The organism is Dokdonella sp., assembly GCF_044227025.1.
GTDB lineage: Bacteria > Pseudomonadota > Gammaproteobacteria > Xanthomonadales > Rhodanobacteraceae > Dokdonella_A.
Map to the genome: position 1 here is coordinate 1 of NZ_JBGAFX010000003.1, position 57671 is coordinate 57671.

At 67.0% G+C, this 57671-nt stretch carries 47 protein-coding genes (1 of these 47 running past the window's edge); 27 read left to right on the forward strand and 20 right to left on the reverse strand.

Annotated features, from left to right (window positions below; all coding sequences use genetic code 11):
• The coding region (locus ACILRJ_RS07725) for an RHS repeat-associated core domain-containing protein (RefSeq protein ID WP_395682078.1) at window positions 1–1497 on the forward strand (1497 nt) is incomplete at its 5' end.
• Complete coding sequence (locus ACILRJ_RS07730; protein ID WP_395682080.1) at window positions 1490–1840, forward strand: hypothetical protein; 351 nt, start codon at window positions 1490–1492, stop codon at window positions 1838–1840. The genes ACILRJ_RS07725 and ACILRJ_RS07730, both read left to right, overlap by 8 nt.
• A gap of 116 nt (window positions 1841–1956) precedes the next feature.
• On the opposite strand, the gene ACILRJ_RS07735 is transcribed toward ACILRJ_RS07730, so the two are convergent.
• Together ACILRJ_RS07735 and ACILRJ_RS07740 are read right to left on the reverse strand one after the other, a co-directional pair.
• Window positions 1957–2454 carry an SRPBCC family protein gene (locus ACILRJ_RS07735; protein WP_395682082.1) on the reverse strand — a complete coding sequence of 166 codons (498 nt, stop codon included), beginning with the start codon at window positions 2452–2454 and terminating at the stop codon, window positions 1957–1959.
• Complete coding sequence (locus tag ACILRJ_RS07740; RefSeq protein ID WP_395682084.1) at window positions 2432–2833, reverse strand: ArsR/SmtB family transcription factor; 402 nt, start codon at window positions 2831–2833, stop codon at window positions 2432–2434. Before ACILRJ_RS07740 ends, ACILRJ_RS07735 begins: the two co-directional genes overlap by 23 nt.
• Window positions 2834–2967: 134 nt before the next feature.
• On the opposite strand from ACILRJ_RS07740, the gene ACILRJ_RS07745 reads away from it, so the two are divergent.
• Window positions 2968–4086 (forward strand): helix-turn-helix domain-containing protein, encoded by a 1119-nt coding sequence (locus tag ACILRJ_RS07745; RefSeq protein WP_395682086.1) that lies wholly within the window; start codon window positions 2968–2970, stop codon window positions 4084–4086.
• 94 nt (window positions 4087–4180) lie between these two features.
• Window positions 4181–5683, forward strand: a complete 1503-nt coding sequence (locus ACILRJ_RS07750; protein WP_395682088.1) for a S41 family peptidase — start codon at window positions 4181–4183, stop codon at window positions 5681–5683.
• Between the two features lie 43 nt (window positions 5684–5726).
• On the opposite strand, the gene ACILRJ_RS07755 is transcribed toward ACILRJ_RS07750, so the two are convergent.
• From ACILRJ_RS07755 to ACILRJ_RS07770, 4 genes are all read right to left on the reverse strand, one after another.
• The gene (locus tag ACILRJ_RS07755; protein ID WP_395682090.1) at window positions 5727–6086 is read right to left on the reverse strand and encodes a YciI family protein; all 360 of its coding nucleotides are present in this window, start codon (window positions 6084–6086) and stop codon (window positions 5727–5729) included.
• 64 nt (window positions 6087–6150) lie between these two features.
• Complete coding sequence (locus ACILRJ_RS07760) at window positions 6151–6369, reverse strand: hypothetical protein (protein ID WP_395682092.1); 219 nt, start codon at window positions 6367–6369, stop codon at window positions 6151–6153.
• 198 nt (window positions 6370–6567) lie between these two features.
• Window positions 6568–9801, reverse strand: coding sequence for a hypothetical protein (locus ACILRJ_RS07765; RefSeq protein WP_395682094.1), 3234 nt, complete (start codon window positions 9799–9801; stop codon window positions 6568–6570).
• Window positions 9802–10163: 362 nt separating this feature from the next.
• Complete coding sequence (locus ACILRJ_RS07770) at window positions 10164–11213, reverse strand: helix-turn-helix domain-containing protein (RefSeq protein WP_395682096.1); 1050 nt, start codon at window positions 11211–11213, stop codon at window positions 10164–10166.
• Between the two features lie 206 nt (window positions 11214–11419).
• Here ACILRJ_RS07770 and ACILRJ_RS07775 point away from each other — a divergent pair, with 206 nt between their 5' ends.
• Both ACILRJ_RS07775 and ACILRJ_RS07780 read left to right on the forward strand, forming a co-directional pair.
• The gene (locus tag ACILRJ_RS07775) at window positions 11420–11668 is read left to right on the forward strand and encodes a hypothetical protein (RefSeq protein WP_395682097.1); all 249 of its coding nucleotides are present in this window, start codon (window positions 11420–11422) and stop codon (window positions 11666–11668) included.
• Between the two features lie 556 nt (window positions 11669–12224).
• On the forward strand, window positions 12225–12680 hold the full coding sequence (locus tag ACILRJ_RS07780) for a hypothetical protein (RefSeq protein ID WP_395682099.1): 456 nt from the start codon (window positions 12225–12227) through the stop codon (window positions 12678–12680).
• 104 nt (window positions 12681–12784) lie between these two features.
• Here the strand turns inward: ACILRJ_RS07780 and ACILRJ_RS07785 are convergent, their stop codons facing one another.
• The 3 genes from ACILRJ_RS07785 to ACILRJ_RS07795 form a co-directional block, all read right to left on the reverse strand.
• The gene (locus tag ACILRJ_RS07785; protein WP_395682101.1) at window positions 12785–13711 is read right to left on the reverse strand and encodes a M23 family metallopeptidase; all 927 of its coding nucleotides are present in this window, start codon (window positions 13709–13711) and stop codon (window positions 12785–12787) included.
• A 165-nt stretch (window positions 13712–13876) separates the two neighbouring features.
• Window positions 13877–15208: a PQQ-dependent sugar dehydrogenase gene (locus ACILRJ_RS07790; protein WP_395682103.1), complete on the reverse strand. Its 1332-nt coding sequence runs from the start codon at window positions 15206–15208 to the stop codon at window positions 13877–13879.
• Window positions 15209–15211: 3 nt separating this feature from the next.
• Complete coding sequence (locus ACILRJ_RS07795) at window positions 15212–15409, reverse strand: hypothetical protein (RefSeq protein WP_395682105.1); 198 nt, start codon at window positions 15407–15409, stop codon at window positions 15212–15214.
• A gap of 227 nt (window positions 15410–15636) precedes the next feature.
• Between ACILRJ_RS07795 and ACILRJ_RS07800 the strand changes: the two genes are divergently transcribed.
• Window positions 15637–15882, forward strand: a complete 246-nt coding sequence (locus tag ACILRJ_RS07800) for a hypothetical protein (protein ID WP_395682107.1) — start codon at window positions 15637–15639, stop codon at window positions 15880–15882.
• Between the two features lie 8 nt (window positions 15883–15890).
• Window positions 15891–16883, forward strand: a complete 993-nt coding sequence (locus ACILRJ_RS07805; protein WP_395682109.1) for a DNA topoisomerase IB — start codon at window positions 15891–15893, stop codon at window positions 16881–16883.
• 16 nt (window positions 16884–16899) lie between these two features.
• On the opposite strand, the gene msrA is transcribed toward ACILRJ_RS07805, so the two are convergent.
• The 3 genes from msrA to msrB all read right to left on the reverse strand — a co-directional run bounded on the left by msrA (window position 16900) and on the right by msrB (window position 20074).
• Window positions 16900–17628 (reverse strand): peptide-methionine (S)-S-oxide reductase MsrA, encoded by a 729-nt coding sequence (msrA, locus tag ACILRJ_RS07810; protein WP_395682111.1) that lies wholly within the window; start codon window positions 17626–17628, stop codon window positions 16900–16902.
• Window positions 17629–17739: 111 nt separating this feature from the next.
• The gene (locus ACILRJ_RS07815) at window positions 17740–19539 is read right to left on the reverse strand and encodes a cytochrome c biogenesis protein DipZ (RefSeq protein ID WP_395682113.1); all 1800 of its coding nucleotides are present in this window, start codon (window positions 19537–19539) and stop codon (window positions 17740–17742) included.
• 13 nt (window positions 19540–19552) lie between these two features.
• Window positions 19553–20074, reverse strand: coding sequence for a peptide-methionine (R)-S-oxide reductase MsrB (msrB, locus tag ACILRJ_RS07820; protein WP_395682115.1), 522 nt, complete (start codon window positions 20072–20074; stop codon window positions 19553–19555).
• Between the two features lie 245 nt (window positions 20075–20319).
• Here msrB and ACILRJ_RS07825 point away from each other — a divergent pair, with 245 nt between their 5' ends.
• Window positions 20320–20904 carry a transcriptional regulator gene (locus ACILRJ_RS07825; RefSeq protein WP_395682117.1) on the forward strand — a complete coding sequence of 195 codons (585 nt, stop codon included), beginning with the start codon at window positions 20320–20322 and terminating at the stop codon, window positions 20902–20904.
• Here ACILRJ_RS07825 and ACILRJ_RS07830 read toward each other — a convergent pair.
• Window positions 20879–23299, reverse strand: coding sequence for a protein kinase domain-containing protein (locus ACILRJ_RS07830; protein WP_395682119.1), 2421 nt, complete (start codon window positions 23297–23299; stop codon window positions 20879–20881). The genes ACILRJ_RS07825 and ACILRJ_RS07830 overlap by 26 nt on opposite strands.
• Entirely contained in the window at window positions 23296–23856 is a 561-nt protein-coding gene (locus ACILRJ_RS07835) for an ECF-type sigma factor (protein ID WP_395682121.1), read from the reverse strand. The genes ACILRJ_RS07830 and ACILRJ_RS07835 overlap by 4 nt, the downstream gene beginning before the upstream one ends.
• Window positions 23857–24022: 166 nt before the next feature.
• Here ACILRJ_RS07835 and ACILRJ_RS07840 point away from each other — a divergent pair, with 166 nt between their 5' ends.
• From ACILRJ_RS07840 to ACILRJ_RS07850, 3 genes are read left to right on the forward strand one after another with little or no spacing between them, the layout of a single operon-like run.
• Window positions 24023–24232, forward strand: a complete 210-nt coding sequence (locus tag ACILRJ_RS07840; protein WP_395682123.1) for a hypothetical protein — start codon at window positions 24023–24025, stop codon at window positions 24230–24232.
• A gap of 10 nt (window positions 24233–24242) precedes the next feature.
• Window positions 24243–24944: a hypothetical protein gene (locus ACILRJ_RS07845; protein WP_395682125.1), complete on the forward strand. Its 702-nt coding sequence runs from the start codon at window positions 24243–24245 to the stop codon at window positions 24942–24944.
• Between the two features lie 39 nt (window positions 24945–24983).
• Window positions 24984–26129 carry a hypothetical protein gene (locus tag ACILRJ_RS07850; protein ID WP_395682127.1) on the forward strand — a complete coding sequence of 382 codons (1146 nt, stop codon included), beginning with the start codon at window positions 24984–24986 and terminating at the stop codon, window positions 26127–26129.
• 36 nt (window positions 26130–26165) lie between these two features.
• Here the strand turns inward: ACILRJ_RS07850 and ACILRJ_RS07855 are convergent, their stop codons facing one another.
• Window positions 26166–27509 carry a PQQ-dependent sugar dehydrogenase gene (locus ACILRJ_RS07855; protein WP_395682129.1) on the reverse strand — a complete coding sequence of 448 codons (1344 nt, stop codon included), beginning with the start codon at window positions 27507–27509 and terminating at the stop codon, window positions 26166–26168.
• 352 nt (window positions 27510–27861) lie between these two features.
• Between ACILRJ_RS07855 and ACILRJ_RS07860 the strand changes: the two genes are divergently transcribed.
• Both ACILRJ_RS07860 and ACILRJ_RS07865 read left to right on the forward strand, forming a co-directional pair.
• On the forward strand, window positions 27862–28254 hold the full coding sequence (locus ACILRJ_RS07860; RefSeq protein ID WP_395682131.1) for a BON domain-containing protein: 393 nt from the start codon (window positions 27862–27864) through the stop codon (window positions 28252–28254).
• Window positions 28255–28275: 21 nt separating this feature from the next.
• Entirely contained in the window at window positions 28276–28803 is a 528-nt protein-coding gene (locus ACILRJ_RS07865; RefSeq protein ID WP_395682133.1) for a hypothetical protein, read from the forward strand.
• Between the two features lie 85 nt (window positions 28804–28888).
• On the opposite strand, the gene ACILRJ_RS07870 is transcribed toward ACILRJ_RS07865, so the two are convergent.
• Both ACILRJ_RS07870 and ACILRJ_RS07875 read right to left on the reverse strand, forming a co-directional pair.
• Window positions 28889–30184 (reverse strand): PQQ-dependent sugar dehydrogenase, encoded by a 1296-nt coding sequence (locus tag ACILRJ_RS07870; RefSeq protein ID WP_395682135.1) that lies wholly within the window; start codon window positions 30182–30184, stop codon window positions 28889–28891.
• An 18-nt stretch (window positions 30185–30202) separates the two neighbouring features.
• Window positions 30203–31882 carry a hypothetical protein gene (locus tag ACILRJ_RS07875; RefSeq protein WP_395682137.1) on the reverse strand — a complete coding sequence of 560 codons (1680 nt, stop codon included), beginning with the start codon at window positions 31880–31882 and terminating at the stop codon, window positions 30203–30205.
• 194 nt (window positions 31883–32076) lie between these two features.
• Between ACILRJ_RS07875 and ACILRJ_RS07880 the strand changes: the two genes are divergently transcribed.
• Complete coding sequence (locus ACILRJ_RS07880) at window positions 32077–34059, forward strand: hypothetical protein (RefSeq protein ID WP_395682139.1); 1983 nt, start codon at window positions 32077–32079, stop codon at window positions 34057–34059.
• Here ACILRJ_RS07880 and ACILRJ_RS07885 read toward each other — a convergent pair.
• Entirely contained in the window at window positions 33950–34786 is an 837-nt protein-coding gene (locus tag ACILRJ_RS07885; protein ID WP_395682141.1) for a helix-turn-helix transcriptional regulator, read from the reverse strand. The two genes, ACILRJ_RS07880 and ACILRJ_RS07885, sit on opposite strands and share 110 nt — an antisense overlap.
• A 137-nt stretch (window positions 34787–34923) precedes the next feature.
• On the opposite strand from ACILRJ_RS07885, the gene ACILRJ_RS07890 reads away from it, so the two are divergent.
• The 10 genes from ACILRJ_RS07890 (at window position 34924) to ACILRJ_RS07935 (ending at window position 51223) form a co-directional block, all read left to right on the forward strand.
• Entirely contained in the window at window positions 34924–35835 is a 912-nt protein-coding gene (locus ACILRJ_RS07890; RefSeq protein ID WP_395682143.1) for an NAD-dependent epimerase/dehydratase family protein, read from the forward strand.
• Window positions 35802–37781 (forward strand): TonB-dependent receptor domain-containing protein, encoded by a 1980-nt coding sequence (locus ACILRJ_RS07895; protein WP_395682145.1) that lies wholly within the window; start codon window positions 35802–35804, stop codon window positions 37779–37781. Before ACILRJ_RS07890 ends, ACILRJ_RS07895 begins: the two co-directional genes overlap by 34 nt.
• A gap of 118 nt (window positions 37782–37899) precedes the next feature.
• Window positions 37900–39558 (forward strand): right-handed parallel beta-helix repeat-containing protein, encoded by a 1659-nt coding sequence (locus ACILRJ_RS07900; protein WP_395682147.1) that lies wholly within the window; start codon window positions 37900–37902, stop codon window positions 39556–39558.
• A 133-nt stretch (window positions 39559–39691) separates the two neighbouring features.
• A complete protein-coding gene (locus tag ACILRJ_RS07905) occupies window positions 39692–41392 on the forward strand; it encodes a right-handed parallel beta-helix repeat-containing protein (protein WP_395682149.1) in 1701 nt (566 codons plus the stop codon).
• 100 nt (window positions 41393–41492) lie between these two features.
• The gene (locus tag ACILRJ_RS07910) at window positions 41493–43226 is read left to right on the forward strand and encodes a hypothetical protein (protein WP_395682150.1); all 1734 of its coding nucleotides are present in this window, start codon (window positions 41493–41495) and stop codon (window positions 43224–43226) included.
• 29 nt (window positions 43227–43255) lie between these two features.
• Entirely contained in the window at window positions 43256–44989 is a 1734-nt protein-coding gene (locus ACILRJ_RS07915; protein WP_395682152.1) for a hypothetical protein, read from the forward strand.
• A 476-nt stretch (window positions 44990–45465) separates the two neighbouring features.
• A complete protein-coding gene (locus ACILRJ_RS07920; RefSeq protein ID WP_395682154.1) occupies window positions 45466–46128 on the forward strand; it encodes a LysE family translocator in 663 nt (220 codons plus the stop codon).
• 88 nt (window positions 46129–46216) lie between these two features.
• On the forward strand, window positions 46217–47083 hold the full coding sequence (locus tag ACILRJ_RS07925) for an alpha/beta fold hydrolase (protein WP_395682156.1): 867 nt from the start codon (window positions 46217–46219) through the stop codon (window positions 47081–47083).
• Between the two features lie 97 nt (window positions 47084–47180).
• Entirely contained in the window at window positions 47181–48941 is a 1761-nt protein-coding gene (locus ACILRJ_RS07930; protein WP_395682158.1) for a hypothetical protein, read from the forward strand.
• A gap of 161 nt (window positions 48942–49102) precedes the next feature.
• Window positions 49103–51223 (forward strand): hypothetical protein, encoded by a 2121-nt coding sequence (locus ACILRJ_RS07935; protein ID WP_395682160.1) that lies wholly within the window; start codon window positions 49103–49105, stop codon window positions 51221–51223.
• Here ACILRJ_RS07935 and ACILRJ_RS07940 read toward each other — a convergent pair.
• Window positions 51130–52776: a hypothetical protein gene (locus ACILRJ_RS07940; RefSeq protein ID WP_395682162.1), complete on the reverse strand. Its 1647-nt coding sequence runs from the start codon at window positions 52774–52776 to the stop codon at window positions 51130–51132. The two genes, ACILRJ_RS07935 and ACILRJ_RS07940, sit on opposite strands and share 94 nt — an antisense overlap.
• On the reverse strand, window positions 52773–54134 hold the full coding sequence (locus ACILRJ_RS07945; protein WP_395682164.1) for a hypothetical protein: 1362 nt from the start codon (window positions 54132–54134) through the stop codon (window positions 52773–52775). The genes ACILRJ_RS07940 and ACILRJ_RS07945 overlap by 4 nt, the downstream gene beginning before the upstream one ends.
• 310 nt (window positions 54135–54444) lie before the next feature.
• Between ACILRJ_RS07945 and ACILRJ_RS07950 the strand changes: the two genes are divergently transcribed.
• Together ACILRJ_RS07950 and ACILRJ_RS07955 are read left to right on the forward strand one after the other, a co-directional pair.
• Window positions 54445–55017 carry an ECF-type sigma factor gene (locus ACILRJ_RS07950; protein WP_395682166.1) on the forward strand — a complete coding sequence of 191 codons (573 nt, stop codon included), beginning with the start codon at window positions 54445–54447 and terminating at the stop codon, window positions 55015–55017.
• A gap of 208 nt (window positions 55018–55225) precedes the next feature.
• Window positions 55226–57671, forward strand: the 5' portion of a protein-coding gene (locus ACILRJ_RS07955) for a protein kinase domain-containing protein (protein WP_395683058.1). It continues 218 nt past the right edge of the window; 2446 of the gene's 2664 nt are visible here — the first part of the coding sequence; its start codon is at window positions 55226–55228; its stop codon lies beyond the right edge, outside the window.

Sequence of the window (57671 nt, forward strand, 5' to 3'; positions counted from 1 at the left end):
GAGACCAACAGCATCGGCAACAGCCTCGCCCGGTATCACTACAGCGCAACCCAGCTGATCAGCCGCACCGAACAGGGCAGCACGCCGACCCAGCGCCACTACCTGCTCGACAGCCTCGCCACCCCGATCGCCCTGCTGACTCAGCAAGGCAGCGTGAGCGCGCGAACGAAGTACGACGCCTGGGGCGAGATCGTCACGCAACAGGCCTCGAGCGGCACCGTCACGACCAACCAAACGGACGGCACCACCGCCGACCTCACGCGCACCGACGCACAACCGATCGGCTACACCGGCTACCTGACTGACCCGGAAAGCGGCCTGTACTACGCGAAGGCGCGCTACTACGACCCGCGCATCGCGCGGTTCACGACCGAGGATCCGGAAGAAGGCCACTCGATGCAGCCGCCGAGTCTGCATCGGTATTTGTACGCCTACGCCAATCCGACGGTCTACACCGATCCGACGGGACGGTGTTCCGATCTGCTGTGTGCGTGGGCTCTTGGCATGTCTCACGTGCAAGACGACAGCGATCGCACTGCCGTCACGCTCGCCGCCGCCAACACCAGCCCCGCTTTAGGTCGAGCAGCGGGCGCAGCGTACGAAATCGGCACGACTGTCACAGCGCCCGCCGTGTTGGTCACGGATGCCGGAGCAGCATTATCGGGTGATGCGGCTGCGCGGACGCGCATGGGACAGCGATACGATGCGGCCGCTCGGTTCTCTGAGCGCATGCAACAAGCCCAGGGGCAATATGGCGAAGGCGGACCCGCTATTCAGCTATTCACCGATTTCGCGACCGGTGTCGGTGAGCACGCCGCCCAGGCGGAGATTGCAGGGGAGCGATACGACTACTTCGAACAAGGGCGAGCGGGGACACGGCTGGCCGGTGACGCTGCTACGGTGGCAACCGTTGCGGGCGGAGCGCGTTCACTTTTCACTCGGACAACGACTGGTCTTGCGGATGCCGGCGCCGTCACCATCGCCGAAAGGTCGACTGGTGAAACCGCAGCGGCGAATATCGAGCGGGGAATCGCTGACGATCTTGAGTCTGGATTTTCGAGTGGAGGGCATACTTCAGCTGTGCCGGATCCCGCATCGATTCGTCCTGTTGACAGCCCGAACTATTCAGTTGCATTCAAAGTAAAACTCGAAGAACAGGTGCATTATCCTGGGAGGAGCGATGAATTCCACTTTCAAGAAGGGAATAGGCAGTTGGATCTTGCAATGAATGCGGATCTTGCATTGGCCACATTCTTCGAGAAGGAATATCCCGGCATCGCTGCTGGGATTAAGCCCGGCCCTCGGGGGGCATATCCTCGTCGTGCACCTATTTCGGGCTTAACGTGGCACCACGCGTCAGAACCAGGCTCTTTGGAACTCGTGCCCACGAATCATCACGAGGCATCCGGCCCCGTGCAGCAGTCGCTTCATCCGGAACGTCGAGGTGGGATGGAGGAATGGGGCGGTGGTAGGAAGAGGAGGAAGGCAAATGACTAGCGGACGTTCACTAGCACTAAAAGATGCCGTAGTCCATGCAAGCGACTTTCCTTGGAACTACTCGCTCTATCTTCCGAAAGACCAACCTTGGAATCTGACGACGCCGTGCCTTGTTCGTGATCCGGACGCTGAGGATGCAGAGTTGTCGGATGCGGCCAATGATTTAGGTTTTGACTACGTACTCAATATGCAACAGGTGCAGAGCATCGTTCGGAATGCGCAGAAGCAATTGGTGAGAATAACAGATGAAGATTTGCTGAGAGCGCTGTTGTATTACTATGACAACGACGCCTATATCACGTTTAGAGATGCCGATGACGGGGTCAGAGTGGACCACCCCTGATTTTTCGGACACCAGAAAGTGAGGACAATCCAGCAAGGGCTCGTGCGGAGCGTCTGCGCAGCAGCGGAGTCGCGCGTTGGATCGAAGCTGTCAGACCGCGCGTTCCCGTGAAGGAATCAACGCGCAGACAACCCCGCCAGAAGTTCATCCAGCTGTCCGAACGTCTCATGCGTCGCTTCCTGTGCGCCGGTGCCGGCTTCGTCGAGAGCTTCCTTGGTCGGATACAGCTCGCTCATGACGAGCAGCGTTCTTCCGTCGCGTTCTTCGAACGTCACGGTGGTGACGGAGCCTGGATCACCGCTTTCCTCGTTCGTCCAGACGATGCGCTGGTCGGGCACGACCTCGATGTAGCGGCCGAAGAACGCCATCGTGTTGGCAGGATCGTCGCCGAACACCAGGCGGTATTTGCCACCGGTGAGGACATCCATGTCGCACGAGCGAAGGGTCATGCCCATGGAGCGGGGCACCCACCACTTCTTGAACAGCTCGGGGTTGGACCACGCCTGGAACACGAGCCGCGCGGGCGCGTCGAACGTGCGCGTGACGACGACCTCGCGGTCCGACGTCTTCTGCACGGTCGTGCGCGGGGATTCACTTTCTTTTCTTGCGGCCACGGGCCTTCTCCTGTCGTTTGAGTTCGTCGATGACGCCCTCCAGTGCTTCGAAGCGAGCGTCCCACACCCGGCGGTACCGCGCGATCCACGCCATCTCCTCCTCGAGGCGGCACGGGCCGATGCGGCACGTGCGCACGCGGCCGACCTTCTCGGTGGTCACGAGCCCGGCCAGCTCGAGCACGCCGACGTGCTTCTTCATGCCCGTGAGGGTCATTTCAAACCGGTCGGCAAGGTCGGTGATGGAGGCATCGCCGCGCGCGAGCTGGTCGAGGACGCCACGGCGGGTGGCATCGGCGAGCGCGGCGAACGACGCGTTGAAGTGGGCCGATGAACGCTGAACCATGTAGTTCAGTATGGAGAACGCGCGGCCGGTGTGCAAGGGTGGCAGGAAGGGCTGTCTGGGACGTTTGAAACGCTCGCGGTCCCGACGACGATTCCTCCGTTCGTGTTGATGCCGGTCGCAGCGAGCCGTCGCGCTGCTGCTAAGCTCCCGGCCCGATGGTCCCTGCACCCATGATCGTCTTCGGCCCCTGGAGCCTCACCCTCGCGCTGGCCAGCATCCATGGCCTGGTCGTCGCCGGGCTGCTGCTGCGCACGACGCGCAATCGCCTCGCCAATCGCTGCCTCGCGGCGCTGCTCGTGCTGTGCGTGCTGCAGATCACGCCCTACACGATCGGCTACGCGGGGTTCTACGATGCGTGGCCGTGGCTGACGTATGCGCCGTTCTTCTGGCAGCTCGGCTGCGGTCCGTTGATCTGGCTGTATGCGCGCCAGCTTGGCGATGCGGCGCTGCCCGCGCGCTGGGGCGTGCACTTCGTGCCGCTGGCGCTGCAGGTGGTGTACTACCTCGCGCTGTTCGTGCAGCCGCTGGAGGCGAAATGGGCGTGGAACGACGCGATCCATACCCCGTGGATCCTGCCGCTGCAGAACATCGCGATCGTCGTGTCGATGCTGGCCTACCTGGTGGCGGCATGGCGAAGCTATCGTGCCTACCAGCGGCGCCTCGATGCGACCAGTGGCGCGCGAGAGGAATTCCGTCTCGGCTGGCTGCGTGCCTACCTGGCCGCGACGGCAGCGACCGTGGCGATCGCGATCGGCTTCGGCCTGGTGGATCTGTTCGTGCGGCGACTGAGCTACTTCGACGAGTTTCCCCTGTACGTGGTGTTCGCCCTGCTGGTCTATGCGCTCGGCGTCGGTGGTCTGCGCCATGCAGAGGATCGCTATCCAGTTGCCGGAGACCTGTCGCCGGCGAGCGGGGACGATGCGGCGCGCGACAAGGACTGGCGGGCGCTCGGCGAGACGTATCGCCTCCAGTTCGCGCGTGAAGGGTGGTGGCGCGAACCGGACATCGACCTCGCCACGACCGCGCGGCGACTCGGGACGAACACGAACTACCTGTCGCGCGCGCTGAACGAAGGCCTCGGCGAATCGTTCAGCGACTTCGTCAACCGCCAGCGGGTCGCCGCGGCACAGGCGCGCCTGCTGCTGCCGGGCGACGTGCTCGCGATCGGCCTCGACGTGGGGTTCGGTTCCAAGGCGAGCTTCAACCGCGTGTTCAAGGCACTGACGGGTCTCACGCCGAGTGCGTGGCGACGGGCGAATGGCGCCAGCGATCCGCGTCCCATTTCCTGAAAACCTGCGCGGCCATGCGCTTGTGAGTCGCGTCGCGTGCGGCGCGGCGCCAGCATCCCTGGCAAGGCGGCCGCCGGCCGCAGGGAGTCCTTCGATGCTTCGCGTGCTGTCCCTGATGTTCGCAGTGGCCCTGCTCGCCGCGTGCGCGGCCTACCCCGCGCGTCCGCACTCGAAGCAGGGCGCTCCGATGCTCGATAGGGCCGGGTTGCAGGCCGACGTCGATGTGTTGCAACGCACGTATGCCGCCCTGCATCCGGGCTTGTACCGCTACAACACCCCGGCGTCCCTCGAAGCGGCCTACGCCGGGTTGCGCGACGCGCTCGACCACGACGTGTCGCTTGGCGAGGCGTATCTGGCGTTCTCGCGCTTCGCCGCGAAGATCCGCTGCGGACACACGTACGCAAACTTCTTCAACCAGGACGATGCGACCCGCGCCGCGCTGTTCGAGCGTCCCGGTCGCGTGCCGTTCCATTTCCGCTGGATCGGCGAGCGCATGGTCATCACGCGCAATTTCTCCAGCGATCCGCGCCTGGTGCCGGGTACCGAAGTGCTCGCGATCGACGGCGTGCCCGCCGCACGGCTGCTGCGCGAACTCCTGACGGTCGCGCGCGCGGATGGCGGCAACGATGGCAAGCGCGTCGCGTGGCTCGAGGTTCGCGGCGACGAGGCGATCGAGGCGTTCGACGTGTTCCTGCCGCTGTTCCACCCGACGTTGGTCGGCGACTACACGCTCGATGCGCGTGCGCCGACGGGTGCGCGGATGCGCAGCCGCGTGCGTCCGTCGACGTTCGCCGAACGGGGCGCGCAGCGACCGGCCGCGAGCGATGCCAAGGTGCCCTGGTCGCTGGCGATCGGCGACGATGGCTTCGCGCTCATGACCATGCCGACCTGGGCGCTGTACGAGAGCACGTGGGACTGGAAGGCCTGGCTCGCCGATGCATTCGCGCGCCTGGACGCCGCGCACGCGACGACGCTGGTGATCGATCTGCGCGCCAACGAAGGCGGCCTGTCCGTGGGTGACGAACTGGCGGCGCACCTGACGGCGCACGACATCGGCGTCGACGACGTCGTGCGCCTGGTGCGCTATCGCACGGTGCCGGCGGAGCTGATGCCGAACTTGCACACCTGGGACCGCTCGTTCGCCGACTGGGGCGAGGCGACGCAGCCGTACGATGAACGCTTCCTGCGGCTGACGCGCTACGACGACGAGGCCGGCACCAGCATCATCCGGCCAGTGCCGCAGCGGTTCACCGGACGAACCTTCGTGCTGGTCGGACCGACGAACAGTTCGGCGACGTTCGAGTTCGCCTCGCTGGTGAAGACACACCACCTCGCGACGCTGGTCGGGCGCACCACCGGCGGCAATCGGCGCGGCATCAACGGTGGCGCGTTCTTCTTCCTGCGCCTGCCGCATTCCGGGATCGAACTCGACCTGCCGCTGATCGGCCAGTTCCCGCGCACGCCGCAACCCGATGCCGGCATCGAGCCGGATGTCTTGGTCACGCCCACCGTGGCGGGCATCGCCGCCGGCATCGACGAGGATCTGCTGGCGGTCCGCCGATTGTCGACCGGTGCTGCGTCGGAGGCCGGCCCTTGATGGCAAGCGGCCAACCGGTGCGGGCGTCAGGGTTTCGACGCGTTCAACAGGTGCCCGGCTCCTGCACCTGGCGCACTTCGCAGTCGATTTCCCATCCGTCCGCCACGTGCAACTCGACGAAGCGCCTCGCCATTTCCATCGCCTCGTCGAACGAAGCGGCATTGAGCATCGCGTAGCCGCCGATCACTTCCTTGGTTTCGGTGAACGGTCCGTCGACGACGCTGATGGTGCCGCCGCGCAAGCGTACGCGTTTGCCGTTGGCGGTCGGCGCGAGTCCGGCCGTGTCGAGCAGCGTGCCGGCGGCAGTCATTTCCGCCATGAGCTGGCCCATCTCGCTCATCATGCGCTCGCTCGGCTTCTTGCCGGTGTTTTCCTGGATACGGATCATCGAAAGAAAACGCATCGTCAATCTCCTGTGTCGGAAGGGTGGACGGCCCGCCGGCGGGGTGCCGGGTTGCCGCTTGCCATCAGTACGACGAACGAAGGGATGCGGTTTCGACAGCGGTTCGGCCGACGTCACGCCCGCCCGGGCCACGGTAATGCGTGCACGATTTCCAGCGCAGGCGCCGGGTGTCGCCGTTGGAGATGCGCGCGCCGGAGAGCAGGCGGAAGTCGCGCAGGACGCCGTCGTCCGCGGCGGTATTGAGTGCGACCAGCGCCGAGACCGTCGAATCGAAGGCGGCCATCGGACGGTTCTCGTCGGCATGGATTTCAAACCAGTCCGCATTCGCGGGCGAATCGGTGGAACGATGGATCTGATTCCAGGTTCGATTGCTCCAAATCCCCGCGTGGCTCTCCAAAAAAAATGCCCCGGCATCCAGCCCGGGGCAAGGGGAGCGCGGCGGACCAACGCCCGCCACGGAGAGAGGGTGGTGCGTTGCGGATCAGGGAATCGTGATGGCCGCACCGCTGTTGTCGTAAGCCCAGTCATGCACCTGCGCCGGGAAGCCGAGCGGTCCGGTGGTGACGAGGTGGACGTAGCCGTAGTTCAGCGCACTGGTCGATTCGTTGTAGAACACGACGCCGATGTAGCCGTCCACGCCGCCGAGCCAGTTCGTCATGATCGTGGAGCCGCCGACGGTCGATGCGGGGCCGACCGTGTCGCCGGAATGCAGCACCATGATGTCGCCGTTCGCGTCGGCGACGCCGCCGGCCTGCAGCGGTGCGGGCACGAAGTCGCCGTACCAGTACGCAGTGAGGCTGCCGTCGCCAAAGTCGTACAGGTTCACGTCGTCGGTGCTGATCGCGCCGCTGTACGGGTGGTAGTCGCCGCTGGTGAAGTCGAATGCGCTGCCGTCGCCGCTGTCGGTGACGGCCTGGTCGATCGTGCCGCTGACGATGTTGCCAGCCGCCGCGGCGTGGTCGAAGCCGTCGCAGAACAGTTCGTCCGCAGCGGCGCATGGCGGCGGCGGCGGATTGCCGACGGTGACGCTGACCGGCACGGCCATGAGCAGGTTCGCCGGATCGTTCGTCGTGATGCAGAGATCGGCGTGATAGACGCCTTCGGCAAGACCGCCGGCGGCGGCGTCGACCGTGACCGCGACGATCGCGCTATCGCCACCGTCGATCGTCGTGCCGGTCGGCGTCGCCGACAGCCACGTCACCGCGGGGCCCGAGCACGGCGCGCCGCCGCCACCACCGGTCACCGTCGCGCGGATCATGAGGTTCGCGTCGTTGAAGAAGTCGGTGTAGGTGTTGTTGGCGAGGTTGCTCGCATCCACCGGCGGCGTGTCGACCGACGAGTAGTACGACATGCCCTGCGGCGACGACTCGTCGACCGCGGCGGGATACAGGCGCGGCATGAAGCCGCCGGCGAGCGCCCACTGGTCGACGAAGCCGATGTAGACGTCGCCGGCGGCCGGCACGTTGAACGTGGTGGGGTAGGCGACGAAGTCGCCGGTCGCGGTGACCGTCACCAGCGTGTCGGTGCCGACGCGCACCGCGTTGCGCGGATCGCCGTCGCCGTCGACGTCGTAGTAGACGACGAGGTTCGCCTGCAGGCCGAGCAGGTCGCCGCCGGCCATGCTTGGTTCCGGCCAGAACACCGAGATCGAGTGGATCGTCAGCGCATCGCTGGCATGGAAGCGGTTGATCCACACCGCGGCCTGTTCAGTGAATGGCGTGGGCGGATTGAAGCTGCCGGTGCCGGTGCCGACCGAGCTCTCGGCCGAGCCGTCATCGAGCGCGAGCATGAGCGAACCCTGCGGCGCCCACGGCAGCGTGCGCGCGGCGTGCGACGTGCCGTCGCCGTGCGAGGACAAGGTCGCGAGCGGGCGCGGCACGAGCGGCTTGCTGTCGCCGGCGAGCGTCTTCTTCGCCTTGGCGAATGTCGCGTAAGGCACGAGCTGCGGGCGCGATGCGTTGCGCGATTCGATCGCGAACGTGAGCGGATCGCTGCCGCCCGCGTTGTGGATCGACAGCGGCAGGGTGGCGCTGCCATTCGCGGCGACGGTGAACGCGAGCGATGCCGGCGTGGTGGACGCCTGCGGTGCTTGCACGTCGATGCCGAGATGGATCGAGTCGATCCACCAGCCGCGCACTTCGCCGGTGTTGAGGTTGCCGGCGTCGGCGGTGTTGCGGAAGCGCAGGCGTGTCGCATGGCCGGCGGCCGCATCGGGCAGGCGCGCGACGGTGGTGACGAACTCGGCGCTGTCGCCGGTCCACGCCGGGCGTCCGCCGATCGGATTGCCGGTGAACTCGGAGATCGTGACGCCGGCGTAACCGCCGGTGATGAAGCGGCCGCCCGCGGAGACGATGTCGGAGAACTCGCCGCCGTCGATCGAGATCTCGAGCACGCCGCCGTCGAAGCCGCGCTCGAGGTTGTAGCGGTGGCGGAACGTGACCGTCTGGTCGGCGGCCGCGGTGAACGCGGGCGAGTCGAGCGTGAGATCGCTGACCGTGCCGAGGTCCGGCGACGTGGCGGCATTCGGCGCGCTGTCGACGGTGACGGTCTGCGTGGTCCAGTCGTTCGCGCCGGTGCTGGTCGAGGTGACCCAGCCGGCGGGCAGTGCGGGCGCGAACACGCCGTCGAAGTCTTCACTCGGCGGGAACGTGCCGGTCTGACCCGACGACACGGTCAGGCTCGCGCTCGCCGCGTCCTGGCTGTTGCCGAGAGTGGTCTGCAGCGCGCCGAGCGCGATCGTGTTCGCGTAGAGGCCGGCGCTGGCGGCGATGACGTCGAGCTTGATCGTGCAGGTCGCGCCGGCGGGAATCTGCGCGCCGGCGGCGAGCGTGATCGTCGAGGTGCCCGCGAGCGCGGTGAGCGTGCCCGCGGCGCAGTCCGTCGTCGCATTCGGCGTCGGCGCGATGAGGACACCCGCAGGCAACGTGTCGACGAGTGCTGCGGAGAGCGTGGCGACGCCCGGCTGGGCCTGGTTGCCGAGCGTGATCGTGAGCGTGCTGGTGTTGCCCGCGGCGATCTCGCTCGGCGAGAACGCGAGTGCGAGGCCCGGCGGCGCGAGGCCGGCGGCGCGGAACGTGAGGTTGTCGATGAGTTCGCCGCCGTCGTCGGCGCCGTTGAACGCGATGTGGTCGATCGGCGTCGTGCTGACGATGCCGAGGAACACCGAGCTGTCGCGGCTGTCGCCGGCATCGAGCGTGACGCTGCCGAGTGAATTGCCGCCGGCGTCGAACGCTTCGACGTCGACGACGTAGGTGGCGGTGTTGATGCCGCCGTAGACGGTCGCGGCGGCCGCGTTCGCGGCGGGCGTGAACGTGGCGATCGTCGCGTCGGCGAATGACGATGCGCCGACCACGCGCGTGGACTGGAGGGGACCGAAGAAGCTCGGCGGTACGTCAACCAGGTCGCCGCCCGAGCTCGAGGTCAGCGCGAAGCCGGGCACGATCTGGCCAGGCAGGAAGCAGGTGTTGTTGGTCGTGCTCGAGAACGGTGCGCTGCAGGTGGTCGGGAACGGCCCGACCGGCTGGCCGTTGTCGAACGTCTCGACGGCGAGATGCGCCGGCACGCCGAGCGCGGCGGTGAACGCGGCGCGATCGCTGAAGAACTGCGCGCCGCCGTGCGGCTGCGTCAGCGCGGCGATGCCGTGCGGGCGCGCGGTTGCCGCGGAAGCGAACAGGCCGAGCGCGGCGAGCATCGTCGCGACGAGCGCGCGCGGCATGCGCACATTCGCGGATGCGCCGCGCCCTGTGAATGTCACGGCCGTGGCCGCGGTGTTCCGGTGTTTCATTGGCAGTAGCCCCAAGCAGGAACGGAAGAATCGCCCCCGCTTCACCACCCGTGCCGGCATGCGACGTCGCCGCCAATGGCGTGCGGTGTCGGATCGTCCGGGATCGGGCTCGCTGCGCCGTGTCGACGGCCAGCCTCGTCACGCCGTCGTGGCGTGGCGCCGGGGAACGCGGGATGCGGATTGCCCGGCGACGTCGAGGTTAGGCAGGCGGGCTTTGCACTGACAAGGGCAATGGGCGGCAACTTTGTGCCATTGACACAAGATTGCCGCAGAACGGTGCCAACGGTTGCCGGTCAGCCGCTGCGCGGGCGGTTCGAACGCTGCGCCGCGAGCCAGCCGAGCTGGCAGCGCGTGGTCGCGCCGAGTTCCTTCATGAGCTCGCGGATGCGCCGCGCGAGCGTGCGGTGCGACATGCCGAGTTCGACTTCGATCGCCTTGTCGTTGAGGCCGGAAGTGAGCAGCGACAGCAGCGATGCGCTCGTGCGGCGGCCGTTGCCGGCAGGCTCCGCGTTGCCGAGCGGGAACGGCGTCGCGTTGCGCCACAGCAGCTCGAACACTTCGCACAGCGCTTCGAGCAGCGAGGAGGACCGCACCAGCAGCACCGGGCCGTCCGGACGTTCGAGGTCGAGCGGGATGATCGCGAGCTTGCGGTCGGCGACGATGAGCTTGAACGGCAGCGACGCCGCGACCCGGCATTCCTCCCCGCGCGCGGTGTTGTCGCGCATGTGGTCGAGCCAGCCGGGCATGTTGAGCAGGTCGCTGTCGATGAGCGCGCGACAGCTCACGCCGCGATCGAGGCACTCGAACAGCAGGTGGTCGGGCTCGTTGATGTTGGTGATGAGCATCGGCGGGCGCGTGAGGCTCAGCATCTCGACCTTCGAGGTGCGGTGCATGAGCACGAACATCTGCGCGGTCGCCTCGGCGCTGAGGATCTCGACGAGGCGCTCGTCGGCGACGCGCCCGCGCCCGCGCGGAGCTGCGGTGGCCGCGAGCCTGACCGCGGCCGCGCGCGCCTTGCGCTGGCGCGCTTCCTCGTTGCGCTGGCTGTTCGCGATCAGCGCCTCGACCGCCATGTCCGGCGGTATCGCGAAATAACGCGGCGCGCGATCCGGCGACAGCGTGACCATGCCCTTGTCGACGAGCGCGCGCAGCGGTTCGACCAGCGCGCGGCTGGTGGTGCCGAGGCGCGCGGCGAGTTCGGCCTGCGGCACGCCTTCGCGGCGCAGCAGGGTCCGGTAGATCTCGTCCTCGAGTGCGGTCACGCCGAGGCACTGGAACGGGTGTGCCGCGTTCGCCGCAGCATTCGCGGGCTTGGCGGCGCGGGATCTGGACGGTTTCTTCACGGGGCGGCCCGGGCACTCGGAGAACGGCTAGCGTAGCGGACCCGGGCTCCGCCGCGAACGCCCGGTGGCGGCATCCAGACTGAATTATTCCTGCACCGCGGCGCGCCACGTTCAGCTGGCGCAGGCCGGGGCAGGACGATACTGGCGCTCATGTCGATCGCCGGTAGCCGCACGCATCGGCGTTCGCGAAACAACGGAGTCATGCCATGCCCCTCCCGCGCGCCAAGCTCGACGAAATGCTCGACGGCCTCGAAGCGGCGTTGCCGAAGATGCTGATCGACTACCCGGATGACGACCTGTTCTGGCCATACTTCTCCGGACACGCGGGGGTCATCGAAGGGAGCGCGTCGGCCGAAGACGACGCGCATGTGCGTGCGCGACTCGCCGGCATGCTGCAGCGGATCGGCAAGGTGCGACCGGAGGATTCAGGGCGCCGAGGAGCCGGCCATGGGTGAGCGCCGTTGTGCCAACCCGCTGTGCAGCTGCGAAGCTGTCCCCGGCCACGACTACTGCTGCGATGGATGCCAGGAGCAGGTGCTGCAGAACATCGCCTCGCCGTGCGCGTGCGGCCACATGTCCTGCGACGGCACGGTGAAGACGTCGCTTGCTGAGGGGTGAGCACGCGGTCTTCGAAACTGCACTCGGCGTGCGCCAGAGTCGTCGGGCTTGATTCAACAAGTAGTAGCCAGCGCGGGCGAGCTTGTGCGCGACGGCCTCGATGGTGACGACCTTGTGGCGCGTGCTGCATTTGCGTTCATGCCACCGCCGGATCCGCGGGCTGAAGCGTGGCGCGAAGTTGGCGGCGTCGATCCTGGCCCACGCCAGGTAGCGATTGCCGCATTTTCGATTGCCGTGGCCCGCGTGCCATCCGAGCAGTCGCCCGGTCAGAGATTCCCGACAGCGACCGTGGGATAAGGCATCCTGACCCCGCTATCGGAGGAAGTCCGCGTGCCCAAACATCGAATTGCGGGACTAGTGGTCCTAATCACAGCGCTGGCTTGCGGACAAGCTATGGCGTATCCGGAGAATGCGTTTCTGACGCCGGAACACCCGATGGCGGGCGATACCATCGTCTTTAACGCGCTCTCAGGGCCGTGCGACGTTCTGCAGCGTCCTTGCGAAACTCCGGTCGTCAGTGTCGCAGGCGGCAAAATAGCCGTACAACTTTCCGGCGACCACTACGAGGATCCGATTTTTTGCATCCTTGGATCGAGAATCGATCGAGTAGATATTGGAACCTTCCCGTCAGGCTCGTATACAGTCTCAGTGAGCTGGCGTTTTGCGACGTCGGGCGCGCCGACCATCATGCAATTGGGTGTGCTGCCTCTGACGATCGGCGGCGTGCCAGCTGCTGAGCCCGTGTCGTTGCCAGCATCCAATACCTCTAGCCTGTTGGCGCTCACGCTCATGTTGCTCGTCGTGGTGGCAACGAGACCTGGTGGTCGCGTTGTGGCGAAACGTAGGTAGGCACGACCACCGAGTCGAAGGTTGTACGGGCTCCAGTGCATCCGCATCCGCTCCGACGAGCGTGCGACAAGGCACCCTGACCCCGGTTTTGGACGCGCGGGCGGTCAGCCTTCGTCGTCGATGTCGTCGGTTTCGGGCGGCTCGCGGGTCTCGGCCTTGTCGATCTTGCGCTGCGCTTCCTGCGGTGTATCGGCGACCGACGGCAACGCGTCGGGCGTCGCCAGCAGCAAGGCCGGGTCGACGCGCTTGCCGAGCCAGCGCACGCCGAGGTGCAGGTGCGGTCCGGTCGCGCGACCGGTCGCGCCGATCTTGCCGAGCGTCTGTCCGCGCTTGACCACCTCGCCGTCCTTCACCGCGATCGACGACAGGTGGAAGTTCATGCTGAGCAGTCCGTCGCCGTGGTCGACGTAGACGGAATTGCCCGAGAAGAACTGGTCGGCGGCGAGCACGACGGTGCCATCGGCGACCGCCTTGACGGCATTGCCTTCCGGGACCGGGTAGTCGCGACCGCTGTGCAGGCTGCGGTGTTGCGGATCGAACACGCGCAAGCTGCCGAAGTCGTCTTCGCTCTTGGGCAGGCTCGCGGTCGGGGCGGCGAGCGGCAGCGAGAACGACGGCGCATCGAGCGTGCCGCCGAGGATCTTCGCCGTCGCGGCACGATCCGCTTTCGCACGCGCGAGGTCGTCGCTGGCGACATGCAGGAAGCGGTCGAGCGAATCCGGCAGCGTCATCTGCACTTCCGGGAAGTCGGTCTTCTCAACGCGCAGCGTGCCCTTGTGCAGCTTGCCGTCCTGGTCCCACAGGTTGATCGCATGCGCACCGGGCTTTGCGCGGATGTCGACCGGGTAGTAGCAGACCGCGTCGACGGCGGCATAGCGCTTGCCGTAGATGCCGCATTCCTTCGCCGCGATGCCGGTCCAGCGACCGACGCCGCCCTGCTGCACCGTGACGAGCGAAGCGGCGGATGCGGGGGTCGCGGCAACCCACGCGGCGAGAGCGATGCTGATGGCGGACGCGACGGTCGTGCGCATGGCGATTTCCCCGACGAAGCAAGTGATGCGAACGTTATTCGGCGCAATGCCAACGCGGGCGGAATGGCCGGTATCGCCGCATCGGCTGCGTTCAGGTGCGACCAGGCACTGCGTACGTCGAGCCGCGACCCGGACCAGTCGCACTATCGCAGGTGGAGCGCGCTTCTATTTCGCGAGGCCCTGACGTGCGGCAGGTGTGACGCGCCAGATGCGCCCGCCGACATCGTCGGCGACGAGCAGTCCGCCATGGCCATCGAACGCGACGCCGACCGGCCGCCCGCGCGCATTGCCCTCGGCATCGAGGAAATCGGTGAGCACGGGTTCGAGTGCGCCGGACGGCTTGCCATCGGCGAACGGCACGAACACGACCTGGTAACCCGAAGGCTGCGCGCGGTTCCACGAACCATGCTGGCCGACGAAGGCGCCATTCCGGTAGTGCGCGCCGAACGCGTCGTCAGTGCAGAACGCGAGGCCGAGCGATGCGGTGTGCGCGCCGAGCGCGTAGTCAGGCGCGATCGCGCTGGCGACGCGCGCGGCATCCCGCGGTTTCACGCGCTCGTCGACGTGCTGGCCCCAGTAACTGTACGGCCAGCCGTAGAACGCGCCTTCCTTCACCGACGTCATGTAGTCGGGCACGAGGTCGTCGCCGAGTTCGTCGCGCTCGTTGACCACGGTCCACAGCGCACCGCTGTCCGGCTGCAGCGCCATGCCGTTCGGATTGCGCAAGCCGGTCGCGAACGGCGTGAGCGTGCGCGCGGCGAGATCGATGCGCCAGATGCCGGCGCGGCCCGTTTCCGCCGCCATGCCGTTCTCGCCAATGTTGCTGTTCGAGCCGACCGTCGCATACAGCGACTTGCCGTCGGCACTCGCGAGGATGTTCTTGGTCCAGTGATGGTTGATCGTGCCGGCCGGCAGGTCGACGACGCGCTCGCCGTCGCCGGTCGCGGCCGTCGCGCCGGTCTTGTAGCCGTAGCGCACGACCGCGTCGGTGTCGGCGACATAAAACGCGTTGCCGATCAGCACCATGCCGAACGGCGAGTGCAGGCCGGAGAGGAATTCGTGGCGCGTTTCCGCGCTGCCGTCGTGGTCGGCGTCGCGCAGCAGGGTGATGCGATCGGCGCTGCCGGTGGTCGAGCCGGCCTTCTTCATCATCGTCTTCATGACCTTGCCCTTGATGCCCTTCGCATCGTCGGGCTTGTCGGACGGCGCATCCGTCTCGGCGACGAGCACGTCGCCATTCGGCAACACGTACAGCCAGCGTGGATGCGTGAGCCCCGCGGCGAACGCATGCACCGCGAAGCCGGGTGCAGCAGTCGGCTGTTGCCTGCCTTCCCAGCCGATCGCCTTGGCGACCTTCACGGTCGGCAGCAAGGCATGCTGTGGCTCGGGCAGTACCGGATTCGGGCCGATCGAAGTCGGCGGCGGCATCGTCGAGGTTGCGCCGCCCGCGCCAATGACGGCGGCGATGGCGAGTGCGAGGCGTGAGCAAGTCTGCATGGCTCAGAGCTCCGCGATGCGCCACGCGCGTCCGTGTGCTTCACCGTATCGACGCGCACGCTCGCGTTCGACGCGGTTGCGCTCGCGCTGCGTGGGCGCCTCGCGCTCGAATTCGCGGCGCAGCGCATGGTTGAGCGAAGCGAGCACACGCGGCGGCAGGTTCTCGATTTCGTCCGGTGAAACGGTGATGTCGTGCTTCATGGGATCCGGCTGGCACGTGGATGCGGGTGGTCGACGCAGACTGGGCGCTGGAAACTGAATCCATGCATCACGCACTCGCGCTCGTTCAGCGCGCAGTTCCATCCAAAAATCGTTCAGGTGCGATTCGTGCGCTTTGCGTTGCACTGGCGTCCCACCGCAGCAGCGGCGAGATGAAGAGGTGAGCCATGGGCATCGTCCGACTCCGGTTGACCGGTGAGGAAACCGCAGTGCAATCGACATTGACGGCGATCAGTGGCGTAGACGACGTCGACCGCATCGAGGAAGTCGCCGATCAGGGCGTGCACCTGCGCGACGACTCCAGTTCGGCGGGCCTCGGGGAAGATACCGCCGGCGACTTCCACGACATAGAAGTGCATGCGATGAGCACCCGTGCCGCGGCCGACGTGCGCGCATGTGCCGAGCGTGCGGCTCGCGCGCATGGCATCGCGCTCGAGTTCGTCGACCGGTTCTGACCGCACGCGTGGGGCGCCTGCGCTACGTCACGGATGCGGAACCCGGCCTCACGCGCGGGCGCAATGGGCGCGGCTTCGCCTACTTCGACGCACGCGGCCGGCAGGTGCGCAGCGCACGCGTGCTGCAGCGCATCCGCGCGTTGGCGATCCCGCCCGCGTACAGGGACGTCTGGATCTGCGTCAGTCCCGACGGCCACATCCAGGCGACGGGCCGCGATGCCCGCGGTCGCAAGCAATACCGCTACCACGCGGCGTGGCGCACGCAACGCGACCGCAGCAAGTTCGAACGCACGATCGCGTTCGGCGAACGCCTGCCGAGCCTGCGGCGGCGCATCCGTCGCGACCTGCACGAACGCGGGGTGACGCGGCAGCGCGTGCTCGCCGCGCTGCTGCGCCTGCTCGATCGCACGCGCATCCGCGTCGGCAACGAGGAATATGCGCGCAGCAACCACTCGTTCGGGCTCAGCACGCTGCGCACGCGCCATGTCAGCGTGCGGGGCGATGCGATCCGCTTCGCGTTCCGCGGCAAGTCGGGCCGCATGCACGAGGTCGAGGTGGAGGATCCGCGCGTCGCGCGCACCTTGCGCCGCTGCCGCGAGCTGCCGGGCCAGCTGCTGTTCCAGTACCTGGACGGGGGCGAGCCGCGCAAGCTGACGTCGTCGGACATCAACGACTACCTGCGCGACGCGATGGGTGAGGAGTTCACCGCCAAGGATTTCCGCACCTGGTCGGCGAGCGTGATCGTCGCGCGCGAGCTGTTCGACCCGGCGGCCGCGACGCCGCCGTCGCTGCGCGAAGCGATCCGCGTCGCCGCCGACGCGCTTGGCAACACGCCGGCCGTATGCCAGCGCTCCTACGTGCATCCGGACGTGCTCGAAGCCGCTGCCGAACCGCTCGCGAACCAGCGCATCCGTGCGCTGTTCGCGCGCACGACGCGCGCCCGCGACGGCCTCGACCGACATGAGCGCGCGCTGCTGCGTTACCTGCGCACCCGCACCTGATGCATGCTGCGTGCGCTCAGTGCAACGCCGCGCTCACCAGCACGGGCGGATCGCGGTAGCGCTCGGGGAACAGGCGCTTGAGGTTCTCCACCTTCGGCAGGTCGTTGATCGCGATGTACGGTTCGCCCGGATGCAGGGTCAGGTAGTTCTGGTGGTAGTCCTCGGCCGGGTAGAACGCCTTGCCGGTTTCGATCGTGGTGGCGATCGGACGGCTGTAGGCGCCGCTCTTGTCGAGTTGTTCGATGTACTTCGCGGCGACGTCCTGCTGCGCCGGCGTCATCGCGAAGATCGTCGAGCGGTATTGCGTGCCGCGGTCCGGACCCTGGCGGTTGAGCTGGGTCGGGTCGTGCGCGACCGAGAAATAGACCTGCAGCAATTGTCCGTAACTGACCTCGCGCGGGTCGAACGTGACCTGCACGGATTCCGCGTGGCCGGTGTCGCCTTCGCCGACCCGTTCGTAGTGCGCGTCGCCGCGTCCGCCGCCGGCGTAGCCGGACAGCGCCTTGCGCACGCCTTTCACGTGCTGGAACACGCCCTGCACGCCCCAGAAGCAGCCGCCGGCGAACACCGCGGTTTCCGAGCGCGCATCGTTCGCCGGTTCGTCGACCGCGGGCGGCGGGATCGCGACCGCGGGTTCGCTGGTATGCGCGAGACGCTGCACGCCGAGAACCGTGATCGTGCCGGCGACGAGCGAGAGCAGCGTCGTGCGCAGCACGCGCATGCGAAGCGGGGTTCGGGTAGTCATTGCGGTACTCCTGTGGTTTCCGGGTGTTTCCCGTGGGAGCGGCGGAAGCCGCGATGCTTTTGTTGCCGGCTGGAAGAGCATCGCGGCTTCCGCCGCTCCCACAAGGACCATTCAGCCGAAGGTGAAGGCATACGCATCGACCGGATCGAGGAACTCGATTTCGAGCGTGCGTTCGATCACCGCGCCCCTGGCGCGGAAAAGTTGATAGAGCTGCTGGTGCGAAACGCTGCCGCGACCTTCGGCATCGGTGTCGATGCCGTGGTCGTCGCCGGGTGCCTTGCCGTCGACACGCACGACGAAGCGCGCCGGCTTGCCGTCGGTGGCGGGGCCGAGCACGAGGTTGAGGTCACGCGCATGGAAGCGGAATGCGATGCGTCCGCCGGGCTTGCCGAGGCGCGCCTTCTCGTCCGCGATCGTCCAGTGGCCCGCGAGGCCCCATTCATTGAGCGACAGCGACGCCGGCATCGAGTACTCGTGCGCGGCATCGTGCACGGCACCGCCCGGCGAAGCGAAGTGCTCGGCGCGGTCGTAGCCGACGTAGGTCTCGGGCGACTGCACTTCGTCCGTCGTCGGCGCGAGCGCGACGCCACTGACATCCGGTTGCACATGGTCGGCAGTGAGTGGCGTGGCGGTCGGCATGCCGCCGTGCGCTTCCTCCAGCAGCTGCCGGATGAATGCTTCCGATTCCTCGTAGCCGCCCTCGCCGAAATGGTGGTGGCGGATGCGACCCTGTGCGTCGATGAAATAGTGCGCGGGCCAGTATTCGTTGTTGAAGCCGCGCCAGATCGAATAGTCGTTGTCGATCGCGACCGGGTAGTCGACCTTGAGGTCCTTGACCGCGCGGCGCACATTGTCGAGATCCTTCTCGAACGCGAACTCCGGCGCGTGCACGCCGATCACCACGAGGCCCTGGTCCTTGTATTTGTCGTACCACGCGCGCACGTAGGGCAGGGTGCGCAGGCAGTTCACGCAGGAATAGGTCCAGAAGTCGACCAGCACGACCTTGCCGCGCAGGCCGTCCGCGGTCAGCGGTGGCGAGTTCAGCCATGCGACTGCACCGTCGAGCGGGGGCAGCATGCCTTCCGACTTCACGCCGTCAGCGGCCATCTGCGGTTTCGCGGCCATCATCATCGCGCCATCGTTCGGCGCGGCGACGACCGATTCGGCCGACTCGTTGCGCGGCTTGCGCGCGCCGATCGCGTCGATGAGCTTCTGCTCGACGCCGTTGGTGCCCGCGCTCGACAGGCGCGTGAGCCAGCCGGTGTCGACGCCGAGCGCGACCGCGGCGACCGCGACGAGAACCGCGATGCCGAGCCCGCGGCGCACCCATTCGCCCGCACCGAGCGAGTTCTTCAAGGCGCCGAACACGCGGCCACCGATCAGCAGCGCGAGCGCAAGCGACGTCGCCGCACCCGCCGCGTAGGCGAGCAGCAGGCCGAACGTGCCGATGTTCGCGCCGTGCAATGCGGCACCGGTCAGCACGAGGCCGAGGATCGGTCCGGCGCACGGTGCCCACAGCAGGCCGGTGCCGATGCCGAGCACGATCGACGACAGCGTCGAAGGCGCGCCGTCATCCTGCGCGCTCGACGCCGACAGGCGCGCACCGAGCGCGACGAGCGGGTGCATGAGCCGATCGGCGAAACGCGGCAGCAGCAACGTGAGGCCGAACAGCGCGAGGATCAGCAACGCGGCGTAGCGTCCGTAGATGTTCGCGTGCACGGCCCACGCGCCGCCGACCGCGGCGAGCATCGCCACCAGCGCGAACGTGATCGCCATGCCGAGCAGCATCGGCAGGCCGGCGCGACGGAACGGCTGGTCGGCGCGCGCGAACACGAACGGCAGCACCGGGAGGATGCACGGGCTCAGGATCGTCAGAACGCCGCCGAGATACGCGAGGATCAGGAAGGTCATCGACGCGTCCGGCTCAGGCTTCGGGCTTGAACGCGAGCGCGACGCCGTTCATGCAATAGCGCAGTCCGGTCGGCTTGGGGCCGTCGTCGAACACGTGGCCGAGGTGGCCGCCGCAGCGGCGGCAATGCACTTCGGTGCGCACCATGCCGAGCGTCATGTCGCGCGATTCGCCGACCGCCTTCGCCAGCGGACGGTAGAAACTCGGCCAGCCGGTACCGCTGTCGAACTTCGTCGCCGACGAGAACAGCGCGTTGTCGCAGCCGGCGCAATGGAACGTGCCCTTGCGATGCTCGTGGTCGAGCGGACTGCTGAATGCGCGTTCGGTCGCCTCCTGGCGCAACACCGCGTAGGCCTCGGCGGAAAGCAGTGCTCTCCACTCCTCGTCGGTGTGGGTGACTTCGAAATGCTCGTCCTGCGAAGCATGCGCGGGACGCACGAAGCGGCGCAGGCCGAACGCCAACGTGCCGGCGACGGCGGCGCCACCGGCGAGCAACAGCAGGCGGCGACTCGGATCATGGGGGCGGTGCGAGGTCATCGGAGACTCCTGGGAAGCGCGGGCCGCGTCCGTCGGACATGGGGACCGGCGATGCAGGCGATTCCTTGCGCCGGGCGGGTGCACGCGCGGTTCCTGCATCCTGCCACGCGCGGACGCGTGCAGGTGTCGCCGGAAGTGCGCGCTGGGACGCCCTGGACCGTGCGGCGTGCGCCGCATGGCGGGAATTTCCAGGTTTCCTCGTGAAACTCCAATGAAAGGGGGCGGCACGAGCACGGGACGGCACCATGATGCAACGGGAGCGGCAGCGGGACGCGGTGGAAACGACGGGTTTCCGCTTCGGTGAATTCAGGCTCGACCTTGCGCGCGAGGAACTGGCGGGTCCGGACGGGGCGTGCGTGCTGCGGCGAAAGGTGTTCGATACCCTGCGCGTGCTGCTCGAGGCGGCGCCGGCGGTCGTCACGCTGGATGAACTGCTCGAACGCGTCTGGGGCCACCATGCGCTGTCGGCGAGCGCAATACCGAACGTGATCGCCGAGCTGCGCCGCGTGCTGCTCGACGATCCGGCGTCGCCACGCTACGTCGAGACGCGACATCGCCGTGGCTATCGCATGCGCGCTGTCGTCGAGCGGGACGCGCCGGTCGTCGGCACGGACCTGATCGCCACGCTCGACGAAGCGTGCATGCGTGTTGCGGGGTTGTCGACGCGGCAGCGGCTGGAACGCCTGCAGCATGTCGCGTCCGAGCGCGGCCTCGCGTTCCTCGCGTTGCAGGCGCAGCTCGCGCTGCAGGCGCACGCGGGATCGGACGTGATGCCGTTCGAGGAAGAGACCTGCGCAAGCGCCCTCACGACATCGGTGCGCCTGCGATGACGAGGCGTCGCTGCAGGCTCGCGAGTTCATCGCGCGACGCATCCCATTCCGGTCGCGCCGGCAGCAGGTCGCGTGCGCGTTCGGCCTCCGCGCGCGCGGTGAACGCATCGCCGCGTTCGAGTGCGGCGAAACCGTTTTCGATCGCGAGGCCGGCGCGGGTCGGATGTCGTTCGGGCATTGATCGCCAGATGTCGGCGGCCTCGCGCAACGCGAGCTGCGACTCGCCGAAACGATCGAGCTTGCGCAGGACGCGCGCCGCGCCGAGGTAAAGGTCGCCACCGTCGTAACCGAGCTTGGCGCCGAACAGGTCCGGCTGGAGTCCGCGGCGGAACGCGGCGAGCGCGGCGTCGAGGTCGCCGAGCGCCTCGTTCGCGCGCCCGAGCAATTCGTATTGCGAGGCGAGCGCGGTGCGGCCGATCGCACCGCTGGCTTCGTTGATCGCGATCGCCTGTTCGGCGATGGCCCCGGCCGCGCGCGCGTCGCCGATCTGCAGGCGATAGCTGCCGACGAGGTAGAGGTGGCGCGCGTACTCGGTGTGCTGGTCGCCCCACAGGCGCAGGCGGATCGCGCCGTCGGTCGCCATCAGGCGTTCCGCTTCGAAATAGTCGCCGCGCCCGACCAGCAGGCCGGCGAGACCCATCGAGGCGAGGCTCGTGTCCGGATGATCGACGCCGAGCTGGCGCCTGAGGATTTCGTAGCCTTCGCGCTTGAGCGCGAGCGCCTCGTCGTCCTCGCCGGCTTCGGCAAGGCGACCGGACAGGTCGTGCATGACGCGCGCGGTGGCGACGTTGTCGCGGCCAAGCCGTTCGGTCGCACTGGCGAGTGCGGCGCGATTCTCGGCGATGGCCTGGTCGAGTCGGCCATCCTGGTTGAGGCGGATCGCCTTCAATCGCCAGGCGTGGATCCGTCGCTCGGCCTTTTCCGGGATGCCTTCGTACAGCCGCATCGCCTCGTCGATCAGCGCGAGCGCGCGCGCGCGATCACTGCGGTCGGACAATTGCGCGGCAAGGCCGTATGCGGCCTCCGCGAGCAGGCCGCTGTCGGCGTGCGGATCCCCGTGCAACAGCGCGTACGCCTGTTCGTACAGCGAGCGGCTGCGTTCGCGCTCGCGCCGTTGCGAATACACCTGGCCGAACAGGTACAGCAGCTGCGCTCGCACGGCGGGCGGATCGTTCGCGCGCCCGCGCAATTGCTCCACGCCGTAGGCGAGCGCTTCGGCGACGGTCTTCTCTTCGCCGCGATGCTTCTGCGGCGTCGCCCACGCGAGCAGGCCGTACAGGAAATCCAGCGCGGACTGCGCGCGTTGCGCCTGCGTCGTCGCGCGCGCCGCCTGTTGCCGGGCGACATCGCGCTCGATCGCGATGCGCCAGCCCGAGGCGCCGAGCAGTGCGAGTGCGAGCACCGCGCCGGATATCGAGAACGGATGGCGCCGCGCGATGCAGCCGGCGCGATACAGCACGCCGCCGTTGCGCGCGGCGACAGGGCGATGCTCGAGCAGGCGCCGCAGGTCGTCGGCGAGCGCGGCGACGCTCGGATAGCGCTGCGCGGTGTCGACTGCGGTCGCGCGCTGCACGATCGCGGCGAGTTCGCGCGGCAGGTGGGCCAGTTGCCGCGCGTCGAGTGCGGCCGGTGCAGCGCCGCGATCGCCGTGCAATGCGGTCGCATGCGCGCCGTTCGGCACCGCCGGCAGGACGCCGAGCAACGTCGCCAGCAGCAGTCCGCTCTGGTAGACGTCGGAACTGACCGTGACCGGTTCGCCGCGCCACTGCTCCGGGCTGGCGTAGCGCGGTGTCAACGCGAAGTTGCCGAGCAGGTCGTCCTGGTCGGCCAGCCGCGCGATGCCGAAGTCGAGCAGCTTGATGCGGCCCGCAGCGTCGACGAGCACGTTGGACGGCTTGATGTCGCGATGCACGAGCAGTTGCGCATGCGCGAACGCGAGCGCCTCGCACAGCGCGATCACGAGGCGCAGGCGCTCGTTGCGCGACGCCTTGCGCGATTCGCACCAGGCGTCGATCGGCTCGCCGTCGACGAGTTCCATCGCAAACCACAGCATCGCATCAACCGTGCGGCCACCGTCGATCAGACGCGCGATGCCGGGGTGCTCGAGACGCGCGAGCGTCTGGCGCTCGCGCCGGAACAATGCCTCGGCGGCGGTGCGGTCGCCTGCGACGGCCATCCATTTCAGGGCGACGCGTTGCTCGAACTCTCCGTCGGCGCGTTCGGCGAGGTAAACCACCGCCATGCCGCCGCGCGACAACTCGCGCACGATGCGGAACGCGCCCACCACGTCGCCGGGCTCGAGTGCGCGCCGCAACGCGAGGTCCGGCAAGGCGTTGCGCGCGAGTGGCCCGAGCAGTGCTCCGCCGGTGCGCAGCCGGTCACGGTCGATGTTCACGCGCCGGCCTGCTGCGCGAGCCAGTCACGCGCGCGCGCCCACTCGCGCTGCACCGTGCGCACGGAAAGCGACAGCGCGGCCGCGGTTTCCTCGTCGCCGAGGCCGCCGAAGAAACGGCAAGCAACGACTTCGGCCTGCTGCGGATGCTCGCGCTCGAGCTTGCGCAGCAGGTCGTCGATCGCGATCAGTTCCTCGGCGTCGCGTGTCTCGGCGGCGTCGGTTTCATCGATGTCGATGCGTTCGGCGCCACCACCGCGCTTTTCGGTGAGGCGTGCGCGGGCCATCTCGATCAGCAGGTGGCGCATCGCCTGCGCGGCGATCGCGAGGAAGTGCTCGCCGTCCTTCGCGCGCGACGCGTTGCGGATCAGGCGCAGGTAGCACTCGTGCACGAGGCCGGTGGTGTCGAGGGTCGCGCCGGCCAGGCCTCGCCGCGTCTGGCGGGCGAGGCGCTGCAGTTCCGCGTACGCCGACGCGAACACGCGGTTGTAGGCGTTGCCGTCACCCGCGCGCGCGAGCGCGAGGAGGTCGGTCAGTGATGTGTCGTCGCGAGCGTCCACCTGCACCGTGCCGCCGGCACGCAAGGAGTGCCGATGCGGCCGATTATGGCGCGCGCCGGCACCCGTGGCGGAACTCTCATCGAAATCTCATGGTTTCGTGCCGGCAATGCGAAGACTCGGCGGGGCGGAGCGCGGAAGCTGGCCGTCCATATCCGGGAGCTCCGCCATGGCTGCATCGATCCATCGAGTACGTGCGACAGCCGGCACCGCGCTGTTTGAATCCGCGGCCGCGCCGCTCGGCGACTACGCGTCGATTGCGATCGGCACGAACTGCATGGCGACCATTGGTTGCCACGACGCGCCCACGGGTTCACCCAAGGTCGTGCAATGCCGTGCGCGGTCCCGCGACGGCGTGTTGCGTGACGAATTCGAATGAGGACATGACAATGAAGAAACTGCGTTTCATCTGCGGGCTGGCGATGTATGCGGCGATGACGGCCGCGCATGCCGGCAACGAACCCGGCGCCGTATTGCTCGAAGCCAATTTCAACGACGAGCCAATCGATCAGCAGATCGGTACCGGCGGGCCTGAGCTCGGCGAGCCGATCTCGATCGTCCCGGGGCTGTCCGCGATCGTGCGCGCCGGTCCGATGTCCACGCCATCGCTCGAATTCAGCGAAGCGGCGGGCGGAAACGCGCTTTCCGCGCGTTTTGAATTCATCGGTGGCGAGGAGGTCATCCACGGCGATCTGAACATCCACATGCGCATCAAGGCCGCGCAATTCGACATGTTCGACGTCAACGTGCGCGAACCCGGCACGGCCGCGCAGAAGTTCACCAAGATCATCTTCGCCGGCTCCGGCGACATCTCGCTATCGGACGAGAACGGCTCGCTCTTCGCCGTCGGATCGTATTCCGTCAACGTCGTGCATGAACTCGCGATCCTGTTCCACATGGACGAGGGTACCTACGACGTCAAGCTCGACGGCGTGTCGCTCGTCAGCGCGCGCGCACACGGCGTTACCGAGCGCGGCATCGGCTCGGTCCTCCTGGGGACGGACTCCTCGACTACGCCAGGCGCACTCTTCTACGTGGATCGCCTGCGCGTCACGCGCGGCGACGGCATCTTCCGCAACGGCTTCGATTGACGCAGCGCCGGAGGCATCGATATGCGACCCGCAACAGCCTTGGCAATCCTGCTTGCGCCTGCGATCTTCATGTCGGCGCCCGCGGCGACAATCACGCGACTGGACGCCGCCGCCACGCAGGACCTGCACACCAACACGTCCATCGCGATCGGCAGCGACGGCATGCCGCGCGTCGCCTGGGGCAATGCGGCCGACGGTTCGTTCCGGTTCGCGACCTGCACCGCGCTGGACTGCAGCGACTTCACTTTCGGGACCGTCGCCGGCGCGGTCGGGACGAGCGCATCGATGGTGCTCGATGCGGGCGACGGCATGCTGCTCGCCTACTACGACACCGCGGCCGGTGCGCTTGCGTTCGACGACGGCAGCGTGCGCGCCATCGACGACCCCACCGACGACGTCGGCCTGTACGCATCGCTCGTGCTCGATGGCGCGGGGCATCCGGTGGTCGCTTACGACGACCTCAGCAACGCGTCGCTGCGCCTGGCCGCGTGCGTGGACGCCGCCTGCACGAGCGTGTCGATCGTCACCGTCGATGACGATCCGCTCACCATCATCGGCGAGCATGTCGACGTCGCGATCGGCATGGACGGCCTGCCGGTCCTGGCGTATGCGGTGATGCCCGGCGGAGCGTTGCGCGTCGCCAAGTGCACGGACGCCACCTGCGCGAGTCGCACGACGCAGGACCTCGACCAGCCCTCGGTCGGGCAATTCGCCTCGATCGCGATCGGCGCCGACGGCAATCCGGTCATCAGCTACTACGACTTCCACCAGCAGGGCGCGCTCAAGGTCGCCAAGTGCACCGACGCGGCGTGCGCGCAGCCTGCGATCGTGTCCTTGCTGGACGATCGCGGGCGCCAGGCCGGCGTGTTCAACGCAATCGCGATCCGACCCGACGGCAACCCGGTGATCAGCTATCGCCGCTGCTTCGCCGACGCCGTCGACTGCGTGCTCGCCGTCGCCGAATGCCGCACACCGGACTGCGCCGGAGCGGTCGACCTGCTCACCGTCGACCATCGCCACGACGAGATCGTCGGCGACAGCAGCGATATCGCCATCGGCTCGGATGGCGCCGCGGTGATCAGCTACTACGACGAAACCACGAGCAGCGTGCACTTCGCCAAGTGCAGCGTGCAGACCTGCGCCGCGACCGGAGACGGCGTGTTCATCAGTGGCTTCGAGGGCTGATCGGCGCGGAGCACCCGTGGAGGAACGACAGGTGCGTCATGGTCCCGCCTTCGCGCGCACCCGCCACACTGTCCCGCCCTCGTCCTCGGAGACGAGCAGCGAGCCGTCGCGCGCGACCGCGACACCGGTGGGGCGGCCCCACGCATGCGCGTCGTCGACGACGAAGCCGGTCATGAAGTCGACATATTCACCCGTGGGAGTGCCATCCTTGAAGCGCAACCGCACGACCTTGTAGCCGGTGCGCGGCGTGCGGTTCCATGAGCCGTGCAGGGTCACGAACGCGTCGCCGCGATAGTCGGGCGGGAACATCGCGCCGTCGTAGAACGCGATGCCGAGCGGCGCGGAATGCGGCTGGATCAGAACGTCCGGCGTGATGGCTTCGGCGCGCAGCGCATCGTCGCGCTCGCCGGCGCGGCGCGGGTCGATGTGTCCGCCGATGTAGAACCACGGCCAGCCGTAGAAGCCGTGCTCGCGCACGCGAGTCGCGTACTCGAACGGCAGGTCGTTGCCGAGGCCGTCGCGCTCGTTGACGACGCACCATGGCAGCTTCGTCGCGGGCTGCATCGCCATGCCGGCGCAATTGCGCAGGCCGATCGCATACAGGCGCGGCGACGATCCGTCGGCGGCGATGCTCCAGACGGACGCGCGACGTTCCTCGCTGCCCCAGGCGGCACCGCGCGCATGCGTGCGTTCGAACGTCGCGATGTCTTCGGCGGACTTCTTCGGCAGTCCGTCGGCGATGTTCGACGCGGAGCCCACCGCGACCAGCAGTTGCTGCGCATTCGGCGCGACGAGGTCGCGCGTCGAGTGCCCGCCGCCGGGAATGTCCTTCAGCACGACTGTGCCGGCCGCGCTGGCCTGCGTGTCGCCGCTGCGATACGGAAAACGCAGGACGCGCGTCGGCTGGGCGACGTAGAGTGCGGTCGGCTCCGGCCCCGGCGGAAAGAAGGCGATGCCGTAGACGTCTGCGAGCCCCTTCGCGAAGACGATCGGTTCGGCCGGGAGTTTGCCGTCCGCGCCCGGCCTGAAGACGAGCACGCGACCGCCGCCGGTTTCCGCGAGGAACACGTCGCCGTTCGGAGCGATGCGCAGCACGCGCGGTCCGTCGAGTCCTTGGGCGACGAGTTCGACCTCGAATCCCGACGGCACGCTGGGCATGCGCGCGCCGCGCGCTGCGTGCTGCGCCGGACTCGCGCTGACGGTCGAGCGCACGCTCGCCGGATCGGGAAGGTCACGTGCATGGAATTGGCGGCGAACGCCTGGTGCGTCGTCGCTCCAGTTGCCGAACGCGGACTTGCCTGTGCGCAGCGACGCATCGCCGGCCGCGCTGGCCATGCCGTGGACCAGAAAACCCAGGAGTACCAGGACGACGGTCCGCATGATCGACCTCGCAGATAAGGACGTTGGGCAGGCGCGGGCACAGTCTGCCATGCGGTTGTCGCCAGGCATAAGTGCCGTTGGCGTTCACGGATGTGAGGCAATGACGATTGCGGACATTCAGGGACCGCTCGCCACAGCCCATTTCGACGGCGACGGCTGCCGACGTGATTCGGCGTAGAGGCGCCGACGGTGCCGTCGATGCGACCAACGCAACGCATCTCCCGCGTCCGCGTCCAGTTGCGCGGCTTAACCGCAGCCGTGCAGATCCGGAGACGTTCACAACCGATACACCCGCAAACCGCCACCGTGCAATCTACTCGCGATATCCCGTCGCAGCAGAAGGAAGACTGCAATGAACAAGACATCAGTTGCGTTGCTCGCGGCATGCGTGCTCTCGAGCGCCGGCTTCGTTTCCGCAAGCGAGCGGACGGTGCCCGCCGACTCGGCGACGCCGGCCGACAATACCGCCGTGAACAAGCGTGACCAGGACCACGACACGACCACGCCGATGGACCAGCCGAACAACAAGGTCGACATCGACGTCGCTGCGAACGTCCGCAGCGCGATCATGGACGACAAGTCGCTGTCCATGAAGGCCCACAACGTGAAGCTCGTCGCCAGCGGCGGCGTGGTCGTGTTGCGGGGTCCCGTCGCGAGCGCCGACGAGAAAGCGCGCGTCGCGAAGATCGTCGGTGCGGTGGCGGGTGTGAACCGGGTCGACAACCAGCTCGATATTGCCAATTAACTTTCCCCCAAGGAGAACACCATGAAGGCTTCCGTTTATTGCATTGCGAACACCACGCCCCAGGCCGAGAACATCGTCGACGCGCTCAAGGGCGCGGGCTTCACGAACGATTCGATTTCCGCGCTGATGCCCGACAAGCGCTCGACCAAGGATTTCGCCCACCAGAACAGCACCAAGGCGCCGGAAGGGGCGACCACCGGTGGCGTGGCCGGCCTTGGCGTCGGCGCTGCGCTCGGCTGGCTGGCCGGCATCGGCGCGTTGGCGATCCCGGGCGTGGGTCCGTTCATCGCTGCGGGCCCGATCATGGCCGCGCTCGGTGGTGCCGCCATCGGAACGGCGGCCGGCGGCGTGGTCGGTGGGCTCATCGGCATGGGCATCCCGGAATTCGAAGCCAAGCGCTACGACGCGAAGATCCGCGAAGGCAACATCCTGATCTCGGTACACACCGAGGATTCGAATCAGCGGGACGTCGCCAAGGACATCTTCAAGCGCTTCAATGCCAGCGACATCTCGACGGGTTCCGAGGCGAGCGTGAAGTCCGCCGCCTGACCCAATGCACCAATGCGACAACGCCGGCCTCAGGGCCGGCGTTTGTCGTTCGCGTAGGCGACGTATCGCCCCTTGCAATGACGCATCAAGGGTTGGGTATCGCGCGCACTCGCCACAGCGTGCCGCCCTCGTCCTCCGACACCAGCAGCGAGCCGTCGCGTGCGACGGCGATGCCGGTCGGGCGTCCCCAGACGTGCGCGTCGTCGACAACGAAACCGGTCATGAAGTCGCTGTATTCGTCGGCCGGCTTGCCGTTCGCTAAATGCAACTGCACGACCTTGTATCCGGTGCGCGGCGTGCGATTCCACGAGCCGTGCAGGGTCACGAAGGCATCACCGCGATAGTCGGACGGGAACATCGTGCCGTCGTAGAACGCGATGCCTAGCGGTGCGGAATGCGGCTGGATCAGCACGTCGGGCGTGATGACGTCGGCGCGCAGCGCGTCGTCCCGCTCGCCGGCGCGGCGCGGATCGACATAGCCGCCGATGTAGAACCACGGCCAGCCGTAGAAACCATGTTCGCGCACGCGCGTCGCATACTCGAACGGCAGGTCGTTGCCGAGCCCGTCGCGCTCGTTGACGACACACCATGGCATCTTCGTCGCCGGCTGCACCGCCATGCCGGCGCAATTGCGCAGGCCTGTCGCGTACAGGCGGGCGTTCGTGCCGTCAGGTGCGATGCTCCACACGGCGGCGCGACGGTCTTCCGTGCCCCACGCCGCGCCGCGCGCGGACGCGTGTTCGAACGCGGCGATGTCGGCGGCGGACTTCTTCGGCATGCCGTCGGCGATGTTGGATGCGGAGCCGACCGCGACCAGCAACTGCTGCGCATTCGGTGCGGCGAGGTCGCGCGTGGAATGACCGCCGCCTGGAATATCCTTGAGCACGACCGTCGCGGGCGCGCCCGCCTGCGTGTCGCCGCTCCGATAAGCGAAGCGCATGACGCTCGTCGTCTGCGAGGCATAGAGCGCGGTCGGTTCCGGGCCCGGCGGAAAGAACGTCATGCCATAGACATCGGAGAGACCTTTCGCGAACACCTTCGGCTCGGAAGGCAGCTTGCCGTCCGTGTCCGGCCTGAAAACCAGGATCCGTCCGCCACCGGTCTCGGCGAGGAACAGGTCGCCATTCGGCGCGACGCGCAGTACGCGCGGGCCGTGCAGCCCCTTCGCGACGAGTTCGACGGCGAATCCCGGGGGCACGCTCGGCACGCGTTCGCCGCGGTCGGCATGCAACGCGGGACTCGCGCCGACGGTCGAGCGTTCGCTCGCCGGATCGGGCAGGTCGCCGGCGCGGAATTGCCGGCGCACACCCGGCGCATCGTCGTGCCAGCTTCCGAACGCGGACTTGCCCGTGCGCAGGGCCGTGTCATCGGCCGCGCACACCGTGCTGGCGGCCTTCGGCTATCGCTCGAATCCGGTCCAGAATATCCAGTCGACGTCGATCGACGTTTCGAACGCGCCGAGGTCGCGTGGGTTGTCGCCGTTCCCGACACCAGGTAGATCGACGTTGCGCGGCGCTCCCTCGAAATCCGAACTGCCGGCAGCCGGGGCGTAATCGGTACCGGGCGATTCGACGGCGAGGCGGCCGACCTCGTCGCGGAAGATCGCGCGGCCGAGCGGAATGTCGTCCTCGGCGGACGCGCCGTCGCGATTGGGTGCCAGCACGCGCTGGAAATGCGTCGTCGATCCGTCACCTTCGACGATCAGCAATCGCTGCGGCTGGTCAATGATGCTGTCGGTCGTCTGCAGCAGCAACGGGTCGATGCTGACAAAGCTGACGCCGAAGAATCCGCCGTTGGCCATCACGGTCGTCCGGTCGATCTGCACGCTGCCCCCATTGAGGGATTCGAAGACGTTGTCGCGCAGCGTATTGCCCGTGACGATGGACTGGCGCAAGGTGATCGAAGAATCCGCGACCCCTGTGCCGAGGTTGGTCGAAAGGATCGCCGACGCGTTGTTGCCGGAGATCCACATGCCGTCCAGCGCGATGCGCGCGCCGCCGATGGCCGCGATCAGCGGAAGGGCGCCATTGGCGGATTCGTTGTCGAACATGCCGCACCCGTGACCGGGTGATGGTTGCAATCTGCACATGCCCGGATCGATCGCCAGGGTGGCTCCGATGCCTTCGACAAGGATCGGCCTGCCTGCGTTCCCGCGCAGGATCACGTCTCCGACGATTGCATGGTAGGCGTCGCCGGCCGAAGGCGCGCGCACGTAAACCGCGCCACCTTCGTTGTGCGAAATTTCCATCGGCGCGGCGCTTTCGATCGAGTCGACGTACACATTGCGTACCCCGGAAAACGAGGCCGTCGATTCCATCCACAGACCGTACCCGTGGTTTCCCCACAGCGTGGGGCCGCTGCCCTTGATGCGGGCTTCCGATGGCGAATGCATCTCCACGCCGTGGCCGCCGTTGTCCCATACGCGAACGGACGTGCTCTGGATCTCCAGCACGCCCTTGTCGTGTGCCCTGATGCCGGCGCCGCCGTTGCGCGCCACTTCCACGCTGCCGCGAAGGTCCAGGCGTGGCTTGACGGTGGCGTCCGCGCCACCCGAATAGTGCAGGCGGATTCCATCGGACTGGTTGTCGACGACATGGATGTCGTCGGCGAGGTGCATCTTGATGGGTCCGTCGAGTTCGATGCCGTTCGAGCCGCCGGAAAACACCAGGCCCGTCACCGAAACATCGGCGGTGTCGCCACCCAGGCGGAGAACGGGAGCGCCGGTCGAGGCGCCGCGAATGCGCGTGAAGCTCCCGGAGGGTACCGGGTCGGTGCAACTCCGGTAACCGCCGTGGATCTCCAGCTGCAGTCCGGGCTTGAGGTCGCCGACATGCACGTTCTCGCGGTATTCCCCTGCGGGCGCGTCGTCGGTGACGATGATGACGTTGTAGCCGTCCAGTTCGTTGGCCCACTTGATGGCGCTTTCGAGCGTGTACTTGGTGCAGACGCCCGGCGTCTTGCCGACCAGGATCGTGCCTGCTTCCGCCTCGATGGCGAACAGTGAGGCCGCTGCAAGGCACGCGAGCGAGAACTGGCAGAGCAGCAGGCGGATGCAGCGAGAAGTCGTTCGAGTGGTCACATCGTATTCCTGGGTCGTCGAGCGCCGACGCCGGCAGGGCGTCGTGCGAGTCATCGGTGCAGGGATGAACGACGGACCGTGAGGGAGAGCGCCAACGGACAGAATGCATGGCGCGCGCAAAAGGAATCCGACGTTTGCGCAATTGCGGACGTTGCAGACGTGCTGCAGGCGCCGCGCCACCAGACGGAGTTCCCATGCGAAACAGTTTCGAATCCCGTGGCAGCGGTCGCCGCTGCTGCGTTCGTGCATTCATGCCGGCAGCGGCGCTGGTCGTCGCTTCGGCGTTCGCCATGCCGGCGCACGCGATGATCTACACCGTCGGCAAGAGCGGCCTTTCGAACAACTGCAGTTTCCCGACCGTGCAGCAGGCGCTCACGGCCGCTGCGCGCAACCCGGGCGCGGACGAAATCTGGGTCACGCGCGACGTCAATGGCGGCTACTACCAGAACCAGGCGCTGGTATCGCCCGCACAGGACGTGAAGATCGTCGGCGGGTTCGACGATTGCTGGGACGCTTGGCCGAGCGGCATGACCGAGCTGCACGGCAACGGCGGCGCGGCGGCTCCCGTGCTGACCATCAATGGCGGCATCGTGACGATCGAGAAGTTGCGCTTCACGCGAGGCGACGCGACCTCCAGCGCGACGGCGGCCGGTGGCGGCATCCGTTTCGCCGGCAACGGTACGCTGAACATCACCGACTCGCTGATCGACCGCAACACCGCGGGCATGGGTGGCGGCATCGCGTTGCTCGCGCAAAGCGGAAGCATCGGCCTCAACATCGCGACGACGAGGATCGCCGAGAACCAGGCGAATTCCGTGGGTGGCGGCATCGTCCTCATGTCGAGCGCCGGCACGGCCGCGTTCACGGCGTGGGACAACGTCGAGATCTCGGCCAACTTCGCGGTCGAGGGAGGCGGCGGCATCGCGATGAATCCGCAGTCGATGCTCACGATGAACGGGCGCAACCTCAAGGTCGCCTCGAATCGGACCGCAGGTGACGGCGGCGCGCTGCTCGCTGTTTCGCCCGTCACGATTCACCTGTCGCCGCGTCCGGATGTGTTCGCGGATGCGTCGTTCGCCTACAACGAGGCGCGCAACGGCGGCGTACTTGCACTCACGGACCACGCGCGCCTGGGTTCGTCGCGCGGTCGCGCCGTCGTCACGATGACGTCGGAGGATGCCGCGCATCCGTACTGGATGGCATCCAACCACGCGCGCGGCCGCGGTGCCGTCGTCTACGTAAGCAGGCCACAGGCGCCGCAGAACGGCGACGACGTTTCGGGCGTGTGCACCTGGAACGCCTCCTACTTCGACAACCATGCCGACGTCAGCGGGTCGATCGTGGCGCTGGACGGCGCCGGTGCCGTCTACCGCAACGATGCGTCCTGCGCGCTCGTGCAGTCCACCTGCTCAGAGGGCCAGTTTTGCAACGACGTCGATGGCAACTACGCGCTTCCCGGCGGCCTGTGGGGCGACGAGAGTGCGATGTACGAGGCGCGCAATGGCGCCAGGATAACACTGGACAAGCTGCGGATGCGTTCGAACTGGGCCAAGAGCCTGTTTCGCGTCGGCCAGGACGACGGTTTTCCCAGCGCCTCGCTGTCCGCCTCGCAGGCGTTGATCGTCGAGAACACCGTCGCGTCGGTTCTCGAGCAACGCCAGGGTTCCTACTTCGAGCTCACTTCCGCCACGATCGCGCACAATGACGTCTCCTCGCGCATCTTCAGCAACGCGACATACAACTTCTTCCTGCGCGACTCGATCGTCGACCAGCCGCAGGTCTACCTGTTCTGGATCGATCCATTGCAGTTCGGCGGTGCGCCGGTTTCTTCGGTGCTGTATTCGGGCATCTACTTCGGGACGGGCGATTCGCTCGTGTTCGGACGCCCCGAATTCTCGACCGACTTCACCTATCGCCTGATGCCCGGATCGGCCGGCGTCGATTTCACGACGTACTCCGGTGGCACCGATGTGTACGGGCGCGGACGCTCAGTGGACATCCTCGCGCAGCCGGATCGCTACGGCCCGCGGTCGGCGCATGTGCGCCGACCGACACCGTTCGGGTTCCTCATGCGCGCCGCTCGGTCTGCGCGGTGCCGTCGCGCCCATGGCGAAATGCCGTCGGCGTGCAGCCGTAGCGCGTACGGAAGGCCGTCGAGAAATGACTGTGCGAGTTGAAGCCGAGCTCGAGCGCGAGCGAAGCGAGGTCGCCGTCGGCGTCCGCGGCCAGCAAGCGCAGCGCATCCTGCAGGCGCAGGTCCGTGACGTAGCGCCAGACCGGCGTCCCGATCTCGCGCGCGAAGATCGCGCTGAAGCGCGAAGCGGAAAGCCCCGCCTCGCGCGCGATCCGCCGCAACGACAACGACTCGCGGAAATGACTGGCCACGAACGCCATGCCGCGGCGAAGCGCGACCGATTCCGCCACCGACGGCGCATGCCGGCACCCGTCGCGATCGAGCGCGGCGGCGAGGAATGCACGCATCAATCCGAGCGCGAATTCCTCGCGCGCGAGCGCATCGCTCGCGCCGAGCAGCCGCGCATGCGCGATCGCGACGGTGTCGGAGCGGATCGTGGCCGGTCGTGCGAGCAGGCGCTGCAGCGTACCGCCGTGCGACCCATCGATTTCGGCGAGCACCTGGTCGATTGTTTCCGGCTTGGCGAACACCAGCGTCGCCGATTGGGCGCGGCCGATGTTTTCCGACAGGCGATAGGCCGAACCGCACGGCCAGAGGCTCTGTTGCAGCGGTTCGACGACATGCGCTCGACGACCGATCGTGCGCACGTGCGCACCGCGCGTCTGCAAGTTGAATTCGACGAAGCGGGGCACTTCTTCCTCGCCGCCCGCGGAATGATGGCTGCCGTCGCAGCGCCAGCGCGCGACGCCGACGCTGTCGTCTGCGTGCACCCATCGAACATCGTAATCGGGTTGCCACGCCGACCCGTCGATGGCGACCGGAGCCGCGCGGCGGCGATCGGATTTTGAAAGCGGGCGTGGCGACATCTACCTAGTGTACGCGGCCTGTTCCATCGAGTGCGGCACTCTTGAATATCTTCATCACCGGTGCGACGGGTTACCTGGGCTCGGCCGTTGCCGTCGCGTTGTTGCAACACGGCCATCGCGTCGACGCGCTCGTCCGCAGCGACGATGGCGCACGTCGCGTCGAGGGAATCGGGGCGACGGCGGTTCGCGGGGACCTCGGAAATCCGACGTCCTACCTCGCGCGGGCTCAAGCGGCCGACGCGATCGTGCACTGCGCCTTCGAATACCTCGGTGACGGAAGCGAACACTGGCAACTGGACGTCATGGTCAGCCTCGCGCTGCTGCGCGCAGCCCGCCATGGCGGCACGCGTTTCGTCTACACGTCGAATGCCTATCTTCCTTCGATCGACGACGAGCGCTGTGTCGGCGAGCCCGAAGGCGCAGATGCGTCCAGTGCCCAGCGCCATTGGCGACTCGGGCTCGAGCGCAACCTGATCGATGAAGGACGCGACATGCGGGTGTCGATCGTTCGGCCCGGCATGATCCATGGCGGCCAATGCGGCGGCACGATCGTCGATTTGTTCGACACGGCGCGGCGTCGGGGCATGCTTCCGTACATTGCCGAGCATGCAACGAACCGGTGGTCGCTGATCCATCTCGACGACATCGCGGCGCTCTACGCCGCGATCCTCGCGCGCGACGCATCCGGCATCTTCCACGCCGTCGACGAGCACGCGCGCAGCGTCGAAAGCGTCGCCGGCGCCATCGCTTCGACCTGCGGAGCCAAGTTGGTGGCGATGTCGTCACGCGAGGCCGCGCGGCATCTCTCTGCGCATACGCTCGAGATCATGCGCCGCGACGTGGCGCTGGTCGCACCGCGGTCGCGCGCGCTCGACTGGCACCCGCGCGCCGCCGACTTCGTCGCAGGTACAAGCGCGGCATGCGCACGAATGCTGCGAGGCGCGCGGTCGTGACGCGCGACCGGCACAGCAGGCGAGCCCTGCTCCGATCGGTCGGCGGCCGGTGGCTGCTGGCGGCTTGCCTTTCGTGCACGGCCGCGGGCGCGTTCGCCCAACGGGCCGACGTCAATGTCGTCGCCGACGCGGACGACGCTTTCGGCTACGAAGCGGCGGGCGAGTCGATCGGACTTTACGACGCGCAGAACGTGCGTGGGTTCAGTCCGAGCCGTGCCGGAAACGTGCGTGTGGAAGGCCTGTATTTCGATTGGCAGGCGAAATTCACCGACGACGTACTCTCCTCCGAGCGGATCGACGTGGGGCTTGCCGCCGCGGGACGCCCGTTCGCGTCGCCATCCGGCATCGCCGACTACCGGTTGAAACGAGCGAACGACACGCACGCCGACGCATCGGTCGCATTCGGTCCCTTCGATGCGCGGCGCATCGCGGTCGAAGCCGGGCGTCGATCGAGTGACGGAATGATCGGCATGCATATCGGTGGGACGAACGACTGGCCCTCCACGGGCGCCGCGAGCACGGGGCGCGAAAGCGGATTCGGCATCGTCGCCGACATCGTGGCCGGGGACGGGATGCAAGCGCTCGTGTTCCTCGACAGGCAGCGCTATTGGCACGGCTACTCGGACCCGTACTTCCATGTTTCCGGCGAGGCGCTTCCGCGCGAGGTGCCGCGACGCACCCGGTTGTCGCAGGAGTGGGCGCGCGAGAACGGCAGCAACGCCAACCAGGGTGTTCTGCTGTCACTGAAACTGTCGGCGACGCTCGAGCTTCGCGCCGGCCTCTTCCAGTCGAGCTGGAAGCCGACGGAGAGTTTCGACACGTTCATCCTCGACGTGGACCGACCGGGCGAAGCGCGCCAGATCGTCTCCGCGAGTGCGGACGGCGAGCGCACGTCCACTTCGGGTGAAGTGCGCGTGGTGCAGGACTGGCGGGTCGCGGGTGTCGAGCAACGGAGTACGTGGAGCGTGCGTGGCCGCGATCTCGCGCGCCGCTACGGTAGCGATGTCGAAGTCGACCTCGGCCCCGTTGTTCCGGGCGCGTACACGCCCGTGGCGCGCCCCGAATTGCAGTATTTGCCGCAGGATCGCGCCGGGCTTCGGCAACTCGGTCACGGCTACGATCATCGCATCCGGTGGAGCCCACGGTTCGAGACGAACGTCGGCCTGCAGCGGGTGGATACCTCCAATGACCTGCAGGCGGCGTCCTCGCCGCAGGTCGGCAGCAGCGGATCGATGCTGTTGCGCTCGCTCGGCGGGCGTTTCGCGCTCAGCGACGAATGGCTCGCGTTCGCCAACTACACCGAAGGCAGCGAAAGCCTCGGCATCGCGCCGTCGATCGCGGCAAATCCGGGCGAGTTGCTCCCCGACGTACGCAGCACGCAGCAGGAGATCGGACTCAGCTATCGGATGGACGACCTGCTGGTCGTGCAGGCGAATGCATTCCGCCTTCGTCGGCCGCATGCCGACTTCGACGACGCGAATACGTACCGCGCGGTCGGCAACCTCGACAACCATGGCATCGAGATTTCGCTGCGCAGCCGACCAACGGCGCGCCTGACCCTGCTGGGTGGCCTGTTGTGGATGGATGCAAAGGTCGGCGGCCACGAGGCGATGCGGGCATCGGCGCGGCCGGTCGGCGTGCCCGGGCGGCAGGCATTGCTGTACGCCGACTATCTGCTGTCCCCGCGTCACGGCATCAGCGTGGACGCGAATGTCACCTACCAGGGCGATGCGCTCGTCGATGTGCGCAGCGGATTGCGCGCGCCATCGCGAACGAATGTCGCGAGCGGCCTGCGCTGGATGTCCTCCGATCGCGAGCGCCCGCTCGCATTGCGTATCGGCGTCGACAACCTCTTCGACGGCTATGGATGGATCGTCGACCGGTCGGGCGGCCTCCAGTACTCGCCGCCGCGCAGCGTGTCGCTGTCGATCAGTCGCGGCTTCTGACGGCGAGCGTGGCGCTGCCGTCCGCGGGACGACGTTGATCACGGCAAGACATGCCGCATGCGAGCAGGTCCGTCTTGCCGAATCCGCAACGAGGAGTGCACGAACGATGTCGCCGGACATGAACCTGATCGCCCGCCTCGGGCACCACGCCGTATTGCCTGCTTTCGTGGCGATCGCTGCGACCTCGGTCCCCGCGCCCGCGGCAGCGGAAACGATCCTCGTCGGTCGTGCGCAGGCATGCACCGTGCACACGATCCAGGCGGCACTCGATCGCGCGCACGCCAATGGCGGCGACAACCGAATTCTCGTGACGAACGACGCAGATGGCGCGACGTATCGCGAGAGCCTTGCCCTGGCCGGCCAGGACGAAGGAGCGCAACTGGAAATCGTCGGTGGACTTTCCGACTGCGTGACCCTCGAACCGACCCCGGTGCGTACGACCGTGCAGGGCGGCGTGCCCGGCCAGTCGGTGCTGTTCGTTTCCGGAAGGACCGCCGTGCGGTTGAGCGGGCTGCGCATGGAGGGTGGCAGCAAGGGCCTGGAATGGCAGGGTTTCGGCGACATCGAACTGGTCGACGCTTCATTCAGCGCGAACAACGGTGCCGGCATCGCGGCGATTGGCAACGGCGGCGACGCGCGCCTGAGCTTCGCCGGCGGCGTCGACGTGTCGGCGAATCTCGGGGATGGCATCTTTCTCTGGGACGCGATGCTGGCGATCCACGGTGACGGCAACGCCGTCGCGCAGAACGGCGGCAGCGGGATCCTCGCCGACGGCGCATCGAGCGTGCAGATCGGCGCGCGCGGCAAGGTGATCAGCGGAAACAACGGCTACGGCATCTCCGTCAGCCATTTCGGCGCAAGCGAAGCGCCTCCGACGCTGCTGTACTCGATCGATGCGGTTGATCCGCTGCGCATTTCGGGTAACACGCAGGGCGCGATCTTCCAGACCGCGAGGGGATCGTCGCATCGCCTGTGCACGCGCGGCATCGCGATCGACGGCAACCAGGGACTGGTGATCCGCTCCGATGGAGCATTGTCGACGCTGGATATCAACGGTGACCTGTGCGTCTTTCCGCCGGAAGCGGATGTCGTTTGCGCCGCGCCACGGGAGATCGGCCAATGCAACGCGATCACCGCCAATTCCGCCTCCACGCAGCCACTGATCGCCGCCATCGACGGCGCCCGCATCGACATGCAACGGGTGCTGATCGCCGGAAACTCAGCGAGCAGTTTGCTGACCGCGCTGCGGGCCGACAACGAGACTGCTTCAAGGCTGACGCTGAAAAATGCCCTCGTCAGTGGGAATATCGCGGATACCCGGCTCGTCGAATCGATCAACGGCAGCGCGATCGACATCGCCGACGCGACCATTCGCGACAATTTCGGCGATTTCGTCGTGAGCTTCCTCGCGGGCGGCTCGTATTCGCTGGTCGTCACGGACTCGATCGTCGACCAGCCGCAGGCGCTGATATCGTTTTCGGGGGATCCGTCGGCATTGCGCATGACGCGCGTGCTCGCGCGCAACCGCGACGGCATGCCGGACGGCGGCGACCACGAGATCCTGCTCGGCACGCCGGTGTATGCCGACACGGACGGTCGCCTGATGCCCGGCTCGCCCGGCGTCGACTATGCGCCGGCCGGTGGTGGCGTCGATTTCGACGGACGCGCTCGCGACGTCGATATCCCGGAAACCCCGAACGTGCACGGCACGCGCGACCTCGGTGCGTTCGAGGCGCAGGAACCACCGCTTTTTTCGGATGACTTCGAGGCGATCTGAAAACCTCGCGCGTGTCGCTGTCGCAACGGAACCGACGTTCATTCCGGCAAACGGGGCTGCCGCATTCGCGATACGCCCCATCCTCTTCGATCGATATGGTGATCCCATGAATTCCTTGTCCGAGTCTCCAACGATGTTCCGGAAGCCCACTCGTTCCGCGCACCTGCGCGCCGCCGCGGTGTTGACCCTCGCGTTGTCGGCGCTCTCGCAGACTGCGTTCGCCGGTGCGCTTGTCGTCGGGCGCGGCCCTGCGTGCAGCAAGAGCACGATCCAGGCAGCGATCAATCGCGCCAAGGAACTGTGTGACCTCGGTTTCTGCGGCTACAACCTGATCCTCGTGACCGACGACGTCGCCGACGGCGTGTACCACGAGAACCTCGTGATGCCCGACATGGCGGCGTATCCGGATCTGTCGATCGAGCTCGTCGGCGGCTACGACAACTGCAGCGACCTCGGTTCGACGACGTTCGGCAAGGCGAGCCTGTACGGCGGTGACGCCAACAGGCCCTCGCTGAAGATGACGGGCGTCGCCAACGTGACGTTGCGCAACTTCTGGATCGAGGGCGGCAAGAACGGTATCGACTGGACCGGTCGCGGAGAAGTCAGGCTGAGCGGCGTGACGATCAACAACAATGGCGACCTCGGCGCACGCGTGTCCAGCAGCGGTGGCAGCCCATACCTGGACTTGCTCGGCGGCGTGGAAATCCTCGGCCACGGTGGCCAGGGCATCTTCGCGACGGGCAATACCGTCGTTTCCATCCGAGGTGACGGCAACTCGATCCGCGAGAACATCCAGGGAGGAATCCGCCTCGAAAACGGTGCGGTGACGGACATCGGGGCGACCGGCAAGGTCATCTCGGCGAATGGAGGCTATGGCCTGGCGATCGACGCGACCGGCTTGTCGAGCGCGCGTACGTCGTACCTGTACTCGACCAATCCGGCCCAACCGTTGCGAATCTCAGGGAACGACGGGGGTGCGATCTGGATGCTGTCGCGTGACGCGACCTACTCGCTGTGCGCCGCCAACATCGGCATCGACGGCAATACGGGTGGCGCGGTCCGTGCGGTTGGTGCAAACGCGCACATGGAGTTCAACGGCGAGGGTTGCGCGCTTCCGCCGCCGGCGATGATCTCGTGTCCGGTGCCGATGGGGCCTGGCATGTGCAACGCAATTGCGGGCAACCCCGGCGCGCAGGGCGCGCCGCTGCTGGCTGCAGTCGACGGCGCGACGATCCTGATGCGCCGCGCGCTGCTGACCAATAACCAGGCGGCCACCTTGCTGTCGGCCAACCACGGCACCTCCCTCAACAGCCGCGCTTCGATCACGCTGACCGACTCGCTCGTGAGCGGCAACACGGTGCAGGACAGCCTGTTCGAGTCGCGTGTTGGCGGCGTCGTCGACATCTGGGATTCGACCGTGCGACTGAACGATGGCCCGTTCCAATCCAGTTTCGTCGGCGTCGCGCCAGGCCTGATGCAGATGACCAGCAGCATCCTCGACCAGGAGCAGGACCTCGCTTCGCTGAGCGCAACGAGTGGGGACACGACGCACTTCACATACGTGCTTGCGCGCAATCGTGACGGCGCACCGCAAGGTGGCGACATCCTGCTTGGTCAGCCGAGCTACCTCGACGGCGGCATCGGCCAGCTCAAGCCGTCCTCGCTCGGCGTCGACTATGCGCCTGCAGGCGGAGGCGTCGACTTCGGAGGCAATCCGCGCGACGTCGACACGATCGGGGTGCCCGACCAGCAAGGTCCGCGCGACCTCGGCGCGTTCGAGTCGCAGGTCGTGGACTTCGATCGCATCTTCGCCAGCGGGTTCGAGCGGCTGTAAGTCACGTAGTTCCTCGCGCGCGTCGCCGACACGTCGGATGCGACGTCAATCAGGCCAGGGGGATCTGCACGATCCCCACTCTCCATCCAAGGTGCATCGCATGGGTCGCACGCTCGTGTCCTCAGCCGCGCTCGATCAAGGCTTCTTCTCCACGTGGTATCACGTGGCGGCCATGTTGCTTCTCGCGGCGCTGTCGTTCTGCAAGCCGGCGCTCGCCGGCGCGATCGTGGTCGGGCGCGGCGCCGGTTGCACCGAACCCACGATCCAGGCTGCGATCGATCGCGCGTACAGGCTGTGCGACCAGGGCTTCTGTGGCTACAACCTTATCCTCGTGACCGACGAGGTGCCCGATGGCGTGTACAAGGAGAACGTCTCGGTGCCGGACATGTCGGGCGATCCGGACCTTTCCATCGAACTCGTCGGTGGCTACAACAATTGCGCGGAGCTGGCACCGACCGGCGGCAAGGCGAGCATCTATCGGGTCACCGTCGATCCGATCCTGGATGTCCGTGGCCGGACGGATCTCCGTTTGCGCAACTTCTGGATCGAAGGCGGACTGGACGGCATCTACTGGCAAGGACACGGGCGGATCGAGCTGACCGACGTCACCGTCAACAACCACGCGCGCGTCGGTCTTTATCTGCAGGGGGAGGGCGGCGAAGCGCGCATGGAATTGCTTGGCGGCGTCGAGGTCAGCAACAACCAGAGCGTCGGAATTCTCGCGTGGAAGAACAACACGGTGGTCATCCGAGGGGACCGCAACCGGATATGGGGGACTCGCGGCGGAGCCTATCCCGGCAACGGGATAGAGCTCCAAGGCCAGGCTCACCTCGAAATGGGCGCGACCGGCGAAGTGCTTTCGGACAACGCGGGCTACGGCCTCTACGTTGACCATTCGGGTGGAACGGCGGCGCCAACATCGTGGCTGTATTCGACGAATTCCGCCAATCCGCTGGCCATCGCCCGCAACGAGAGAGGGGCGATCTACTACCGAGCGGTCGATTCGACGCACCGGGTATGCCTGAAGAACGTCGCGATCCACCACAACAAGAACCGTGCGTTCTACGTTACGGGAGACCGCGCGGTCCTCGATGTCAACGACGCGAGCTGCGATTTCCCGGCCGACGCCGCCGTCGCCTGCGCGGCGCCGCAGACCTCGGCGCAATGCAATGCCGTCGCCGACAACATCACCGCCACGGGCAAGCCGCTGATCGCTGCAGTCGGTGGCGCAAGGATCGGCTTGCATCGGCTGCTCATCCAGGGCAACCAGAACGTGAGCTCGGTGCTTTCGACGAACCTCGGCGAAGCGAGAAGCGCGTCGTCGATCACGCTGACCGACTCGGTCGTCAAGGGCAACTTCGCGCGCGACAACCTGTTCGAGGCATTGAACGGAGGCATCGTCGATATCTGGGACACGACCGTGCGGCAGAACCCCGGCCTGTTCGGAACCAGTTTCGTCGGCATCGCGCCGGGCCTGATGCAGATGACCAATGGCATCCTCGACCAGGAGCAGAACCTGGCTCTGCTCGAGAGCACCGATGGCTCGACGACGCACTTCAACGCGGTGCTCGCGCGCAATCGCAATGGCCTTGCGAAGGGCGGCGACATCCTGATCGGCCAGCCGACCTATATCGACAGTACCGGTCACCTGAGCCCGGGTTCGTTGGGCGTGGACTACGCACTGGCAGGCGGCGGCACCGATTTCGACGGGAACCCGCGCGACGTCGACACGCTCGGGCTGCCGAACCAGTTCGGTCCACGCGACCTCGGCGCGTTCGAATTCCAGATGGCCGTGTTCGATCGCATCTTCGCCAGCGGGTTCGAGCGACGGTAGCGACGCAGTCCAAGAAACAAGGAAACGTCATGAATTTTCCCCTGCGCCTTCAAGGCTTGCTTGCGGCGCTTGCGTTCGCCGTCACGCCGGTGTCCGCTGCCGTGATCACCGTCGGTGAAACCGGCGCCGCTTGCGACGCGACGACACTCGAAGATGCGATCACGCAGGCCGGCCAGGTCGGTGGGCACGACGAAATCCGCGTGACGCGCGACGTCGTCGGTGGCTCATGGCACGCCAACCTCGTCGTCGACGCCCCGGATTTCGATCTGATCGGTGGTTTCGAGACCTGCGATGCATCCGAACCGCAGGGCAGGACATCGATCGTCGCGCGTCCCGGCGCCACGGGACCCGTGCTCTCGTTGCGCGACGCCGGCGACGTCGGCCTGGTTCACCTGGACGTGTCGGGCGGCATCAGCGGCGAGAAGGACAACGGCGCCGGCATCGAGTATGTCGGCGGTGGCCTGCTCGTGCTCGAAGACGTGTCGGTCACCGGGAACGGCAGCTCGATCGCGAACACCGCGCGCGCGGCCGTCGCGGTCACGGGCACCGGTGGTGCGGCGACCCTGCGCTTCAAGGATCGCGTATCGGTATCGGACAACGCCGTTTCGGGAATCCATCTGCAAGGCGACGTGCGTTTCGAATCGCTCGGGCACGATGTCGAGATATCGCGCAACCAGGGCTACGGCCTGCACGTCGATAGCCCGTCGAGCTTCGACCTCGGCGGCAACGGCAAGATGTTCGCCGGCAATGCCAACGCGGGCATCTTCGTGGTCTCGGCCTTCACCGCGGACGCGACGCCACGCGTATCGAAACTGTATTCGATCGATGCGACCGATCCGGTCCGCGTGCATGCGAACGGGCGCGGGGCGATCGTCATGTCCGGCAACGGTGCGGGCCGCAATCCGCATCGGCTATGCACGAAGAATGTTTCCATCACCGGGCATGACGCCGCTGGCGGCCTCGGTGGCGTGGGATTGGTGGACATCGACGGCGCCAGCGTCGAGCTGTCGATGAATGCCGGCTGCGATTTTCCGCCCGAAGCGGACATCGAGTGCGATGCGATCGATTGCCGCCTCTTCGGCGACAACCACCGCGCGGAGAATGGCGCACTGGTCCTCGCGCACAACGCGGCGAAGGTTTCGATCGATCGCGCTGCCTTCCTCGACAACAGTGCCAGCAGCATCGCCGTGGCAAACGTCGGATCGTCCGCGAGTGCCTCGTCGCTGCGACTGTCGAGTTCGCTCATCGCGCGCAACGTGCTCGGCACGCAGGTGCTCGGCGCGTACAACGGCGCCGCCGTGCAGGCGATCGGACTGACCGTCGTCGACAACGAGGGCTTGTTCGCGCGCAGCCTGTTCGCGGCCGATGCCGGCTCGCTCGACGTGCGCGACAGCATCATCGACCAGCCACAACCGCTACTGGCGGTGGACGGCGATCCGGCGACGGCGAGACTTACCCGCCTGCTCGCGCGCAACGCGGACGGCATGCACGATGGCGACACGGTGATGCTGGGCCAGCCGATCTATGCGCAGGGCTCTTATCGCCAGGCGCCGGACTCTCCCGGCATCGATCGCGCTCCGGGGCTCGGTGGCCACGACGCCGGCGATGGCGTGCGCGACCTGGATACCATCGAGATTCCCGACGCGGACGGTCCACGCGATCTGGGCGCCTACGAATTGCAGGTCCGTTCGCTCGACTACGTGTTCGCGGATGACTTCGAGGAGCACGCGCTTGCGGCGCGGAGCGCCGACGTCTCGAAATGACGCTTTTTTTCACGCGGCCTGCGGCGGATACCCGGAGCGGGCACACCAATGCGGCATCGCCCGATTCCGTCCCGTTGGACTCGCACTTGCATGAGAGCCCCATTTTCCGCGGACAGTTTCGAGCGCAGTACTCCTCCTTGCAGGATTGGACATGTACAGCCACGTCACCGTCGGGACCAATGACCTCGACACCGCCTCCGCGTTCTACGACGCAGTGCTCGCCCCGCTTGGCCTGCGCAGGCGCACCGTGACTGCGGATGGAGGGCCGCCCGCGGCATGCTGGATCGCGGAAGGTTCGACGCTGCCGCGCTTCTATGTCTACGTTCCGTGGAACGGTGAGCGTGCGAACGCCGGCAATGGCTGCATGGTCGCGTTCACGGCGCCATCGCCCGAAGCGGTACACGCCTCGCACTACGCGGGCCTTCTCGCCGGAGGCACGGACGAAGGGCTGCCGGGACCGCGTCCGCACTACGGCGATGGCTACTACGGGGGCTATCTGCGCGACCCCGACGCCGATCGCGGACATCGCGCTCGCGCTGTCCGCCTATGCACTTGGCGTCGCCAGTCCGGGGCCGAGCAATCTCGCCGTGATGGCGATGGCCATGCAGCGAGGCCGGCGTGCGGGCATGATTTTCGCGCTCGGCGTCGTGGCAGGCTCCGCAATCTGGGGTTTGCTCGTGGCGCTCGGGCTGACGTCAATCCTGCTTCGCTACGAACCGGTTGCGGTCGCAATCCGCGTGCTCGGCGGCATGTACCTGCTGTGGCTCGCGGCGCGATCGGCACGGGCGGCGACGATTCCGGCCACGCCCATCGCAGGGCCGGGCGCCGATGCGCGTGCGTCCGATACCGGCCTGTTCCTGCGTGGCGCTGCGATGCACCTGACCAACCCGAAGGCGATCCTCGTGTGGCTGTCGATCGTCGCGCTGGCGCCGCCGCCAGATGCGCCGCGCGGCGTCGCCTGGATCGTCGTGCTCGGCTGCATTCCGATCGGCATCGCGACATTCTGCGGGTACGCGCTGGCCTTCTCGACCGCGCGTGCCCGACGCATCCACGAGCGCATGCACCGACCGTTCGCCGGAGTGCTCGCCCTCGTGTTCGGCTATGCAGGGATTCGCATGCTGGCCTCGCGTTTCGGCTAACGATCCAATTCCAGCCAGCGCCGTCGCTGGATTACGCGAAACGTCGTTTCTGGCGTTGCAGGGAACGATGAATTCGCGGAGGAATTGCATGAACAAGCAGGCATCGATCACGTGTGGTGACGGCACGCGCATCACGGGGCAGTGGCATCGCGCCCGAACGACGCCAAAGGCCACCGTCGTCGTCGCTCCGGGCGCGGCGGCCGAGGCGCGCTTCTACGTGCCGTTCTGCGAGCACCTGGCAGAAACCGGCCACGACGCGCTGGTGTTCGACTTCCGCACCGTCGGTGAATCGGGCACCGATCGCCGCCGCCGTCGCGAATGCGGATTCTCGACCTGGATCGAGCAGGACTATCCGGCCGTCATTGCGCACGCGCACGATCATGCGCGTCACGGCCCGATGATCGTCATCGGCCACAGCGCCGGCGGCTGGATGGCCGGCGTGCAGCCGGCGGCCGATCGCATCGATGCGCTGATCGGCGTCGCCGCACTGTCCGGGCACTGGCGGCACATGGCGCGGCCGCACCGCTACGCGCACTGGCTCGCGTGGCACGCGCTGGTTCCCGCGTCGTGCCGCATGCTCGGCATGTGGCCCGGCTTCATCGGTTTTCGTCGCAACATGGGGCCGCGTTTCGGACTGGAGTTCTCGCGCTGGGCGCGACGCCGCGATTTCGTGTTCTCGGAACCGGCGTTCGATGCGAACGCGTGGCGATTCCGCGGCCACCTGCACCTGTTCCAGATTTCCGACGATCCGTGGGGCACGCAGGCTGCGGTCGCGGACTTCGGCGCGCGGTTCCCGAACGCGTCGGGCTGCGTGGTCGAGACGATCCGCAACGACGCCGAAAGCCCCGAGCCGATCGGGCATTTCGGCGTGTTCCGCAAGTCGAGGGCGCACACGCTGTGGCCGCGGCTGGTCGATGCGATCGCCGCATGCCGGGATGCGGTTCGCGAGCACTGAGAGCCGGCGATTGCGACTCGATCGACGCGCGACATCGCGCGTCGCTGCGGCGTCGGATTCGCCGTTTCTACGGGAAAGTTCCCAGGAGATTTCCCAGATGACACGCTCCACTCCGCTCACCGCCGTCGGCGCGGCCGCCTTCGTCCTGTTCTCGGCGCTGTGTGGTACGAACGCATCGGCGATGATCATCACTGTCGGTCAGGCCGGGATCCCGGGCAACTGCAGCAAGCCCACGCTGTCGGAAGCGTTGCAGCAGGCGCGCTCCAATCCGGGTCCCGACCAGATATGGGTCACGAACGACGTGCAGCCGGGCACCTACGACGACCAGCATCTGTCGATCGACAACCTCGACGTCGACATCATCGGCGGCTTCGACAACTGCTGGTCACCGTCGCCGACGGGTCGTACGCGGATTGCCGGCGACGCCGCATCGGCGCCGGTTCTGAAGATCCGCGGCAGTGGTGTCGTCAACCTCAAGTACCTGGACATCATCAACGGCCGCTCGGGCAGCACGCCGGGTAGTGCGCGTCGCGGGGGCGGCATCGACTACAGTGGTCACGGCAGCCTGGTGCTCGAGGACGTGGGCATCCGGCACAACGTCAACGGGCAATACATCGACGGCGCCGGCGGCCTTTCCTTCGAGGGGACGGGCGGCACCGCGTATCTCCAGCTGCTCGACAACGTTAGCATCGAGGGCAACTACGGCAGCGGCATGACCGTATTCGGCAATGCCGTGCTCACGATGGATGGCGCCAACAACACGCTCAAGCAGAACAACGGGCCGGGGTTGCGCCTCGAATCCCCGGCGGTCGCCGACATCGGCGCATCCGGCAATGTTTTTGACGCGAACGAGACCTACGGACTCGAGCTCGTCCACAACGCCGATACCACCGGCACGATTGAATCGCACCTGTATGCGGCGAGCAATCAGACTGGCTTGGGGTTTCGGGGCAACAAACGCGGCGCGATACACATGAATGCGCCTGCACACAGCGCGAGTTCGTATTTCCTGTGCCTGAAGGGCGTGTATTTCCAGGAGCATGCGCTCGCGGATTCCCATCCCATCGGCGGTGCTCCGGATGCCGCGTACGGCAGCCTGGTCCGCGTCGTCGGCCCGCTGGCGCACCTCCAGATGGCGACGAACTGCGCGTATCCGCCGGCGGCGGCTACGCGTTTCGAAGTGATATCCATCAACAACAATGTCATGGCGGACGGCAAGCCGCTGTTCGCGGTCAGCGGCGGTGCCGTCGCCATCGTGGATCGCGCATTCATCGGATCCAATACCGCCAATGCAGTCTTCTCCACCAACCTCGGGCAACCGGCGAGCGACGCGGGCCTGCACGTCTACAACACGATCGTGGTCAGCAATACCTTGCGCGACGATGTGATTGAATCCCTGCGTGGCGCCCACGTATCGGCCATCAATCTCACCGTTGCGGACAATGACGGCTCGTTCGGCCAGGCGCTGCTGGCAGTCGACGCGGCCGAGCTCGGCGTAGCTGACAGCATCATCGACCAATCGCAGCCCTTGCTGCATGTCGAAGGGTCGCGCGTCGGCGTCAGCGTGCAGCGCGTCCTCGCGCCGAATCGGATCGGAACGACGGCCGGCGACGTCATCATCGAGGATCGCCCATGGTTCGGCGGCGGCTACGAACTGCTCCCGTGGTCGCCCGGCGTGGACGTCGCATCGGATACTCCCGGAGGCGCCGTGGATTTCTACGGACGGCCGCGCAACGTCGACACGTTTGGCATTCCCAATATCTTCGGCTCGCGCGACCTCGGCGCCGTCGAACTGCAGCTCGTCGACTACGACTCGATCTTCGCGACCGGTTTCGACGGCGGTGCCGGGTTCGAGTAGCTCGAAGCGGATGCACCGCATCGCTGGACCTCTCGCCGCCATCCCGCGTGGCGCTGATGCGCGGTATTGGACGTTTCCACGGAAGCGAGGCCTCGATGCGGCCGTGCGGGAGCCGCCGCCGTCGAGCGCGCGTCGTTCGTCCAGCGCAACCAGGGGGTTTCATGACACTGCGACTTCGTATCGTCTTCGTTCTTCTCGCTCTCACCGCCAGCGCGTCTGCGCTGGCCGCGTCGCTGCAGATTCCTGCGGGCCACCCGCGCCTGTGGTTCGGCAACGCGCAACGGCTGCAGCAGGCGCGGGACTATTTCGCCGCGCATCCGCTCGATCCGGGGAGTGATCCCTACCTTCGCGCCGCGCGTGGCGTCGTCGCCGGCAATGCCACGGATTGTCCGGCGGCGGCAGCGCACCTCGTCGGACGTCAGATCAATTCGCGCGACGAGTTCCGCTGGGAAGGCGAAAGCCTGATCTCGATCTTCGACTGGTGTTTCCAGAGCCTCTCGCCGGAGCAGGTGACGAATCTGGTCGAACGATGGAACGGCTACATGGACCGCGAGATCCAGTTGAGCGAAGACCGCAACCTCGGCGAGGAGGGCGACGAGGCCAACAACTACTGGTGGGGCGGCACCAGCAACTACCTCAGCTGGGGCATCGCCAGCCATGGCGTGAACTCGCGCGCGCAGGAATTCATCGACTTCGCGCTCGATACGCGCTTCGGCGAGTGGTTCCCGCGCTGGTGCGGCCACTTCGGCAAGGGCGGCGTGTTTCCCGAGGGCAGCGCATACGGGGTCGTGAATCTTTCCTATGGCCTCGTGCCGTTCGCGACGGCCAGGGATTTCGGACTCGATCCCTATGCGCAGACGCCGTATTTCCGCGAAGCGATCTATGCGTTGCTGTACGGCACCACGCCCGGGCCGACCACGACCACGAGCGGCGCTGCGGGCGCGTACAGCCTGTTTCCGTTCAACGACGACGAACTCTTCCACGACGGCGCAGTGCTCGGCAACCGCACGTACCTCGGCAACTTCGCGCGCTACTTCAGCACGAGGAATGCAACCGCGAACGCCGGCCACGCGTCGGCCTGGTTCGAACGCACGGGCACGCCGTCGGACTGGATGTTCCGCGCACTTGGCAATGCCGGTGCCGGCGCCGACATCGCCGGCTTGCCACTCGACTACTACGCGCCGGGTGCGCAGGTGCTCGATGCGCGTACTTCGCACGGCGCCGACGCGACGCAGCTCCACCTCCAACTTGGCACGCCGGGCGGAACAGGGCACCGACATCTGGACGCGGGCAGCTTCCAGCTGTGGCGCAAGGGTCGTTGGTTGACGCGCGAGAGCACGGGATATTCCGATCGCCTCGTCGCCTACGGACAGCCAAGCGGCAGCACGGTGACCATCGACAGTTCCGAGGAACCTGCACACAACACGCTGCTCGTGCAGCGGCGCACGACGGGAACCTGGGTCGGCGAACATACGCCGCGCTTCATCCCGCCGGGCGGTAGTTCGAACATGGATGATCCGCTGGACCTGCCGCAGGTGCGCCGGTTGCAGCACGCGGCCGATTTCGCCTATGTCGCGACGGACTACTCGGGTGCGTATCGGCACCACGTCGACACACGCGTCGATTGGCCGTATGCCGACAAGGTCTGGCGCGAGTTCCTGTTCGTGCGGCCGTTGCAGGCCGTCGTGGTGCTCGACCGCGTGCGCACCTCGTCGGATTCGCTGCGGCCGTTCTACCGTGGCGGCGGCTGGGTCTGGGACGGGCCGCATGTGGCGGCGCAGGACGTCGAGCGCAGCTTCGTCTACCACTTCGAGACGCAGCCGACCATCGCGGCCAATCGCGTGACGGCGCGCGTCGGCACGCAGACCAGTGAGCTGACGACACTGTTGCCGCGCAACCCGGCGTACCGCATCGTCAACGAGGGCACGCCGGGCGACGAGCAGGCGGGCCAGTACCGGATCGAGCTTGATGATTCGGGCAGCACGGAAAGCTACTTCCTGCACGTCGCGACCGGCTACGACGACGGCGAGCAGCGCGTGGCGACGCAACTGGTCGAGCAGGGCAACCAGTTGCGTGTGACCATCACGCATCCGCAGCGCGGCTCCGCGACGATCGTGTTCGAGAAGGGCATGGCGTCGCAAGGCGGCAGCATCGCGCTGGGCAGTGGTGCGCCGATGCCGTTGAACGACTACGTGCAGGGCATCCACGTCGACGACGACGGCCCGCACTGGGACGGCGAGGGTGGCGATTCGATCTTCACCAATGGCTTCGAATCGCCTTGACCAACAAAGGTGCAGCGCATCGCGGGTACGCGATGCGCTGTGCTCATGCCCCGATCCGCGCCGGCATCCTCCCCTGCACATCCTTGCCGCCGCAGCGGAAAGGGCCTGGGCGCGACACCAAGATGTCGGCACGTGCGAGTGGCGGATCTCCGTCCCGTGGTTCGACGCCATCGCTGAAGATCAGGTCCTCGGCATGCGTGCATTCGGGAATCGCCTCGGGCACGAGCGCTTCCACGACGGGATGGACATCTGCCGACAGGAACTCGAGCGGCGCGACCTGCGGCTGCCAGGCTGCCTGCGTCTGCTGCCGCGTCGACCATCGTCGAGAAGCCGGAATATTCTTCCTGATCGCAGAGCAACGATTCGTCGGTCTCGGCATCGATGCGGTCGACGGACTCGAACACGCGGCCATCGCTTTCGCGTACGCCTCCAAATGCGAACAGCAGGCCGCCGTCCCAGCGCGCGAGTGCGCCGGTCGGGAAGGCGAGCGTCTGCGTGCCGAAGCGCTGCTGCTTGCGGATACCGAAATCCTCGCCCAGGGTCATCAGGACGGTGCCGCGATGCGAGACCTCGTCGTTCGCCTGGCCGAGCAGGCGCGCGCCGCCGTTCATAGGCAGCAAGTCGGACACGTTGAAGAACGGGATCAGGGTTCGTTCAGGGCTCGGAACCAGGTCTACAGCGACGTGCTGGAGGTAGAAGAAGTTGGGTCCGAAGACCGTTCGCCGTCCCGCGATCGTCCAGCCGTCGGCAGCGGGCCACAGGCGCAACGCGGAGGCGCGGATCGGCGCGTTGATCGCATGTCCCGACAGATGCGCGGCCGTCAACGTGCCCGCCTCCGACAAGCCGACGAGGCCGTCCGCTGGCAGCGTGCGCGCGGGCCCTCTCGGCACTTCCAGCAGCACCACGCGATCGGTCCCGGAAAAGCCGATGTCGACGCCGCGTTCGTCGTCGTCAAGCGCTCCGATCGCGTGCGCGCCGGAAATCGAACCGGTTTGCTCGTCCAGTTCCGCCACGAACGCGTCGCCGGCCGCGGCGGTTCCATTGATCATCGGTTGCACCGTGCCGACGATGCCGATGCGGCTGTCGTGCCTGCGCGGCATCGCGTGCGGAATCGACGCGTTTTGCGCGCCGAACGAGCGTGCCCATGTGATGCCCAGTCCGGCGTCGACGCGGATCGCGAACACGCGTCGCGGCGCCTCGAAATCTGCCGTATCGTAGTCGACGCCGATGACGATAGCCGCGCCGCCGCCGATCGCCAGCACCGATCCTGGTGACCAGGAACGCCCCTCGCCCGGGTCGAGTCCCACGGCGGCGACGAATCTACCCCCATGGGTCCGCAAGCTCAGGTAAGGCGTCTCGCGGTTGTCGGGCAGCAGGCGCGAGCCGAGTACGAGCCAATGCCCGTCGCCGCGATCGACGGCCGCGGCGACGCGAAGTTCCACATCCGACGCGCCATAGGCTGCGCCATCACGGAACCGGCCGGACTCCGCGTGCAGCGTCGATCCCGCGAGCAGCGCGATGGCGCAGATGACCCCTTTCGTGATCCGCTTCATGGTTGCGCCGGAGTCGGCGAGGGGACTTCGTCAAAGCCGTCGTCGAACAACGGCAGGACATAGCGCGTCGCCGCGAAAGCCCAGGGCCGGCTCGAGTCAGGCAGCGGATCTCCTACAGGAACTGAGCCGAACAGGTAGATGTGGTCGCCGGCGCGGAGCAGGTTGTGGGGCACGACGGCGATGACGTCGTCGTCGGGCGCGCTCGTCGCCGCCTGCTGGAAGACGCCGCCGGTGCCGAAGCGAGGATCGAGGCGTCCGCGTTCGTCGAGCATCAGCAGCGTGGCGATCTGTTGCCGTTCCTTCGACCAGCCACCGATCAGCAGCCGATTCCCTTCGATCAATTCGATGTCCTGTGCGGCATCCGTGCTGCTGCCGTCGAGCGAGACGCTGAATTGCAGTCGCCCCTCGTTGGCGAACGACGGATCGAGGCTTCCGTCCGGCAGCAGCCGCGCGATACCCATGTCGAAATCATTGCCGTTCGATGGTGCCGCGACCGATCCGGCGATGACGATGCGATTCCCGTCGTCGATCGCGATGTCGTGTGCGATGTCGTGCAGGTCGCCACCGCTGTCGAAATTCGCGAACGCGAAACCGCTGCCTTCGTTGCCGAATTGGGTATCGAGCCTGCCATCCGCGGTCAGGCGTGCGACGAACATGTCGAATCCGTTGCCGCCCTGGTGATACGCCGCGCCGGTCAGGTAAAGGGTTCCGTCCGCGGTTTCGACCGCGCCCGTACCCAGTGCCCACTGCTGGTTGTCGCGCTGCGGGGCAAGGCAGGCGGCGCCATCGTTGCCGAATGTCGTGTCCAGCTCGCCGGTTTCGGTCAAGCGCAACAATGCCGCGCAGGCCGACAACGAGGAGAACGCAAAACCCACCACGAGCGTCTTGTTGGAGCGCAAGGGCACCAGACGCATCGGCGTGTAGAGCGTACCCGCGTCGATGAAGAGGCTGGCATCGACGAAGCGCAGTCCGGCCTCGCCGAACGTCTTGTCAAGCACGCCGTGATCGTCGACCTTGCCGATGATGCCGGTGCTTTCGAGCGTCGTGCCCGCGAACAACAGGGTGTGCTCGTCCGGCGCGAGCATGTGGGTCATGGCGGAGATGTCCTCGACGTCGAGCACGAACGCGCCGTTGCCTTCCTGGCCGAACGTTGCATCGGGCGAGCCGTCGCCCTTGAGCCGGGCGAACTGGAAGCGGATCCGCTCCGCGGCTTGCGTCATTCCACCGAGCACGAGGCGCCCGTCGGGAAGTGCAACGGCGGCTCTTGCCGTGTCCCGGGCGGTATCGTCGGCGCTGATGCGGATGCGGGCGATGCCGTCGTTGCGGCCGCCGAAGGCCGGATCGCGGATGGGGCGCATGGCGTTGGCGCTGGAAGCTGCGCACGCGACAAGCGCGAATGCCGCTGCGGACAGGCAATGTTTCAAGGGACGACTCCAAGGGACGGTCGCGAATAGAAACGCTGCTTCGGCGGCGGACGCGCCATGGTTCCTGCCCTACGCGAGCGCGCCACGCCGGCCGGCTCGCGGAGCAATCGTGCTATCGTTGGATCCATCGTGTCCCTGCGGTCTCTTGCGCGGATCACCCTCTGCGCACCACGTTCCCAATGCTTCGGAGCAAGAAGCGTGGGGCGAGCCCGTGCAGCGACAAGGCGGCGTGCGGGAGGTGAAGATGGCCGACGATGTCGACGATCGACCGGAGGGTGGCATGCCGGTCGGTTACGCCGGCGATGCATTGTTCGTCGAAGTGTACGACCGGCTCAAGACGATGGCCGGCAATCAGCTCGTCAACAACGTCGACTCGATCAACGCCACCGGACTCGTGCATGAGCTGTACATGCGCATGGTGCACGGCAAGTCCTTGCACTTCATCGATCCGGCACAGTTCTTCGACTACGCCGCCAAGGCACTGCGGCACCTGCTCGTCGACCGCGCCCGCGCGCGGGTTCGCACGAAGCGCGGCGGTGGAGTCAAGCACGTCGAGCTCCTGACCGAGACCACGTCGCTCGCGGACATCACCGCCGAGCGCGCGCTCGAGCTCGACGACGGCCTGCGCAAGCTCGAAGCGGAGGCGCCGCGCGCGGGGCGCATCGTCGAATTGCACTATTTCGCCGGTCTCTCCCTGCCCCAGGTTGCGGAGCAACTCGGGATCTCGACGCGGACAGTGAACCGCGAATGGCGGTTTGCCCGTGCGTTCCTGAACGGTGATGCGGCGGGCGACGATCCGCCGGACGGTGCGTCCTGATCGATTGCGGATGGCGCCGAGGCCGATGTTTCGGCGTTTGTGTCGATGAACAGTGCGGACGAGGAGGCTGGATCGAATGGCCGAGCGTTTGTCCATTCGTGAACTGGCCGAGGCTTTCGACGGCCTGCTCGACATGCAAGCGGCGGATCGCCTGGCCTGGCTCGATCGCAGCGACCTGCATCCGCATGACCGTACGCGCTTGCTTGGAATGCTCGAAGCGGACGAGCAGCCATCGCTGCGTTTCCTCGACGAGCCGGTCCTGGTACACGCCCAGATCCTTGGCGACGAGGCGCACGCACCGGTTGAAGCGGATGGCCTGATCGGGCGCCAGTTCGGTGCGTTCCGGCTGGAACGCCTCGTCGGCCAGGGCGGCATGGCGACGGTATTCCTCGCGCGCCGCGTCGGCGCGGATTTCGAGCAGGCGGTGGCCGTGAAACTGTTGCGGCGAGGCCTGTTCTCTGCCGTCGAGCAGAAGCTGTTTCGCCGCGAAAGGCGCCTGCTTGCCCATCTCGAGCATCCCAACATCGCGCGCCTCATCGATGGCGGCATCGACGAAGCGGGCATCCCCTATCTCGTCCTGGAATATGTCGACGGCATACGCCTCGACGAATACGTCGCGAAGCATCGACTCGGATTGCGCGCGCGGCTCGAGCTGTTCGTGCGCGCGGCCGGCGCGGTCGAGGCCGCGCACCGTGCACTGATCGTGCATCGTGACATCAAGCCATCGAATATCCTGGTGACGGCCGATGGCACGCCCAAGCTGCTCGACTTCGGCGTCGCCAAGCTCGTGGACGAGGAGAGCAGCCACCATACGCTCACGCGGGCGCTGACACCGAGCTACGCCGCGCCTGAGCAATTGAGCGGGGCGCAGATCACGACTGCGACGGACGTGTACGCACTGGGCGTGGTGCTGCACGAACTGCTGACCGGGCGACGACCGGAAGGCCCGGACGCGGCAGCGCCTTCGAGTACGGTCTCGGGAAATGCCACCGGTGACGACAACACCTTGCCGGCCCGCCCATCGCAGCTTCGTCGGCTGTTGCGGGGCGATCTCGACAACATCGTGCGAAAAGCATTGCATGAGAAGCCGGAGCATCGCTATCCGTCGGCGGCCGCGCTCGTGCAGGATGTCGAACGGTATTTGCAGGGGAGGCCGGTCGCGGCTCATCCGCCTTCCCGATGGTACGTGCTCGGGAAATTCCTCCGTCGCAACCGGATCGCCACCGCGCTTGCGGGCGCGCTCGCGCTCGCCGTCGTCGGCTCGCTTGCCGGCGCGCTCTGGCAGGCGCGTGCGACGCGTGCGGAGGCACTGCGCGCGAACTCCGTGCGCGACCTGCTCATCGATATTTTCCGCACGGCCGAGCAGAGCCAGCCGGCCGGATCGCGGGCCACGCCGGAGGACGTCGTCGACCTGGGCATGCGCCGCGTACTGGGCAACCCGACATTGCCCGATGAGTCTGAACTCGAGCTGCTCGGGGTGCTGTCGACGGTCGCGTCGACGATGGGGGCATACGAGCAGATGGACGCCATGACCAAGGCCGCGGTCGTCATCGCCGATCGGTTGCACTCGCCCGACGACGAGCAATGGATCAACGCGCGACGCCTTCGCGCGGAATCGCTGATCAATCTCGAGCGGTTCGACGAGGCCGTCGCGCAGATCGAGCCGTGGCGCGACCGTTTGCTCGCGCGTGCCGATCCCCCCGGCTATGAAGCATTGCTCACGCTGGCCCTTGCACTTGGGCGGCTTGGCGAAGAGAGCGATGAATTGATGCAGATGGTGCGCGACATGCGGGAGCGCGTCGAAGCGAGCACGACGTTGCCGCCGACGCTCGTGATGCGCGTGATGATCAGCGAGGCCGATCAATTGTCGGCAAAGCACCTTTTCAAGCAATCGCTCGAGCGCGGCGAGGCAGCGGAGAAGTATTGGCGCGAACGCGAGCTGCCGGTGACCAGCGACATGCTCTGGCTTTACGAAGGCATCGCCAATTCGGCGAGTTCGCTGGGCGATTCCGTGAGGGGTGAGGCGGCCTATCGCAATGCTATCGCGCTGTCGGAAAAGCTGCACGACCGGCCGCATCGCGAAACCGCGTGGTTCATCGGCCTTCTCGGCAGCTACCTCGTCTCGCTCGGACGCGTCGACGAGGCTGAGGCGTATGTCGTGAACGGGCTCGCCATGCGAAGGCAGACCTATGGGGAATCCGCGCGCGAAACGTTGTTCGGCATCGGCGCCTTGAGTCGCCTGCGCGCGGTGCAAGGTCGGAACGAGGAGGCGATACGCGTTCTCGCCGAAGGCATCGATATCTGCACCCGATCGGCTCTCGACAGCGAAGCCTGCGTGCGCCTGTTGCAGACGCGAGGGCGATTGTACGGTGGCGAGGGGAACCTGCCTGCGGCACGACGGGACCTCGAAGCGGCGATCGCGATGCAGAAGCGCATATCCGGCGAGGACAGCGCGATGATCGCGAGCCAGCTCGCGTATCTCGCCGAAGTGCAGCGCAAGGAGGGCAATTTGCACGAAGCGGTTGCGAGCGCGGACACGGCGCTCGCGTTGATGGCGCGCGCGGGCGGCGGTCATTTCGCGGATGCCGCTGTCGCCCGGCTCCAGCGTTCCTGGGCGAACCTGGCGCTCGGCAACCACCAGGCCGCCTACGACG

Excerpts from the sequence above, each read along its gene's own strand:
- ACILRJ_RS07865 (WP_395682133.1), top strand. The coding sequence starts at position 28,276 with ATGAAGGCTTCCGTTTATTGCATTGCGAACACCACGCCCCAGGCCGAG.
- ACILRJ_RS07795 (WP_395682105.1), bottom strand. The coding sequence starts at position 15,409 with ATGAAGCACGACATCACCGTTTCACCGGACGAAATCGAGAACCTGCCG.
- ACILRJ_RS07930 (WP_395682158.1), top strand. The coding sequence starts at position 47,181 with ATGACACGCTCCACTCCGCTCACCGCCGTCGGCGCGGCCGCCTTCGTC.
- msrA (WP_395682111.1), bottom strand. The coding sequence starts at position 17,628 with ATGACTACCCGAACCCCGCTTCGCATGCGCGTGCTGCGCACGACGCTG.
- ACILRJ_RS07880 (WP_395682139.1), top strand. The coding sequence starts at position 32,077 with ATGCGAAACAGTTTCGAATCCCGTGGCAGCGGTCGCCGCTGCTGCGTT.
- ACILRJ_RS07860 (WP_395682131.1), top strand. The coding sequence starts at position 27,862 with ATGAACAAGACATCAGTTGCGTTGCTCGCGGCATGCGTGCTCTCGAGC.
- ACILRJ_RS07730 (WP_395682080.1), top strand. The coding sequence starts at position 1,490 with ATGACTAGCGGACGTTCACTAGCACTAAAAGATGCCGTAGTCCATGCA.
- ACILRJ_RS07755 (WP_395682090.1), bottom strand. The coding sequence starts at position 6,086 with ATGCGTTTTCTTTCGATGATCCGTATCCAGGAAAACACCGGCAAGAAG.
- ACILRJ_RS07855 (WP_395682129.1), bottom strand. The coding sequence starts at position 27,509 with ATGCGGACCGTCGTCCTGGTACTCCTGGGTTTTCTGGTCCACGGCATG.
- ACILRJ_RS07905 (WP_395682149.1), top strand. The coding sequence starts at position 39,692 with ATGTTCCGGAAGCCCACTCGTTCCGCGCACCTGCGCGCCGCCGCGGTG.
- ACILRJ_RS07920 (WP_395682154.1), top strand. The coding sequence starts at position 45,466 with ATGGCTACTACGGGGGCTATCTGCGCGACCCCGACGCCGATCGCGGAC.
- ACILRJ_RS07950 (WP_395682166.1), top strand. The coding sequence starts at position 54,445 with ATGGCCGACGATGTCGACGATCGACCGGAGGGTGGCATGCCGGTCGGT.
- ACILRJ_RS07825 (WP_395682117.1), top strand. The coding sequence starts at position 20,320 with ATGATGCAACGGGAGCGGCAGCGGGACGCGGTGGAAACGACGGGTTTC.
- ACILRJ_RS07745 (WP_395682086.1), top strand. The coding sequence starts at position 2,968 with ATGATCGTCTTCGGCCCCTGGAGCCTCACCCTCGCGCTGGCCAGCATC.
- ACILRJ_RS07915 (WP_395682152.1), top strand. The coding sequence starts at position 43,256 with ATGAATTTTCCCCTGCGCCTTCAAGGCTTGCTTGCGGCGCTTGCGTTC.
- ACILRJ_RS07780 (WP_395682099.1), top strand. The coding sequence starts at position 12,225 with ATGGCGTATCCGGAGAATGCGTTTCTGACGCCGGAACACCCGATGGCG.
- ACILRJ_RS07765 (WP_395682094.1), bottom strand. The coding sequence starts at position 9,801 with ATGCCGCGCGCGCTCGTCGCGACGATGCTCGCCGCGCTCGGCCTGTTC.
- ACILRJ_RS07940 (WP_395682162.1), bottom strand. The coding sequence starts at position 52,776 with ATGAAGCGGATCACGAAAGGGGTCATCTGCGCCATCGCGCTGCTCGCG.
- ACILRJ_RS07925 (WP_395682156.1), top strand. The coding sequence starts at position 46,217 with ATGAACAAGCAGGCATCGATCACGTGTGGTGACGGCACGCGCATCACG.
- ACILRJ_RS07785 (WP_395682101.1), bottom strand. The coding sequence starts at position 13,711 with ATGCGCACGACCGTCGCGTCCGCCATCAGCATCGCTCTCGCCGCGTGG.
- ACILRJ_RS07750 (WP_395682088.1), top strand. The coding sequence starts at position 4,181 with ATGCTTCGCGTGCTGTCCCTGATGTTCGCAGTGGCCCTGCTCGCCGCG.
- ACILRJ_RS07840 (WP_395682123.1), top strand. The coding sequence starts at position 24,023 with ATGGCTGCATCGATCCATCGAGTACGTGCGACAGCCGGCACCGCGCTG.
- ACILRJ_RS07895 (WP_395682145.1), top strand. The coding sequence starts at position 35,802 with ATGCGCACGAATGCTGCGAGGCGCGCGGTCGTGACGCGCGACCGGCAC.
- ACILRJ_RS07775 (WP_395682097.1), top strand. The coding sequence starts at position 11,420 with ATGCCCCTCCCGCGCGCCAAGCTCGACGAAATGCTCGACGGCCTCGAA.
- ACILRJ_RS07815 (WP_395682113.1), bottom strand. The coding sequence starts at position 19,539 with ATGACCTTCCTGATCCTCGCGTATCTCGGCGGCGTTCTGACGATCCTG.
- ACILRJ_RS07790 (WP_395682103.1), bottom strand. The coding sequence starts at position 15,208 with ATGCAGACTTGCTCACGCCTCGCACTCGCCATCGCCGCCGTCATTGGC.
- ACILRJ_RS07760 (WP_395682092.1), bottom strand. The coding sequence starts at position 6,369 with ATGGCCGCCTTCGATTCGACGGTCTCGGCGCTGGTCGCACTCAATACC.
- ACILRJ_RS07945 (WP_395682164.1), bottom strand. The coding sequence starts at position 54,134 with ATGCGCCCCATCCGCGATCCGGCCTTCGGCGGCCGCAACGACGGCATC.
- ACILRJ_RS07935 (WP_395682160.1), top strand. The coding sequence starts at position 49,103 with ATGACACTGCGACTTCGTATCGTCTTCGTTCTTCTCGCTCTCACCGCC.
- ACILRJ_RS07845 (WP_395682125.1), top strand. The coding sequence starts at position 24,243 with ATGAAGAAACTGCGTTTCATCTGCGGGCTGGCGATGTATGCGGCGATG.
- ACILRJ_RS07910 (WP_395682150.1), top strand. The coding sequence starts at position 41,493 with ATGGGTCGCACGCTCGTGTCCTCAGCCGCGCTCGATCAAGGCTTCTTC.
- ACILRJ_RS07900 (WP_395682147.1), top strand. The coding sequence starts at position 37,900 with ATGAACCTGATCGCCCGCCTCGGGCACCACGCCGTATTGCCTGCTTTC.
- msrB (WP_395682115.1), bottom strand. The coding sequence starts at position 20,074 with ATGACCTCGCACCGCCCCCATGATCCGAGTCGCCGCCTGCTGTTGCTC.